Annotated in this window: 56 protein-coding genes, 4 tRNA genes and 1 pseudogene (1 of these 61 cut by a window edge); 17 read left to right on the forward strand and 44 right to left on the reverse strand. The window is 59.4% G+C overall.

The features are described 5' to 3' along the window. Positions 1–631, reverse strand: partial view of an ABC transporter substrate-binding protein gene (locus RAE07_RS02935; RefSeq protein WP_317001304.1) — the 5' portion only. It extends 317 nt beyond the left edge of the window; only the first 631 of its 948 coding nucleotides appear in the window; it begins with the start codon at positions 629–631; the stop codon falls past the left edge of the window. A gap of 100 nt (positions 632–731) precedes the next feature. Between RAE07_RS02935 and RAE07_RS02940 the strand changes: the two genes are divergently transcribed. Then, positions 732–1,553 carry a siderophore-interacting protein gene (locus RAE07_RS02940; RefSeq protein WP_317001305.1) on the forward strand — a complete coding sequence of 274 codons (822 nt, stop codon included), beginning with the start codon at positions 732–734 and terminating at the stop codon, positions 1,551–1,553. Between the two features lie 72 nt (positions 1,554–1,625). Here RAE07_RS02940 and rpsQ read toward each other — a convergent pair whose 3' ends face one another. The 11 genes from rpsQ to rpsJ are packed head-to-tail and all read right to left on the reverse strand — an operon-like array spanning position 1,626 to position 6,797. Next, positions 1,626–1,934 (reverse strand): 30S ribosomal protein S17, encoded by a 309-nt coding sequence (gene rpsQ, locus RAE07_RS02945; protein ID WP_023020554.1) that lies wholly within the window; start codon positions 1,932–1,934, stop codon positions 1,626–1,628. 2 nt (positions 1,935–1,936) lie between these two features. Then, positions 1,937–2,167: a 50S ribosomal protein L29 gene (gene rpmC, locus RAE07_RS02950; protein WP_317001306.1), complete on the reverse strand. Its 231-nt coding sequence runs from the start codon at positions 2,165–2,167 to the stop codon at positions 1,937–1,939. Continuing rightward, positions 2,167–2,583, reverse strand: a complete 417-nt coding sequence (rplP, locus tag RAE07_RS02955) for a 50S ribosomal protein L16 (RefSeq protein WP_023020553.1) — start codon at positions 2,581–2,583, stop codon at positions 2,167–2,169. Before rplP ends, rpmC begins: the two co-directional genes overlap by 1 nt. A gap of 3 nt (positions 2,584–2,586) precedes the next feature. After that, entirely contained in the window at positions 2,587–3,330 is a 744-nt protein-coding gene (gene rpsC, locus RAE07_RS02960) for a 30S ribosomal protein S3 (protein WP_317001307.1), read from the reverse strand. Beyond that, positions 3,330–3,692 carry a 50S ribosomal protein L22 gene (gene rplV / locus RAE07_RS02965; protein ID WP_005276938.1) on the reverse strand — a complete coding sequence of 121 codons (363 nt, stop codon included), beginning with the start codon at positions 3,690–3,692 and terminating at the stop codon, positions 3,330–3,332. The genes rpsC and rplV overlap by 1 nt, the downstream gene beginning before the upstream one ends. Positions 3,693–3,695: 3 nt before the next feature. After that, on the reverse strand, positions 3,696–3,974 hold the full coding sequence (rpsS, locus tag RAE07_RS02970; protein ID WP_005276936.1) for a 30S ribosomal protein S19: 279 nt from the start codon (positions 3,972–3,974) through the stop codon (positions 3,696–3,698). A gap of 13 nt (positions 3,975–3,987) precedes the next feature. Next, positions 3,988–4,824, reverse strand: a complete 837-nt coding sequence (rplB, locus tag RAE07_RS02975) for a 50S ribosomal protein L2 (protein WP_023020551.1) — start codon at positions 4,822–4,824, stop codon at positions 3,988–3,990. A gap of 35 nt (positions 4,825–4,859) precedes the next feature. After that, the gene (rplW, locus tag RAE07_RS02980) at positions 4,860–5,162 is read right to left on the reverse strand and encodes a 50S ribosomal protein L23 (protein ID WP_023020550.1); all 303 of its coding nucleotides are present in this window, start codon (positions 5,160–5,162) and stop codon (positions 4,860–4,862) included. Next, positions 5,162–5,815, reverse strand: a complete 654-nt coding sequence (rplD, locus tag RAE07_RS02985) for a 50S ribosomal protein L4 (protein WP_317001308.1) — start codon at positions 5,813–5,815, stop codon at positions 5,162–5,164. Before rplD ends, rplW begins: the two co-directional genes overlap by 1 nt. Then, positions 5,812–6,468, reverse strand: a complete 657-nt coding sequence (rplC, locus tag RAE07_RS02990) for a 50S ribosomal protein L3 (protein ID WP_023020549.1) — start codon at positions 6,466–6,468, stop codon at positions 5,812–5,814. The genes rplD and rplC overlap by 4 nt, the downstream gene beginning before the upstream one ends. 23 nt (positions 6,469–6,491) lie before the next feature. After that, positions 6,492–6,797, reverse strand: coding sequence for a 30S ribosomal protein S10 (gene rpsJ, locus RAE07_RS02995; RefSeq protein ID WP_003848085.1), 306 nt, complete (start codon positions 6,795–6,797; stop codon positions 6,492–6,494). 719 nt (positions 6,798–7,516) lie between these two features. Between rpsJ and RAE07_RS03000 the strand changes: the two genes are divergently transcribed. Genes RAE07_RS03000 through amaP form a run of 6 tightly spaced genes read left to right on the forward strand, consistent with a single transcriptional unit; the run spans position 7,517 to position 10,638 of the window. Next, positions 7,517–7,996: an Asp23/Gls24 family envelope stress response protein gene (locus RAE07_RS03000; RefSeq protein WP_023020548.1), complete on the forward strand. Its 480-nt coding sequence runs from the start codon at positions 7,517–7,519 to the stop codon at positions 7,994–7,996. Between the two features lie 5 nt (positions 7,997–8,001). Beyond that, a complete protein-coding gene (locus tag RAE07_RS03005) occupies positions 8,002–8,349 on the forward strand; it encodes a hypothetical protein (protein WP_317001309.1) in 348 nt (115 codons plus the stop codon). Positions 8,350–8,351: 2 nt separating this feature from the next. Next, complete coding sequence (locus tag RAE07_RS03010) at positions 8,352–8,546, forward strand: DUF2273 domain-containing protein (RefSeq protein ID WP_023020546.1); 195 nt, start codon at positions 8,352–8,354, stop codon at positions 8,544–8,546. Beyond that, entirely contained in the window at positions 8,546–9,511 is a 966-nt protein-coding gene (locus RAE07_RS03015; RefSeq protein WP_317001310.1) for an Asp23/Gls24 family envelope stress response protein, read from the forward strand. The genes RAE07_RS03010 and RAE07_RS03015 overlap by 1 nt, the downstream gene beginning before the upstream one ends. Further along, complete coding sequence (locus RAE07_RS03020) at positions 9,504–10,070, forward strand: DUF6286 domain-containing protein (RefSeq protein ID WP_023020544.1); 567 nt, start codon at positions 9,504–9,506, stop codon at positions 10,068–10,070. The genes RAE07_RS03015 and RAE07_RS03020 overlap by 8 nt, the downstream gene beginning before the upstream one ends. Continuing rightward, positions 10,063–10,638 (forward strand): alkaline shock response membrane anchor protein AmaP, encoded by a 576-nt coding sequence (gene amaP / locus RAE07_RS03025; RefSeq protein WP_023020543.1) that lies wholly within the window; start codon positions 10,063–10,065, stop codon positions 10,636–10,638. The genes RAE07_RS03020 and amaP overlap by 8 nt, the downstream gene beginning before the upstream one ends. Here the strand turns inward: amaP and RAE07_RS03030 are convergent. The 16 genes from RAE07_RS03030 to rplJ all read right to left on the reverse strand — a co-directional run bounded on the left by RAE07_RS03030 (position 10,627) and on the right by rplJ (position 31,200). Then, positions 10,627–11,325, reverse strand: a complete 699-nt coding sequence (locus RAE07_RS03030; RefSeq protein WP_023020542.1) for a hypothetical protein — start codon at positions 11,323–11,325, stop codon at positions 10,627–10,629. The genes amaP and RAE07_RS03030 overlap by 12 nt on opposite strands. Before the next feature lie 272 nt (positions 11,326–11,597). Next, complete coding sequence (gene tuf, locus RAE07_RS03035; protein WP_284835573.1) at positions 11,598–12,788, reverse strand: elongation factor Tu; 1,191 nt, start codon at positions 12,786–12,788, stop codon at positions 11,598–11,600. Between the two features lie 392 nt (positions 12,789–13,180). Continuing rightward, a complete protein-coding gene (gene fusA / locus RAE07_RS03040) occupies positions 13,181–15,310 on the reverse strand; it encodes an elongation factor G (RefSeq protein ID WP_317001311.1) in 2,130 nt (709 codons plus the stop codon). A gap of 323 nt (positions 15,311–15,633) precedes the next feature. Next, positions 15,634–16,101 (reverse strand): 30S ribosomal protein S7, encoded by a 468-nt coding sequence (gene rpsG / locus RAE07_RS03045; RefSeq protein ID WP_005322865.1) that lies wholly within the window; start codon positions 16,099–16,101, stop codon positions 15,634–15,636. 6 nt (positions 16,102–16,107) lie between these two features. After that, positions 16,108–16,479 carry a 30S ribosomal protein S12 gene (gene rpsL / locus RAE07_RS03050; protein ID WP_005322866.1) on the reverse strand — a complete coding sequence of 124 codons (372 nt, stop codon included), beginning with the start codon at positions 16,477–16,479 and terminating at the stop codon, positions 16,108–16,110. Positions 16,480–16,711: 232 nt separating this feature from the next. After that, the gene (locus RAE07_RS03055) at positions 16,712–17,263 is read right to left on the reverse strand and encodes a nucleoside/nucleotide kinase family protein (RefSeq protein ID WP_023027806.1); all 552 of its coding nucleotides are present in this window, start codon (positions 17,261–17,263) and stop codon (positions 16,712–16,714) included. A 26-nt stretch (positions 17,264–17,289) separates the two neighbouring features. Further along, a complete protein-coding gene (locus tag RAE07_RS03060) occupies positions 17,290–18,060 on the reverse strand; it encodes an energy-coupling factor transporter transmembrane component T family protein (RefSeq protein ID WP_284835643.1) in 771 nt (256 codons plus the stop codon). Next, a complete protein-coding gene (locus RAE07_RS03065; RefSeq protein ID WP_284835574.1) occupies positions 18,053–19,480 on the reverse strand; it encodes an ABC transporter ATP-binding protein in 1,428 nt (475 codons plus the stop codon). Before RAE07_RS03065 ends, RAE07_RS03060 begins: the two co-directional genes overlap by 8 nt. Positions 19,481–19,494: 14 nt before the next feature. Next, positions 19,495–20,106 (reverse strand): ECF transporter S component, encoded by a 612-nt coding sequence (locus tag RAE07_RS03070; RefSeq protein WP_200288279.1) that lies wholly within the window; start codon positions 20,104–20,106, stop codon positions 19,495–19,497. 291 nt (positions 20,107–20,397) lie between these two features. After that, positions 20,398–24,393, reverse strand: coding sequence for a DNA-directed RNA polymerase subunit beta' (locus tag RAE07_RS03075; RefSeq protein ID WP_317001314.1), 3,996 nt, complete (start codon positions 24,391–24,393; stop codon positions 20,398–20,400). A gap of 107 nt (positions 24,394–24,500) precedes the next feature. Beyond that, the gene (rpoB, locus tag RAE07_RS03080; protein ID WP_317001316.1) at positions 24,501–27,995 is read right to left on the reverse strand and encodes a DNA-directed RNA polymerase subunit beta; all 3,495 of its coding nucleotides are present in this window, start codon (positions 27,993–27,995) and stop codon (positions 24,501–24,503) included. A 384-nt stretch (positions 27,996–28,379) separates the two neighbouring features. Next, positions 28,380–29,396: a cell envelope lipid trafficking protein PgfA gene (pgfA, locus tag RAE07_RS03085; protein ID WP_239204677.1), complete on the reverse strand. Its 1,017-nt coding sequence runs from the start codon at positions 29,394–29,396 to the stop codon at positions 28,380–28,382. Between the two features lie 72 nt (positions 29,397–29,468). Then, positions 29,469–29,801 carry a HigA family addiction module antitoxin gene (locus RAE07_RS03090; RefSeq protein WP_023020529.1) on the reverse strand — a complete coding sequence of 111 codons (333 nt, stop codon included), beginning with the start codon at positions 29,799–29,801 and terminating at the stop codon, positions 29,469–29,471. Then, a complete protein-coding gene (locus tag RAE07_RS03095) occupies positions 29,776–30,057 on the reverse strand; it encodes a type II toxin-antitoxin system RelE/ParE family toxin (protein WP_200288284.1) in 282 nt (93 codons plus the stop codon). The genes RAE07_RS03090 and RAE07_RS03095 overlap by 26 nt, the downstream gene beginning before the upstream one ends. Positions 30,058–30,200: 143 nt before the next feature. Further along, positions 30,201–30,590 (reverse strand): 50S ribosomal protein L7/L12, encoded by a 390-nt coding sequence (rplL, locus tag RAE07_RS03100; RefSeq protein ID WP_005322882.1) that lies wholly within the window; start codon positions 30,588–30,590, stop codon positions 30,201–30,203. 88 nt (positions 30,591–30,678) lie between these two features. Next, the gene (rplJ, locus tag RAE07_RS03105; RefSeq protein ID WP_317001319.1) at positions 30,679–31,200 is read right to left on the reverse strand and encodes a 50S ribosomal protein L10; all 522 of its coding nucleotides are present in this window, start codon (positions 31,198–31,200) and stop codon (positions 30,679–30,681) included. A 313-nt stretch (positions 31,201–31,513) separates the two neighbouring features. Between rplJ and RAE07_RS11970 the strand changes: the two are divergent. The 4 genes and pseudogenes from RAE07_RS11970 (at position 31,514) to RAE07_RS03130 (ending at position 36,550) form a co-directional block, all read left to right on the forward strand. Continuing rightward, positions 31,514–32,818, forward strand: a pseudogene (locus tag RAE07_RS11970) (cryptochrome/photolyase family protein). Positions 32,819–32,850: 32 nt separating this feature from the next. Next, on the forward strand, positions 32,851–33,867 hold the full coding sequence (locus RAE07_RS03120) for a pyridoxal-phosphate dependent enzyme (protein WP_317001323.1): 1,017 nt from the start codon (positions 32,851–32,853) through the stop codon (positions 33,865–33,867). Then, complete coding sequence (locus RAE07_RS03125; protein ID WP_317001324.1) at positions 33,864–35,165, forward strand: FAD/NAD(P)-binding protein; 1,302 nt, start codon at positions 33,864–33,866, stop codon at positions 35,163–35,165. Before RAE07_RS03120 ends, RAE07_RS03125 begins: the two co-directional genes overlap by 4 nt. After that, entirely contained in the window at positions 35,162–36,550 is a 1,389-nt protein-coding gene (locus tag RAE07_RS03130; protein WP_317001325.1) for a type III PLP-dependent enzyme domain-containing protein, read from the forward strand. The genes RAE07_RS03125 and RAE07_RS03130 overlap by 4 nt, the downstream gene beginning before the upstream one ends. Before the next feature lie 85 nt (positions 36,551–36,635). Here RAE07_RS03130 and rplA read toward each other — a convergent pair whose 3' ends face one another. The 7 genes from rplA to RAE07_RS03165 form a co-directional block, all read right to left on the reverse strand. Further along, on the reverse strand, positions 36,636–37,340 hold the full coding sequence (rplA, locus tag RAE07_RS03135) for a 50S ribosomal protein L1 (RefSeq protein WP_005322897.1): 705 nt from the start codon (positions 37,338–37,340) through the stop codon (positions 36,636–36,638). Between the two features lie 68 nt (positions 37,341–37,408). Beyond that, positions 37,409–37,852, reverse strand: coding sequence for a 50S ribosomal protein L11 (rplK, locus tag RAE07_RS03140; protein WP_005327961.1), 444 nt, complete (start codon positions 37,850–37,852; stop codon positions 37,409–37,411). Positions 37,853–38,024: 172 nt separating this feature from the next. Continuing rightward, complete coding sequence (gene nusG, locus RAE07_RS03145) at positions 38,025–38,957, reverse strand: transcription termination/antitermination protein NusG (protein ID WP_317001326.1); 933 nt, start codon at positions 38,955–38,957, stop codon at positions 38,025–38,027. A gap of 126 nt (positions 38,958–39,083) precedes the next feature. Next, positions 39,084–39,416, reverse strand: a complete 333-nt coding sequence (gene secE / locus RAE07_RS03150; RefSeq protein ID WP_023020522.1) for a preprotein translocase subunit SecE — start codon at positions 39,414–39,416, stop codon at positions 39,084–39,086. A gap of 223 nt (positions 39,417–39,639) precedes the next feature. Continuing rightward, positions 39,640–39,712: transfer RNA gene (locus RAE07_RS03155), tRNA-Trp, on the reverse strand. 139 nt (positions 39,713–39,851) lie between these two features. After that, positions 39,852–39,923, reverse strand: a tRNA-Met gene (locus RAE07_RS03160). A 37-nt stretch (positions 39,924–39,960) separates the two neighbouring features. Next, positions 39,961–40,036: transfer RNA gene (locus RAE07_RS03165), tRNA-Thr, on the reverse strand. Positions 40,037–40,200: 164 nt separating this feature from the next. On the opposite strand from RAE07_RS03165, the gene RAE07_RS03170 reads away from it, so the two are divergent. From RAE07_RS03170 to RAE07_RS03190, 5 genes are all read left to right on the forward strand, one after another. Beyond that, on the forward strand, positions 40,201–41,157 hold the full coding sequence (locus RAE07_RS03170; RefSeq protein ID WP_317001327.1) for a sugar-binding transcriptional regulator: 957 nt from the start codon (positions 40,201–40,203) through the stop codon (positions 41,155–41,157). A gap of 84 nt (positions 41,158–41,241) precedes the next feature. Then, positions 41,242–41,967, forward strand: a complete 726-nt coding sequence (gene deoD / locus RAE07_RS03175; protein ID WP_301732264.1) for a purine-nucleoside phosphorylase — start codon at positions 41,242–41,244, stop codon at positions 41,965–41,967. A gap of 93 nt (positions 41,968–42,060) precedes the next feature. Beyond that, a complete protein-coding gene (locus tag RAE07_RS03180) occupies positions 42,061–43,350 on the forward strand; it encodes an MFS transporter (protein WP_524535616.1) in 1,290 nt (429 codons plus the stop codon). A 10-nt stretch (positions 43,351–43,360) separates the two neighbouring features. Further along, a complete protein-coding gene (gene deoC, locus RAE07_RS03185) occupies positions 43,361–44,008 on the forward strand; it encodes a deoxyribose-phosphate aldolase (RefSeq protein WP_317001330.1) in 648 nt (215 codons plus the stop codon). A gap of 3 nt (positions 44,009–44,011) precedes the next feature. Next, the gene (locus tag RAE07_RS03190) at positions 44,012–45,592 is read left to right on the forward strand and encodes a phospho-sugar mutase (protein WP_317001331.1); all 1,581 of its coding nucleotides are present in this window, start codon (positions 44,012–44,014) and stop codon (positions 45,590–45,592) included. Here the strand turns inward: RAE07_RS03190 and RAE07_RS03195 are convergent. From RAE07_RS03195 to RAE07_RS03205, 3 genes are all read right to left on the reverse strand, one after another. Beyond that, positions 45,589–46,173, reverse strand: a complete 585-nt coding sequence (locus RAE07_RS03195; protein ID WP_200288293.1) for a DUF2335 domain-containing protein — start codon at positions 46,171–46,173, stop codon at positions 45,589–45,591. The genes RAE07_RS03190 and RAE07_RS03195 overlap by 4 nt on opposite strands. 493 nt (positions 46,174–46,666) lie before the next feature. After that, positions 46,667–46,748: transfer RNA gene (locus RAE07_RS03200), tRNA-Tyr, on the reverse strand. Positions 46,749–46,854: 106 nt separating this feature from the next. After that, positions 46,855–47,859: a polyprenyl synthetase family protein gene (locus RAE07_RS03205; RefSeq protein ID WP_317001332.1), complete on the reverse strand. Its 1,005-nt coding sequence runs from the start codon at positions 47,857–47,859 to the stop codon at positions 46,855–46,857. A gap of 98 nt (positions 47,860–47,957) precedes the next feature. Between RAE07_RS03205 and RAE07_RS03210 the strand changes: the two genes are divergently transcribed. Beyond that, the gene (locus tag RAE07_RS03210) at positions 47,958–49,223 is read left to right on the forward strand and encodes a geranylgeranyl reductase family protein (RefSeq protein ID WP_284835581.1); all 1,266 of its coding nucleotides are present in this window, start codon (positions 47,958–47,960) and stop codon (positions 49,221–49,223) included. 44 nt (positions 49,224–49,267) lie between these two features. On the opposite strand, the gene RAE07_RS03215 is transcribed toward RAE07_RS03210, so the two are convergent. The 6 genes from RAE07_RS03215 to RAE07_RS03240 form a co-directional block, all read right to left on the reverse strand. Continuing rightward, the gene (locus tag RAE07_RS03215) at positions 49,268–49,957 is read right to left on the reverse strand and encodes a demethylmenaquinone methyltransferase (protein WP_284835582.1); all 690 of its coding nucleotides are present in this window, start codon (positions 49,955–49,957) and stop codon (positions 49,268–49,270) included. 11 nt (positions 49,958–49,968) lie between these two features. Further along, entirely contained in the window at positions 49,969–51,168 is a 1,200-nt protein-coding gene (locus tag RAE07_RS03220) for a glycosyltransferase family 4 protein (protein ID WP_317001333.1), read from the reverse strand. Positions 51,169–51,228: 60 nt separating this feature from the next. After that, positions 51,229–51,699, reverse strand: a complete 471-nt coding sequence (locus RAE07_RS03225) for a DUF3592 domain-containing protein (protein WP_086588900.1) — start codon at positions 51,697–51,699, stop codon at positions 51,229–51,231. Beyond that, entirely contained in the window at positions 51,700–53,322 is a 1,623-nt protein-coding gene (gene menD / locus RAE07_RS03230) for a 2-succinyl-5-enolpyruvyl-6-hydroxy-3-cyclohexene-1-carboxylic-acid synthase (protein ID WP_317001334.1), read from the reverse strand. It lies immediately after the preceding gene. Positions 53,323–53,379: 57 nt separating this feature from the next. After that, positions 53,380–54,126 carry a hypothetical protein gene (locus RAE07_RS03235; RefSeq protein ID WP_239208770.1) on the reverse strand — a complete coding sequence of 249 codons (747 nt, stop codon included), beginning with the start codon at positions 54,124–54,126 and terminating at the stop codon, positions 53,380–53,382. Positions 54,127–54,204: 78 nt separating this feature from the next. Then, positions 54,205–56,607: an ATP-binding cassette domain-containing protein gene (locus tag RAE07_RS03240; RefSeq protein ID WP_317001335.1), complete on the reverse strand. Its 2,403-nt coding sequence runs from the start codon at positions 56,605–56,607 to the stop codon at positions 54,205–54,207. Positions 56,608–56,746: the final 139 nt, after the last annotated feature.

Raw genomic sequence — 56,746 nt, forward strand, 5'->3', positions numbered from 1 at the left:
TGTAGAGGCCGATTTTGCCGTCATAAGGCATGACGATGGCCGCAGATTTATCCTGCAATTCCGTGTGCTCGCGGCGGAATTCCTCGAAGGCCTTTTCGGTGTCATCGATAAGCTTATCGCCTTCGTCTTCCTTACCCACCGCGTCTGCAATGGTTTCTACCTGCTTTTCCCAGGGCACCTGCCAGTCTTCATAGCCATCTGGCTTGATGGTGGTAGGCGCGATGTCTTCCAGGGATTCCTTCGTATGCGCATCGACGGCTTGGTTCACCGCAATGATCTGGGTGGGGTCTGCCGCAGTGATCTGCTCAAAGGTATCCGCGGTGAATCCGGTTGCGGTGTTATAAATCACCTCAGGTTTTGCTTCGCCTAAAAGCTCCTCTGCCCAGGGGCCGACGCCGGAGGGGTCGCCATCGCCCTCAGCACCCCACGGTGCCACCGTCACGGGAGTAATCCCCAGGGCAAGCAGCGTGTCGGCGTCACCCAGGCCCAGGCTAGCCACGCGCTGCTCGCTGGAAGCGTCAGTAGCCTTAGCCGTTTCATCGCCTTCACCGCGGGAGCAGCCTCCTAAGGCTACGGCTCCGGCAGAAAGCACTGCTACTGCACCCAAACTACGACGGCCGAAAATCTTCACCAGACTAACCCTTTCAAGAAAGAGGAAAATAACTTTGCTTACCCTATACCGCAAAGAGTTATTTAGGCAAGCCTTAGCTTATTATGAGTATATTAGACGCATGAACTCTTCCCCACAATCGGCCACGATGCGTCAGCACGAACTCATCCCCGTTATTCTGGCCGCTAATATACGGATCCGGCCGCGCCTGCACCGCCTGACGTTTTATGCCGAGGCATTCCGGACATACACCCTCTCCGGACCCGATGAATTCTTTGGACTCGTCATGCCACAAGCCGGACAGGAATTTAGGCCCTTCCCCGTCGACGGCATAAACCTCCGCTCGGCGGTAAGCGCGATTTGCGAGGAGAGGCGGCCGGACCTGCGCTGGTATACCATCCGCGCGCTCCATTCAGAGGAGGCCACAGTCGATGTCGACGTGGTCACCCACGGCGATTCCGGACCTGGTTCGCGGTGGATTCGCCGCGCACGAGCCGGCGATACGGCGGGATTCTTTACGTGCAACGACTTGTGGCGACCAACCGAGGCAGCACAACTTCTAGTCGCCGACGCATCCGCCCTGCCCGCCCTGCGGCACATCTTGGCCTACCAAGAAACCCATAACCCGGCGATGCTTCGAGCCACCGATGTTATGGCCGTGGTAACCAGCGAGGACGAGGTAGAGCCGGGCCTTGCAACTCGGTGGGAGACGAGCGTCCGCAGCCTGCGCATCATTCATACCCAACCGCGTCAGGAGGCGGATGCTGTCGTAGCCGCTCTAAGAGCGGACTATGCCCGTGCGCCGGGGCCAGGGTACGTGTGGGCTTCCGGCGAGGGGGAGCTAGCAAAGAGCGTACGAGGCCTCGCGGTGAATGAGTGGGGCCTGGATACCACCGACGTCACGTGGGTTCCCTACTGGTTTTATGGACGGGCCCGACCGTAGCGAAGCCTTAAAACGGCGAAGGCCCCTACCCCGAACCATAAGATTCGGAGCAGGGGCTGCGCTGGCTAGTTTTTACTTAGCCTTCTCGATGATCTCAACGAGACGGAAGTGCTTGTCCTTGGACAGCGGGCGGGTCTCAGCGATGCGTACGAGATCGCCGATGCCTGCGGTTTCTTCCTCGTCGTGCGCCTTAACCTTCTTGTTAGAACGCATGATCTTGCCGTACAGGGCGTGCTGCTTGCGGTCTTCCAGCTCGACAACGATGGTCTTGTTCATCTTGTCGGATACTACATAGCCGGTGCGAACCTTAGGAGCGCCCTTGACCTTCTCCTTCTTCGGAGTAGGTGCTTTCTTGGAATCAGTCACGTTAGCCTCACTCATGATTAAGCCTCAGCTCCCGGAGCAACGGACAGGCCCAGCTCGCGCTCGCGCAGAACGGTGTAGATGCGGGCAATGTCGCGCTTAACCGTGCCGATGCGGCGGTTGTTGGTCAGCTGGCCGGTGGCCTTCTGGAAGCGAAGGTTGAACAGTTCTTCCTTCGAATCCTTCAGGCGGGACTGCAGCTCAGCATTGTCGAGCTCACGGAACTCGTGGGCGGGGGTACCGGTTGCCATTAGAACTGGTCCTCCTTCTTGATGATACGGACCTTGCAAGGAAGCTTCTGGCCAGCGCGGCGCAGAGCCTCAATTGCAACGGCATCGTTCGGATAGCTCATCTCGAAAAGTACGCGGCCCGGCTTAACGTTAGCCACCCACTTCTCAACCGGGCCCTTACCGGAACCCATACGAACGCCGAGCGGCTTCTGGGTCAGCGGACGGTCCGGGAAGATGTTGATCCACACCTTGCCACCACGCTTGACGTGGCGGTTGATGGCAATACGTGCGGCCTCAATCTGACGGTTGGTGATGTACGCCGGCTCGAGAGCCTGGATAGCGTAATCGCCGAAGTTGATGCGGTTACCGCCCTTGGACACGCCGCGACGGTTCGGGCGGTGCTGACGGCGGTACTTAACACGCTTAGGAATCAGCATGGATTAGCCCTCCTGCTTCTGCTGTGCACGCTGGCGGCGCTGGCCACCGCGGCGGGAGCGACCATTGCGGTCACGGCCACGGCCCTGTGCCGGAGCGTTCAGTTCGGACTCGCGTACGCCACCGACGACGTCACCCTTGTAGATCCACACCTTGATGCCAATGCGGCCGAAGGTAGTGTGGGCCTCTGCGGTGCCGTAATCGATTTCGGCGCGAAGAGTGTGCAGCGGAACGCGACCCTCGTGGTAGCGCTCAACGCGGGACATTTCAGCACCACCCAGGCGGCCGGACAGCAGAATCTTGATGCCCTTAGCCTGTGGCTGGCGCATAGCGGACTGGATAGCCTTGCGCATTGCACGACGGAATGCGACGCGGTTAACCAGCTGCTCCGCGATGGAGTGAGCAACCAGGGTTGCGTTTGCGTCTACCTGCTTGACCTCGAGGATGTTGAGGGCAACCATCTTGCCGGTGAGCTTTTCCAGCTCGCGGCGGATACGGTCAGCCTCAGCACCGCGGCGGCCAATCACGATGCCCGGGCGGGCAGTGTGAATGTCGACGCGGACGCGGTCGCGGGTGCGCTCGATAACGACGTCGGCAATGCCGGCGCGCTCGAGGCCCTTGTTGAGGTAGTTACGAATCTTGATGTCTTCGGCTACGTAGTTCGCGTAGTCCTTATCGGCGAACCAGTGGGTCTTCCAGTCGGAAGTGATGCCCAAACGTAGGCCGTGAGGATGGATCTTCTGGCCCATTACTTGGCCCCTTCCTGCTGGCTTTCGACCACCACGGTGATGTGGCTGGTGCGCTTACGAATCATGAATGCACGACCCTGTGCACGCGGCTGGAAACGACGCATGGTCGGACCCTCGTTGGCATAAGCCTCGGAGATGACCAGGGTGCGTGGGTCGAGGCCGAAGTTGTTCTCAGCGTTAGCGGCTGCAGAAGCAACGACCTTAGCAACTGGCTTGGAAGCACCCTGCGGTGCGTACTTCAGGATAGCCAGGGCTTCGCTTACGGACTTGCCGCGGACCAGATCGAGCACGCGACGTGCCTTCATCGGGGTGACGCGGACGTAGCGGGCCGTGGCGGATGCGGAGGTGATGGTCTCACTCATCGCTTATCGACGTCCCTTCTTGTCATCCTTGACGTGACCCTTAAAGGTCTTGGTTGGTGCAAACTCGCCCAGCTTGTGGCCGACCATGGAGTCCTCGATGAAAACCGGCACGTGCTTGCGGCCGTCGTGGACGGCGAAGGTGTGGCCGATGAAATCGGGGAGAATGGTCGAGCGGCGAGACCAGGTCTTGATGACCTGCTTGGTGCCTGCATCGTTCTGAGCATCCACCTTGTTGAGGAGGTGCTCATCGACGAACGGGCCCTTCTTAAGGCTGCGTGGCATTGTTTACCTCCTCTTAGCGCTTCTTGTTCGGGCGACGACGGCGCACGATCATGTTGTTGGAGTAACGGTTCGGGTTGCGGGTGCGACCCTCCTTGTGGCCCCATGGGGACACAGGGTGGCGACCACCCGAGGTCTTACCCTCACCACCACCGTGTGGGTGGTCAACCGGGTTCATTACGACACCGCGGACGGTCGGGCGAACGCCCTTCCAACGCATACGGCCGGCCTTGCCCCAGCGGATGTTCATCTGCTCGGCATTGCCAACCTCACCAACGGTGGCGCGGCAGCGGATATCCACACGGCGGATTTCGGAAGACGGCATACGCAGAACTGCGTACTTGCCTTCCTTACCCAGCAGTTGAATGGAAGCACCAGCGGAGCGAGCCAGCTTAGCGCCAGCACCCGGCTTGAGCTCAACAGCGTGGATGGTAGAACCGGTCGGGATATTACGCAGAGGCAGGTTGTTGCCAACCTTGATATCTGCATTCGGGCCGGACTCTACGATGGTGCCCTGCTTCAGACCCTTAGGGGCGATGATGTAGCGCTTTTCGCCATCAACGTAGTGAAGCAGTGCAATGTTTGCGGTGCGGTTCGGGTCGTACTCGATGTGAGCGACCTTTGCCGGGATGCCGTCCTTGTCGTTACGACGGAAGTCGATCAGACGGTAACGGCGCTTGTGGCCACCGCCGATATGGCGGGTGGTGATGCGGCCGTAGTTGTTACGGCCACCAGTCTTGCTCAGCGGGCGCAGCAGGGACTTCTCCGGAGTAGAACGAGTGATCTCGTCAAACTCAGAAACGGAGGATGCGCGGCGACCCGGAGTTGTCGGCTTGTACTTACGAATAGCCATAATTCTTCCTTTTCCTTTCGGCTCTCCGGTGACGCTTAAGCGCCGCCGCCGAAGACGTCGATGGAGTCGCTGCCTTCACGGAGCGTCACATATGCACGCTTGGTGGACTTACGCTGGCCGTAACCGGTGCGGGTGCGCTTACGCTTGCCTGCACGGTTCACGGTGTTCACGGAGTCGACCTTGACGTCAAAGATCTGCTCTACGGCATCTTTAATCTGGGACTTATTGGAGTCCGTGGAGACGTAGAACGTGTACACGTTCTGCTCCATCAGACCGTAGGACTTCTCGGATACAACCGGGGCGATGATGATATCGCGTGGGTTAGAAATCTTAGCCATTAGTTCTCCTCCTTATCCGCGCCGGTTGCGCGGTTGATGAAGGTGTGTAGCGCCTCAACGGAGAACACAACGTCATCGGAGTAGAGAACGTCGTAGGTGTTGAGCTGGCCAGCGTCCAGGATCTGAACGTTAGGCAGGTTATTAGCGCTACGACGAGCATTGATGTCCTCGCGGCCGATGACCAGGAGCACGTTCTTGCGCTCGGTCAGGGACTCGAGGAAGGCCTTAGCCGACTTGGTGGACGGCTTCTGGCCTGGCACGAGCTCTTCGATGACGTGGATGCGCTCGTTGCGAGCACGGTCAGACAGTGCACCGAAGAGAGCAGCCTTGATCATCTTCTTAGGGGTGCGCTGTGCGTAGTCGCGCGGCTGTGGGCCATGGACGGTGCCGCCACCGGTGTAATGCGGTGCGCGGATGGAGCCCTGGCGTGCACGGCCGGTGCCCTTCTGACGGAAAGGCTTGCGACCACCACCGCGGACAGCGCCGCGGGTCTTGGTTGCGTGGGTGCCCTGGCGTGCAGCAGCAAGCTGAGCGTTAACAACCTGGTGCATCAGAGCAATGGATGCCTCGGTGTCAAAGATTTCAGCAGGCAAGTCTACAGAGCCGTTGGTCTTACCCTCGGAAGTGTGGACGTCTAGCTTGAGGTTGCTCATGCGTGTGCACCGCCCTTCACTGCGGTCTTAACGGTGACGAGGCCGCCGCGCGCACCAGGGATAGCACCCTTGATGAGCAGCAGGTTGGACTCGGCATCGATTTTCTGAATCTTCAGGTTCTGGGTGGTCACGCGGTCCTGGCCCATACGGCCAGCCATGCGCTTGCCCTTGAAGACGCGGCCCGGGGTAGCAGCGCCGCCGATGCCACCAACGCGGCGGTGAGCGGCCTGGTTACCGTGAGCTGCGCCCTGGCCTGCGAAGCCGTGGCGCTTCATGGCACCAGCGTAGCCGTGGCCCTTGGTCTTGCCGGTGACGTCAACGAAGGTGATGCCCTCGAAGATGTCAACCTTGACCTCTTGGCCAACCTCATAAGCAGAGGTGTCGTCCATGCGGATTTCCGCAACGTGACGGCGCGGGGTAACGCCAGCCTTCTTGAAGTGACCACCAACCGGCTTATTTGCCTTGCGTGGGTCGATTTCGCCAAAGGCGATCTGGATGGCGCTGTAGCCATCGGTTTCGGGGGTGCGAATCTGGGTGACAACGCATGGCCCTGCCTCGACGACGGTAACCGGTACAACGCGGTTGTCCTCGTCGAAGACCTGGGTCATGCCGAGCTTCTTGCCCAGAATGCCCTTGATCTCGTTTTCACTCATTATTTGTTCTCCACCAAAGTCGCTTACTGGATGTTCACGTCGACGCTTGCCGGAAGATCGATGCGCATAAGAGCATCAACGGTCTTCGGGGTTGGGTCGAGAATGTCGATCAGGCGCTTGTGAGTGCGCATCTCGAAGTGCTCGCGAGAGTCCTTGTACTTGTGCGGAGAACGAATAACTGCGTATACGTTCTTCTCGGTTGGGAGCGGCACTGGGCCGACTACACGAGCACCGGTACGGGTAACGGTCTCGACGATCTTCTTTGCAGAAGCGTCGATAGCCTCGTGGTCATAGGCCTTCAGCCGAATGCGGATTTTTTGTCCCGCCACGCTTATCCTCTTCCTCGCTTCCCCACTTTCACATTCCCGGCGTTTCCGGGGCGTGAAGCGGTGGGAAATTGCTTCTCGATTTCTCTATAACGTTGTCCGGGCTTGGGGGCCTGACACAACGCCAGTGGTCTGACTGTCATGACGACCAAGAGTTGCGGTACATGGCAAGCGCCAGAACGCAGTGCTCTCGACGGGGTACAAGACCCGTGGTCAAAGTATTGTGAAGAGGACGGTTTTCACGCATTACACGTGGAGAGTGTCCAATTCGTCTACTGCCGCTGTTTATTTGCCATGCCCCTTCTCCGGTCCATCTTCTCGGGGTGTCACTGCTCTAACGCGGACCTAGCCCGATCGGATGACCTTCCAGTCAATGTTTCAAGTTCCCCTGAAACATGGCGACAACGAAGGTGTCATGTTCGCTTTACCAGCTCAGCGTCTCCCCGAGACTGCGCTTGACGACGTCCGTCGCTCGCACCACATCTCGGTTCTCGCTGCCCTGTTAAAGCAACCTTTGTATTTAAGCATGTTGGGCTGCGGTTTTTCAAGCCGCGTATTAAACCGTGCCAAAAATCACGTTTTGGAAAATTTTGTTGCCTCGCACCCCACACTCGGCTGAGAAGTATCTAAACTCGGAGGCAATGGCTGTGGACTCTTTGTCCTGCCTAGATAGTTGAATATCGCGTTCATGCATTACCCAATAAAGAAAGGCTCAATCGCCCATGTCTGAAAACAAGACCCCTGCACAAAACTCTGACAACCAGGTTCCCGCTTCCGAGGAGCGCGAGGTCAATAACAACCTGGAAACCCAGTACGGCACCACCACCATCGATGATGTCGTGGTCTCCAAGATTGCCGGCATCGCAGCCCGCGAGGTTTCCGGCGTGGATTCCCTGGGTGGCGGCGGCGCCCGCATGATCGGCAATATTCGCGAGTCCTTCGGTGCTTCCGAGGACGTCCGCCAGGGCGTAGACGTAGAGGTAGCAGAAGGCTCCGCCCGCATCGAGATTGCAATCACGGCTGAGTACGGCGTGGCCATCCACGAGCTCGCTGAGGCTATCCGCCGCAACATCATGAATGCTGTAGAGCGCATGACTGGCCTGAGTGTCGAGCGCGTCAACGTTGTTGTTCACGATGTCAAGCTGCCGAAGGATGAGTCCGAGTCTGAAGACCAGGCTGCTTTGAACCAGGGTCAGGCCTAAGCCCAATGCCTGAGACCCGAGCACATTTCGAGCTCGAGGTAAGCCACGCCCGCGCTATTGCAGAGGCCGTCACGAAGATCCGCGGCGTCGCTGCACTCGACGGCGGTTCGTTCGGTTCGGTGAGTTTGTACCTCCCAGGCGAGCGCATCGTCGGTATGCGGCGACCCAATCCGCGCGATGATCGCCACCTGCAGATCAACATCCGCGTCGATATCAGCGCGGCGCCGGACCTTTATGCCTTGGCAGAAGATATCCGGTCCGCCGCACGTGGGGCATGTCCCGAACTGCAGCGCATTGACGTTGAGTTTTCTGACGCCGTGGATGGCTTATCCGCTGCTCCATCGAAGGAATAGATATGAAAAATTACACCACTTTGGGCATCATTTCCGGCCTTATTCTTGCCTTCTTTTTGCACCTAGGTTGGGGTCCGACCCTGCTCGCCGTACTCCTTGCTGCCATTGGCGGAATCGTGGGAGCACACTTTGATGGCCGTATCGATCTCACCTCTGTGTGGAATGGCCTCATCGGTAAGGAGAAAGGCCAAGGTTAATGACAGATAGTTCCACTCAGGGCCACACGCGTATCTCGCTGCGGACCATGGAACACATCGTTACCGCCGCGATCGCTAGCGTGCCCGGCACCAAGGCCATAGAGGCCAAGCTAGCGGGCATCGGCGGCCGCGGTTTTCCACGGGTCTCGGTCCAGATGGACTCGGAGCGCGAGGTAGCGGCCGTCAACGCCACTATCGGCGTGGTGTGGCCCTCGCCGGTTACTACGGTGGCGGAGCATACCCGCACCGCCATTTCAGAAGCCATCGCGGCACATACCGGTTATTCCACTACACGCGTTAATGTCACCGTTGGCGGTTCCGTTCCGGGCAATCGGGTAACAGCGGCAGAAGTGGAGCAGCGCCAGGTTGCTGCTGCCGTCGCGCCGCACATCATGCCCTCGCCAGTCTGGCAGCCGGTCACTGCCGAGTCAGTCAACGTACGCAGCATAGCCACACCGCAGAAAACACCGGTGCGCAGCGTCACTGCCCCGGACTCCGACATCGCGGTGCGGTCCGTAAACACTCCGCGCGAGGCTGAGGTACGCAGTGTCTCTGCTGATCTCCCTGACCACCACCTGCGCGAAATCTCTTCCCCAGGTGAACATGCGCTGCGGCCTCTCAAAGAGCCTAAGCCGGTACACGTTCACAGCGTGGCGGCACCGCGCCCAGCCAAGCTGGTCCCCAGCGGACAGGTTCGCCCGCTGTCGCGAAAAGTAAAGGTATCAGCTCCTCGGCCGCAGCCGCTGCGTGATATCGAGATCCGCCACGAGTGGACACCGCGCCGCGTGCAGACCCCTAAGTCCGTTCCTGCGCGAAAGGTACAAGCCCCTCGACCACAAGCACTCAAACGTATTGAGGTCACCCCGGCCAACCCTCGCCCACTGCACGTGGATGTGCCACGACCGGAGCCGTTGCGCGCCATTTCCATAAACCCCTACCGCCCACAAGGAGGCAACCATGGCTGAACAGCACATGCCTGAACACTTTGGGCAGCAGCCGAAGGCGTCTCCAGCGGCGCGATCGTGGGCTGTGATTCTAGGGCTGCTTCTGATCGCCGCGGGCATCGTCGGCGTGCGCGAGACGTGGCTTGTAGGTTCTGGCTCCGATGCCCAATCGTGGGTACAGCCAGTACTTAACCTCATCGCCACTGAACAGCTGCAGACCTGGATGATTTGGGCCGGTGTCGCATCCATCATCGTCGGCCTTATCTTCCTATTTGCAACGCTAAAGACGCGCCGCACAACGCACCTGCAGCTGGCTTCCGATACCGCGTCCATGTGGATGCGGCCGGTAGATATCGCTCGCCTATCTTCGGCGACTGCTCGCCGCGTGCCGGGCGTTGCCTCCGCACAGACCTCAGCGGATAAAAAGACCGCTAAGGTCACCGTCAATGGTGATACCGACGATGCCGAGCTGCAGGGCCGAGTAGAGACCGCGGTTACGCAGTGCCTGGCGCACTTAAAGAATCCGCCACAGGTCACCGTAGCTGTAGAAAAGATTCCGGAGTTGGATAACAATGTCTAGAAAACTTGCTACTTTTGACCGTATCCTGCTCGGCCTGCTGGGAATAATCCTCATCGCTTTGGGCGTGTGGCCCATCCTTATCCACTTCAATGTGGAGTTTGCCAAGTACTTAGCCCTGTGGGTGGACCACGATGCGTGGAAGACGTTGGCGGACAATGACTGGTGGGTCTGGGCGCTGGCCGGTGGTTCCGCACTACTGCTTATCGTAGGCCTGTGGCTCGTGGTAGCTAACCTGCGCCACCGTCGCTTTAATAACGTGGAGTCTGCATCGTCTAATGACAAGGGATCTATCACGACGTCGATGAACGCTATTGCCGGTGCTGTGGCCCAGGATCTGGATGGAATTAAGGGCGTCGAGCACGTGGAGCGGCTCGTGGCTTATGACCGTGCCCGCCCTACCCTGCAGTACACGGTCACGGCCAATCCGGATACCCCGGTGGAGCGCCTTACTGGCGCCGTGGAGACCAATGAACGCGATTTCCGCGCGGCTTTCCCGGACGCGGATTTGGACACCATTTATAAACTGCAATTCAGCAAGGTTGGACCTCTGAAGGACCTATCCGAATAGCGGGTTCGGGGTCTCTGCCACTAGGACCTCTTCAATGGCCCCCAAACGGGCCGATTCGCCGCCCCCGAGGATCACTTCCAGTTCCTCTCCGGGGCGGCATTTTTCTATTCGCTGCCAAGAATAATCCTGGCGAGTAACGCGGCGATTTTCCTTGGCAAATAGGTGTAACCCATGGTCAAGAACGCCAATGGCCCCGGAGAAGCGAAGAACAAAGACGAAATCGCCTAACTCCTGCCGCTTCAGGCCCTTGAGGTCTGGGCACGTAGTGCTCAACCGCATGAGGCTGGTAACCACGCCAAAGCGGTGCTCGAAGCCTTCTGTATCACGAATGGTAAAAGGCCGGCCGGGCCCGGTTGGGCGAATGGAATCATATGCCCATACCACGGGTTGAGCTTGTGGACGGCGCACGATGACGTGGGTGGGGGTGGCGGTAATGCGGTTAGTGGGGGCGTCGGCAAGCACCAGCCACTCCCCTTCCGCAATGCGTCCGTTATCCAAGGGCAGAAGCGGTGGATGCACGGCCGCTTGTCGCTGCAACTCCGCTACCAGCTCCGCATCGCTCGCACCCCAACCGATGCCCCGATTAGCCAGCATGGCAAAGAAGGTGGCGAGACTGAGGTCGGGTTGGCCTTCCCAGGCGCGACGGAGGGACTCAAGAGTGGGATCGATGCGGGTGGGGTCATCCATATCCGCCAAGATTACCCAGCGACGGCGACAGGCAAGAGGTCGGGGTGCGGGCGAAGATATTCACCCCCAAGTTAATTTCATTCAATTAAATAAGTACTATAAGTGTTCAACAATCGTGAACGCCATATCCCCTGTTCATCGGCACTTTAGTGCCCTATTTTCCCGCTTCGCCACCCCCGCCAATGAGAAAGTGGGTTAAGGATCAAAAAATCCGCCCCACCAAAGGTGAAGCGGATTCTTTTTAGCTCTACTGAGCGGTTACGAGGTATCGATTACTCGATAACCTTGGTAACGCGGCCAGCGCCGACAGTGCGGGAGCCCTCGCGGATAGCGAAGCGCAGGCCCTCGTCCATAGCGACCGGCTGGATGAGCTCAACGGACATCTCAACATTGTCGCCAGGCATAACCATCTCGGTACCCTCTGGCAGGTGAACAACACCGGTAACGTCCGTGGTACGGAAGTAGAACTGCGGACGGTAGTTGTTCATGAACGGGGTGTGGCGGCCGCCCTCTTCCTTCTTCAGGACGTAGACGGAGCCCTCGAACTTGGTGTGCGGGGTGTAAGCGCCCGGCTTGATAACAACCTGGCCACGCTCAACGTCCTCACGCTTGGTACCACGCAGAAGCAGACCACAGTTGTCGCCAGCCTCGGTGTAGTCCATCATCTTGCGGAACATCTCGATACCGGTAACGGTGGTGGTCTGGGACTTCTCCTGGATACCGATGATCTCAACGTCCTCGTTGACGTTCAGACGGCCACGCTCAACACGGCCGGTAACAACGGTACCGCGGCCGGTAATGGTGAAGATGTCCTCGATAGGCATCAGGAACGGCTGGTCGGTAGCGCGCTCCGGATCCGGGATGGAGTTGTCGCAGGCTTCCATCAGATCAACGACGGACTGTACCCACTTGTCATCGCCCTCGAGGGCCTTCAGAGCGGAGATGTGAACGATAGGAGCTTCCTCATCGTAATCCTGCTCTGCGAGCAGCTCACGGATCTCCATCTCAACGAGCTCGATGATTTCCTCATCATCAACCATGTCGCACTTGTTCAGCGCAACGAGGATGTAAGGAACGCCAACCTGGCGAGCAAGCAGAACGTGCTCGCGGGTCTGCGGCATCGGGCCATCGGTTGCAGCAACAACCAGGATAGCGCCGTCCATCTGAGCAGCGCCGGTAATCATGTTCTTGATGTAGTCGGCGTGGCCCGGAGCGTCAACGTGTGCGTAGTGGCGCTTCGGGGTGGAGTACTCAACGTGGGAGATGTTGATGGTAATACCGCGCTCCTTCTCCTCAGGAGCCTTGTCGATCATATCGAACGCGAATGCCTGGTTCTCCTCAGGGTACTGGTCAGCCAGAACCTTGGTGATCGCTGCGGTGGTGGTGGTCTTGCCGTGGTCGACGTGTCCGATGGTGCCGATGTTCACATGCGGCTTCGTACGCTCGAACTTCTCCTTTGCCACTGTATGTCCTCCTGGACTATATGGTGGCTACGACCTTCGCAGCCACGTGGTTGACAGTTGTCATTGGCACCCGACCCACAGTATGTGGGGCAAAGCGCTAATGACGCTTTCTTTACGTGCCAGTTACACGATCCTAGATTTATGCCACGGTTTTTTCAAACCGCCGTTATAGGAGGTAACCCCGCGAAATATCGCGGCCATTTCCCTCGACAAGAATCTTCTAAAAAGGATCCTGGGAGGGTAACGGCCGGCTCAATTCACAACCTAGATGGTTAAGCTGCAAACTCAGCCCGCCGCTACCCTGGCCCAGTTGTCCCGCTCCGCGGCGGGTCTGGCATCTACTGGCGAAGATTACCAGCCCGGACAAACCGCGGGTGGAACGGGGCTACTGCTTAGTTAGCGCTGCCGGTGCGCTCCTCGATGATCTCCTGTGCAACGGAAGTTGGAACCTCTGCGTAGGAATCGAAGACCATGGTGAAGTTTGCGCGGCCAGCGGTGGAAGAACGCAGGTCACCGATGTAACCGAACATCTCGGACAGCGGCACCTTAGCCTTAACGACCTTCGCGCCGGAACGGTCCTCCATAGCGAAGACCTGGCCACGACGGGAGGAGATGTCACCGTTAACGGTGCCCATGTACTCCTCAGGGGTGACAACCTCAACGGCCATCATCGGCTCCAGCAGAACTGGCTTTGCCTTGGCCATTGCTTCCTTGAAGACCTGGGAGCCGGCCAGCTTGAAGGCCATCTCGGAGGAGTCGACGTCGTGGTAAGCGCCGTCTTCCAGGGTGGCCTTGATGTTAACCATCGGGAAGCCTGCCAGGTAGCCGTACTGCATTGCGTCCTGGATACCAGCGTCAACGGAAGGAATGTATTCCTTCGGAACGCGGCCACCGGTGACGGCATTCTCGAATGCGTAAGTTGCGGACTCGCCCTCTTCCAAGGTCTCTGGGTCCGGGTTGTACGGCTCGATGGTGCAGATAACCTTTGCGAACTGACCGGAACCACCGGTCTGCTTCTTGTGGGTATACTCCATGGACTCAACCTTCTTACGGATGGTCTCACGGTAAGCAACCTGCGGGTTACCGATGTTCGCCTCAACCTTGAACTCGCGCTTCATGCGGTCAACAAGAACGTCGAGGTGGAGCTCGCCCATGCCGCCGATAACGGTCTGGCCGGTCTCCTCATCCAGCTCGACGGTGAAGGTTGGGTCCTCAGCTGCGAGCTTCTGGATAGCGGTACCCAGCTTCTCCTGGTCAGCCTTGGTCTTCGGCTCGATGGAAACTTTGATAACCGGATCCGGGAAGTCCATGGACTCGAGGATGATCTGGTTATCCTTGTCACACAGGGTGTCACCGGTGGTGGTCTCTTTCAGACCGATAACAGCATAAATGTTACCGGCGTCTGCCTGCTCAACAGGGTTTTCCTTGTTGGCGTGCATCTGGAAGAGCTTACCGATGCGCTCCTTCTTGCCCTTGGTGGAGTTCATAACCTCGGTACCCGGGGTGACCTGGCCGGAGTAGACGCGGGTGAAGGTGAGCTGGCCAAAGAATGGGTGAGCAGCAATCTTGAATGCCAGTGCGGAGAACGGGGACTCAACGGAAGGCTTACGGGTAAGCTCCTTGTCCTCGTTTCCTACCTCGTGGCCGATAACCTCGCCGACGTCCAGCGGGCTTGGCAGGAAGTCAACCACAGCGTCGAGCAGTGGCTGCACGCCCTTGTTGCGGTAGGCGGTACCGCAATAAACCGGGTAGACCTCGGAGTTGATGGTGAGCTTACGGATGCCGGCCTTGAGCTCGTCAATGGTCAGCTCCTCGCCGCCGAAGTACTTCTCCATGAGCTCTTCGTCGGACTCAGCAACGGTCTCAACCAGCTTCTCGCGGTATTCTTCCGCCTTGTCCTTGAGGTCCTCTGGGATTTCCTCGTAGGTAGGCTCAGCGCCGGTCTCGACCTTGCCACGCCAGGTGATTGCCTGCATATTCAGCAGGTCGACAACGCCGTCGAAGTCATCCTCAGCGCCGATAGGCAGCTGCATAACCAGCGGCTTAGCGCCCAAGCGGTCAATGATGGTCTGAACGGTGAAGTAGAAGTCAGCGCCCAGCTTGTCCATCTTGTTAACGAAGCAGATACGCGGAACATCGTACTTAGCAGCCTGACGCCACACCTGCTCGGACTGCGGCTCAACGCCTTCCTTACCGTCGAAGACTGCGACGGCGCCGTCAAGAACACGCAGGGAACGCTCAACCTCAACGGTGAAGTCAACGTGACCCGGGGTGTCGATGATGTTGATCTGGTTGTTATTCCAGAAGCAGGTCACGGCAGCGGAGGTAATGGTGATGCCGCGTTCCTTCTCCTGCTCCATCCAGTCAGTAGTGGACGCACCGTCGTGGGTCTCGCCCACCTTACGGTTGATACCGGTGTAGAAGAGAATACGCTCGGTGGTGGTCGTCTTACCAGCATCGATGTGGGCCATGATGCCGATGTTGCGGACCTTGTTCAGATCCTTAAGCACTTCTTGTGCCACGTTTATACCCCAACTTAATAGTCGTCGACGCCGTGACCAGGTTTCTGGCTATGACGCCTGCATGGATAAGGTCATGTATATTTTTGCCACTATTTGGCCGTCCTCGGGGCATCCTGCCCCTAGACTTCCATCGCTTCAGTGTACTGGACACTCCACGATGCCGCTGGACCGGGCGGGCATACCGCCCAGAAATCACACCCATTAGGGCAAAAAATGACCCAAGCAAGAGATATGTAGTTTTGTGTCGCCGCCGGAGAAAACCTGCCGGCAGCCAGCGCGAAACTTTCTTCTCGTTGCTTGGGCCATTGAAATGAGTGCTGAAATTACCAGCGGTAGTGAGCGAAGGCTCGGTTAGCCTCAGCCATCTTGTGAGTATCCTCACGACGCTTAACGGAAGCGCCGAGGCCGTTGGAGGCATCCAGAATCTCGTTTGCGAGACGCTCAATCATGGAGTTCTCGCGACGCTGGCGGGTGAAGGTCACCATCCAGCGCAGTGCCAGGGTGTTTGCACGGTCAGGGCGAACCTCAACCGGCACCTGGTAAGTAGCGCCACCGACACGGCGGGAGCGAACCTCAAGGTCTGGGCGGATATTGCCCAATGCCTTCTCCAGGGTGCCAACCGGATCGGTGCCGGTCTTCTCGCGGCAAGCCTCGAGAGCGCCGTAGACGATACGCTCTGCGGTGGACTTCTTGCCGTCCTGGAGGATCTTGTTGACGAGCATGGTTACCTGCTCGGAGTTGTATACCGGGTCCTTGACTACAGGACGCTTCGGAGCAGCATTCTTACGCATTGTTTATTACTGTCCCTTCTTTGCGCCGTAACGGGAACGTGCCTGCTTACGGTCCTTGACACCCTGGGTATCCAGAGCGCCGCGGATAATCTTGTAACGAACACCAGGAAGGTCCTTCACACGGCCGCCGCGAACGAGGACCATGGAGTGCTCCTGCAGGTTGTGGCCCTCGCCCGGAATGTAGGCGGAAACCTCAATACCGGTGGTCAGGCGAACACGAGCAACCTTACGCAGTGCGGAGTTCGGCTTCTTAGGAGTGGTGGTGTACACGCGGGTGCATACACCGCGACGCTGCGGGGAACCCTTCAGCGCAGCGGTGGAAACCTCTTTACGCTTATCGTGGCGGCCCTTGCGGACCAGCTGCTGAATAGTTGGCATTTAACAGTCTTTCTGTCGAATTGCACCAATACCGAAGGAAAAGAACCAAACATGCAAAAATGGGCGCTCTTTCCCGGGGCGCTGCCGCATGTCCAGAACTCTTCCCAAGGTCGGTGCCTTGTTAAGGATCAGACTCTTCACCGCGCGCCAGCAAGGCACGCATAGTGAACTGCCGTTTAGACTAGCAAACCGATCACGCTTTATACAAAACGCGATCGGCACCTTCTTCCTGCTAGGACCATTCCCAAACTAAATCAGCCTCAGCAGCCTTGGTGGCAAAGTAGTCCTTTTCCTGTGCTTCCCAGGTTTCAAACCACTGCTCGTAGTCGGGCTCGCGGGCGATGGCGCGTTCGCGGCGTTGGTCCCGGGGGCCGTCGATAAGCACGCTAACTACCGTTCCCCTCTCCTTTGCGGCTGCGATATTGGCCGGGGTTACGGAGCCCACCCCTTCCACGATGAGATCATCGCGCACGTCGAGGCTAGCCCAGTCTCCAGGGCTGTCCGCCTCCCAATCCCAGCGCCAATAGCCGGGATTCATGGTGCGCAATACCTGTTCTGCCACCATGTCAGAGCCCTTGTCCAGGCCGTGCCAGCCGGGGTAGAACTCATCGAGGTGTACCACGCGCCAGTTGGTGCGCTCGGCCAGCGCGGCGGAAGTCCAGGTTTTTCCGGCACCCGAAGGGCCGTCGATAAGCACGGTCACTGGCTTGAAGGCACGCTTTCTGGCTGCCGCCAGCTTGACGACGTCCTCTAAAAGGCGCTCTTGTTGGCTATCAAAGTCCATGGTCGCTCAATCACTGCTTTCGCGGTTTATAGGCCGAAGAATCTCCAGGCCCCAGTGAGTACCGAAACTACCACCGGTACAAAAGCGAGGACAGTACCTAGGGCCATAATCCACCCATCACGGGCATGCAACCGGGAGGGACGCGCCCATGTACGTGCCCCTCCTCCCGGTGGTGTTCGGCCGAATCCGCGCGCTTCCATAGCCGTGGCCAATTTGCCACCGCGGCGCAGCGCGATGACCAATAGCCCGAAGGACATAGTAAGCAGATGCTTCAGCTTGCCGACGTCCGTCAGCCCCCTCGCCCTGCGCGCCATCCCCAGCGACTGCCAATCAGATTGAAAAAGCGTCATCATGCGCACACCGGCCACTGCACCAATGACAAAACGCGACGGCAGCTTCAAGATCTGCGAGAGAGCATCACCCAGCTCCGTAGGGTCGATATCACGGGCGAGCACCACCATGGGCAAAGCTACGGCAAAGACGCGCAACGTAATAGCGATGGCCAGGCTAAGGGAATTTTCGGTGACATGAATAAGCCCCCAGTGGAAGTATTCGGTGCCGCTGGGTTCACCATAAAGCAGCATTGAAATGCCGGAAATCGGGGCGACCAAGAAGAGGAACCATCCGGCCTTAAAGACTCGCGCCCACGATACCCCGCATAACGGGGCGAAAATCAGAGTAAGCACTAACGATACCGCTGCCGAAACCCAGTCAATGGACGCTAAAATGGGAGTGACCCAGATAAACATCATAAACACTCGGGTGAGCGGATTGGCTCCGCGCAAAAGGTTAGGCACCATCCACCTCCACATGATGATCCCCTAAAGCCTGGATAAACAAAGGATCGTGGGTGATGGAGGCAACGGTGGTGCCACCATCGGCTAGCTCGCGTAGCAAGCGCACCAGCTCCACAAAGGTCTGCGGGTCCTGTCCAAAAGTAGGCTCGTCAAGGAGTACCACCTCAGGTGACGTTACCAACGCAGTAGCTACTGAAAGGCGGCGCTTCTCGCCTCCAGAAAGCGTGAAGGGATTAGCCTCCAAAAGGTGCTCTAGGCGCAGGGAATCCACCAATTGGGCTATGCGCTCTTCTGGCGGTTTTACTCGCATGACCTTTGGCGCGACGCGCAGCTCTTCCGCTACGGTGCGCGAAACGAACTGGTGCTCCGGGTTTTGGAATACGAATCCAATGCGGTCTGCCAACTCACGAGACTTCCACCGAATCGGTGGCCCCTTGACCCCGCGGCGCACAAAGTCTGCCACTCCGATCTCGCCGGATATGGCCGGCAGCAAGCCCGCCATGGTCATTAACCATGTTGATTTTCCTGCACCATTGGGACCTGTAATCACAGTCGAAGCGCCCGCCGGCAGAGAAATCGTGCGCGGTGGGCCGAAGCGAGTAACCAAATCCTTACTCCAGAGTGCAGCGTCGCCTTCCCCAGCTGCACCATCGCCCAACTCGCGCGCCTGGGGGAGCCCTTCGACACGGCGGCGCCGTGCTACCTGCTCAAAGGGACCATCGGCCACGATGCGCCCATGCGCAATTTCCACGGCACGGTCAAGCAATCCTTCCCATGCCGTATGCTGGTGTTCTACCACCACAAGGGTAGCCCCAGTCTCTTCTACCAGTGCAGAAACGGCGCGAACCACATCGCGTGCGCCGGCAGGGTCAAGATTGGCAGTGGGCTCATCTAGCAGCACCACACCGGCGCCCATAGCGATTACACCCGCTAAAGCAAGGCGTTGCTTTTGCCCACCAGACAGGCGCTCGGTGGGAAAATCCATATCCACGAACGGGCCGACCAGATCCTTGGCCGCGGCTACGCGGCGCCAAATCTCTTCCCTCGGATACGCTAGGTTCTCGCAGCCGAAGGCAATATCGTCTCCCACCCGAGCTGAGATAACCTGCGAATCCGGGTCTTGTAATACCAGCCCTACGGGAATGGAATGTCCCGGTTCTTCCACTGCGCCAGTGGAATCTTCCAAGAGGATCTCTCCGGTGCGGGTTCCCTCTTCATCGGAACCCAGTACCCCGGCTATAGCAGCTAGGAAGGTGGATTTTCCGGATCCAGAGTCGCCGCAAAGCAATACCCGCTCGCCCGGTTCAATAACCAGGTCAATATCAGCTAACGCTGGCTGGGTGCGCCCGGCATGCGTCCAGCCAAAACCGCGGGCGGTAATTTTTGTGGGCCTTCCCGCCAGAGTGGAAAAGTCAGTCACAGTGCCAATACGCCCTAAGCGCGCTGTTCGCGGCCTGCGGCGAAACGATCCAAAGCGCCTGTCTTCGCTAGCGCCTTCACCACGAAAAAGCCCAAAGCACCGGCGAGGATCGCACCGGAGATAGTCAGCGTAACCAAATAAATCATTTGGAACTCGAAGGAGCGAGCCAAGTTACCGGAAAGGAATAGCTCGAGAATAAAAGCACCCCAGCCAGCCGCCATGCCGGCTAATACCGAAACTCCAAAGCCAAACCTGCGGTACAGGAAGATAGCCAAGATGATTTCCACGCCTAGCCCTTGTGCCAAGCCGGAATACAGGGTTTCAATGCCCCACTGGGAACCCAGCACTGCGGACACAGTGGCCGCTAGGACCTCAACGTATACAGCTGCACCTGGCTTGCGGATGATAAGGCCACCCAGCACGCCACCAATGAGCCAAATGCCGGTGGCTATACCGCCCAAGCCCGGGGTAATAGCATCCATAGCTTGGAACCAGGCATAGCCCACTGCGTTCCAACCCAAGAATACGAAGCCGCAAGCTACACCCAGAACAGATGCAACCACGATATCGACCACGCGCCAATTCAAACTGCGCTTCGGGGCAGCGGACGCACGTGTAGTAGACATAATTTTCCTCCCTCTCGCCGGCATTATCCGGATCAGGTTCTACGGTTCACCGCGCATGTGGCGGCATCTCAGCCAGTCTCGGCTACACAATGGCAGCTGACAAGCACCCGTGATGTGTGCATTTTTCAACTACTTAGGCAGCGCTCCCCTAAAGGCGCCTTGCCAAAAGCTGCATTCATACTAGCAGAGCAGTTTAGCGGTACACCCTAAACATGGAAACAGCCCCGCCTTCCTGTCATTCAGAAAGGCGGGGCCATCAATATCCCGCGTTAACGCAGATTCAGCTGCACCCTAGAAAGTGAAGTCCTCATCCAGCGGCACGGAGGCACCGGTGAACTCACCGAAGCCGTCATCGCCATAGATGGAATCGCCGTAAGTCGGAATCGAGTATGCAGCGTTGCGCGCAGCCTCGGTCGGCTTGACGGAAATATTGCGGTAGCGGGAAATACCCGTACCGGCCGGGATGAGCTTACCGATAATCACGTTCTCCTTGAGACCGATGAGCTTATCGGAGCGCTTATTAATAGCGGCGTCGGTAAGCACACGCGTGGTCTCCTGGAACGATGCAGCAGACAACCAGGACTCGGTAGCCAAGGAAGCCTTGGTAATACCCATGATCTCCGAGCGCAGCTGAGCCGGCTCGCCACCTTCTGCAACCTGAGCAGCATTGAGCTGCTTAGCCTCAGAAAGGTCGATGAGGTTACCCGGCAACAAGTCCGTAGTACCCGCATCAATGACGGTACCGCGGCGCAGCATCTGGCGGATGATGATCTCGATGTGCTTATCGTGGATAGCCACACCCTGGGTACGGTACACAGCCTGCACCTCGTTGATGAGGTGCTGCTCCACGCCACGGCGGCCGAGGACCTCGAGCACGTCGTGCGGGTCAGCCGCACCGCGCATCAGGCGGTCTCCGGTCTCGACGTGGTCGCCGTCCTTGAGGGAACGCTCGATCATCGCATCCGGGTTGGACTCCATCGGGCGACGGACCTGAGCCAGGCCCTGACGCTTGGAGAGCTTCTCATAGACCACATCATCAGAACCGTCATCCGGGGTGATGGTCAGGGTCCAGAAGTTGCCCTCATCGGACAGGGATACGGTGCCGTCAACGGAAGCGATAGGAGCGCGGTTCTTCGGGTTACGGGCCTCGAAAAGCTCCTGAACACGCGGGAGACCGCCGGTAATATCGCCACCGACACCACCCTGGTGGAACGTACGCATGGTCAGCTGGGTGCCCGGCTCACCAATGGACTGTGCCGCCACGATGCCGACGGCCTCGCCGATATCGACCAGCTGGCCGGAAGCCATGGACTTGCCGTAGCACTTGGCACACACGCCAGCCGGGGTCTGGCAGGTCAGCACGGAGCGAACCTTGACCTCAGTAACCTTGGCGTCCAACAGCTTCTGGGTGAGTGCCTCGGTGAGGTCGGAGCCGGCCTCAGCCACGACCTCGCCATTGTCGTCCTTGACATCGGTCGCGAGAACGCGGCCGGATGCGGAGGTCTCCCACAGCTCGGAGAGAACCACCTTGTCGCCGGAAACCTCGCCGATGGGGACGCGAACGCCCTGGCGGGTGCCACAGTCCTCTTCGCGGACGATGACGTCCTGGGCCACGTCCACCAGACGACGGGTGAGGTAGCCGGAGTCAGCGGTACGCAGCGCGGTATCGGCCAGACCCTTACGGGAACCGTGGGAGTTGTTGAAGTACTCCAGCACGGACAGGCCTTCACGGAAGGAGGTCTTAATCGGACGGGTGATGTAATCACCGTGCGAGTTCACAACCATGCCCTTCATACCGGCCAGCGTCCAGATCTGACGCATGTTACCGGCCGCACCAGACTTCACAATCATCGGAATCGGGTTGTGGTCAGGGTACATGTTCTCGACGGCCTCACCGACGGTATCGGTAGCGTCCTTCCACAGCTCAACCAGGCGATCGTAGCGCTCGCGCTCGGTCAGAGCACCCTGCTCCCAGTACTTACGCTCGATGCGCTCTGCTTCCTTCTCATAAGACTCGAGGATCTCGGTCTTATTCGGCAGAACCAGAACGTCAGACATAGTGATGGTCACGCCAGAACGGGTTGCCCAGTAGAAGCCGGCATCCTTCATGTTGTCCAGCACCTGAGCCACGGTGATCATCGGGTACTTATTGGCCAAGTCATTGACCACGTCACCGATGAGGACCTTGTTGCCAGAGCCGCCGCCCTTACGGACCATGATGCCCTCGAGGTACGGGTAGTTCCATGGCAACAACTCGTTGAACATGACGCGGCCAATGGTGGTGTAGCCCATCCATGCCTGGCCCTTGGTCCAGCCATCCGGGAACTGCTCCTCCTCGATCTCCTTCGGCGGACGAAGGTGATCGATGCGGACCTTGATCGGGGCCTGCAGGCCAACGGCGCCGCGGTCATAGGCCATGAGGGCCTCGGCGTAGGAGGAGTAAACGCCGGTTGCTGGCTTGTCCTCTTCTGCCTCGCGGAAGCGGCCGTTGCCACCGATCTCGTCCTCGGACTTGTCCATCGTCAGGTAGTACAGACCGGTAACCATATCCAGACGCGGCATAGCCAGTGGCTTACCGGATGCCGGGGACAGAATGTTATTGGACGCCAGCATCAAGACGCGGGCCTCAGCCTGTGCCTCAGCGGACAGCGGCAGGTGGACTGCCATCTGGTCACCGTCGAAGTCGGCGTTGAACGCCTCACAAGCCAGCGGGTGCAGCTGAATAGCCTTACCCTCAACCAGCTTCGGCTCGAAGGCCTGAATGCCCAGGCGGTGCAGCGTAGGTGCACGGTTGAGCATCACAGGGTGCTCAGAAATGGCCTGCTCCAGAACGTCCCACACCTCTGGGCGCTGGCGCTCAACCATGCGCTTGGCGGACTTGATGTTCTGGGCATAGTCGTTTTCTACCAAGCGCTTCATGACGAACGGCTTGAATAGCTCGAGCGCCATGAGCTTCGGCAGACCACACTCGTGCAACTTCAGCTGCGGTCCAACGATAATAACGGAACGGCCGGAGTAGTCCACGCGCTTACCCAGCAGGTTCTGGCGGAAGCGGCCCTGCTTGCCCTTGAGCAAGTCAGACAGAGACTTCAGCGGACGGTTGCCCGGGCCGGTAACCGGACGGCCGCGGCGGCCGTTATCGAAGAGTGCGTCCACAGACTCCTGCAGCATGCGCTTCTCGTTGTTCACGATGATCTCTGGAGCGCCCAGGTCGATCATGCGCTTCAAACGGTTATTGCGGTTGATCACGCGGCGGTAGAGGTCATTCAGGTCGGAGGTAGCAAAGCGGCCACCGTCCAGCTGCACCATTGGGCGCAGCTCTGGCGGGATAACCGGGATGGCATCCAACACCATGCCGGCCGGATCGTTGCCGGAGCGCAGGAAGGCAGCAACGACCTTCAGGCGCTTGAGGGCACGCATCTTCTTCTGGCCCTTGCCATTGTTGATGATCTCGCGCAGCTCCTCGGCCTCAGCCTCGAGGTCGAAGTTGCGGACCAGGGTCTGGATGGCTTCTGCGCCCATGCCGCCGGTGAAGTAATCCTCGTAGCGGTCAACCAGCTCTTCGTAGATGGTCTCATCGATGATCATCTGCTTTGGAGCCAGCTTGATGAAGGTATTCCAGATTTCATCCAGGCGGGCGATTTCGCGCTCGCCACGCTCGCGGATGTGCTGCATTTCCTTATCGGCAGCGTTCTTTACCTTCTTACGGGCATCGGCCTTGGCACCGGCTGCTTCCAGCTCAGCCAGGTCAGACTCCAGCTTGGAGGCGCGCTCTGCGATCTCGGACTCGGTATCGTCCTCAACGTCCTTCTTCTCCAGGAGCATTTCTGCTTCCAGGGTGGACTGATCGTTGTGGCGAGCCTCTTCATCCACGGAGGTGATGATATTGGCGGCGAAGTAAATGATGCGCTCGAGATCCTTCGGAGCCAGGTCCAGCAGGTAGCCCAAGCGGGACGGAACGCCCTTGAAGTACCAGATGTGGGTTACCGGAGCGGCCAGCTCAATGTGGCCCATGCGCTCACGGCGAACCTTGGACTTGGTGACCTCAACGCCACAGCGCTCACAGATGATGCCCTTGTAGCGGACGCGCTTGTACTTACCACAAGCGCACTCCCAGTCACGGGTGGGGCCGAAGATGCGCTCACAGAAGAGGCCGTCCTTCTCCGGCTTCAGAGTGCGGTAGTTAATGGTCTCAGGCTTTTTGACCTCGCCCTTGGACCAGCGACGAATATCGTCTGCGGTAGCCAGACCGATGCGGAGCTCGTCGAAGAGATTTACGTCAAACACGTAATGTCTCCCTTTCATCCTCGTTGTCGAGGAATTGATGGCTTTGTATGAATGGAACGTTTACGCCCTACCACGGGGACTTACCCCGCGGTGGACCAAGAAACTAATTAGGCGATGTCAGCGGAAGAGCCCTCATCGCGGGACAGGTTAATGCCAAGCGATGGGCTATCCATGTCATCGTCATCAGAGCCAGACAGCTCCATCGGCGTGCCGTCGGTGGAAAGAACTTCCACGTTCAAGCACAGGGACTGCAGCTCCTTGAGCAACACCTTGAAGGACTCAGGGATGCCCGGATCTGGAATATTGTCGCCCTTAACAATGGCTTCGTAGACCTTCACGCGGCCGACGACGTCATCGGACTTGATGGTCAGCAGCTCCTGCAGGGTGTAGGCAGCGCCGTATGCCTGCATTGCCCACACCTCCATCTCGCCGAAGCGCTGGCCACCGAACTGGGCCTTACCACCCAGCGGCTGCTGGGTAATCATGGAGTAAGGACCGGTGGAACGGGCGTGAATCTTCTCATCGACCAAGTGGTGCAGCTTGAGCATGTACATGTAGCCAACCGAAATTGGGTACTTGTACGGTTCGCCCGAGCGGCCGTCGAAAAGCGTGGCCTTGCCGTGCTCATCCACCAGCACATCGCCGTCGCGGTTAGGACGGGAGGAAGCCAGCAGGCGCTCGATCTCGTGATTGGTAGCACCGTCGAAGACCGGGGTCGCGGTCAAGGAATCCGCAGGAACGTCATAGAGCTCCTCCGGCAGGGTCTTGAGCAGCTCGGCGTTCTTCGGATCCTCGGTGTCAACCTTCCAGCCGGCGTGTGCCAACCAGCCCAGGTGAACCTCGAGGACCTGGCCGATGTTCATACGACGTGGCACACCGTGGGTGTTCAGCAGGATGTCTACCGGGGTGCCGTCTTCCATGAACGGCATATCCTCTGGCGGCAGAATCTTGCCCACAACACCCTTGTTGCCGTGGCGGCCGGCCATCTTATCGCCGTCCTGGATCTTGCGCTTCTGGGCCACGTAGACGCGAGTCATCTCGTTGACGCCAGGGGCCAGATCGTCATCATCATCGCGGGAGAAGCGGGCAACGCCAATGACCTTGCCTACCTCACCGTGCGGCACCTTCATGGAGGTATCGCGAACCTCGCGGGCCTTTTCACCGAAGATGGCGCGCAGCAGGCGCTCCTCCGGGGTCAGCTCGGTCTCGCCCTTCGGGGTGACCTTACCCACCAGGATGTCGCCGGCGCGGACGTCGGCACCGATGCGGATGATGCCGCGCTCGTCCAGATCGCTCAAGACGTCTTCAGAGACGTTCGGAATCTCGCGGGTGATTTCCTCCGCGCCCAGCTTGGTATCGCGAGCATCGATCTCGTGCTCTTCGATGTGGACGGAGGTCAAGATATCCTCTTCCACGATGCGCTGGTTGAGGATGATGGCGTCCTCGTAGTTGTGGCCTTCCCACGGCATGAAGGCAACCAGCAGGTTGCGGCCGAGGGACATCTCACCATTGTGGGTACCAGGACCATCGGCCAGAACCTGGCCGGCCTCTACGCGCTCGCCCATAGAAACCAGCGGGGTCTGGTTGTAGTTGGTGCCCTGGTTGGTGCGCTCGAACTTACGCAGGATGTAGGTGTCGCGCTGGCCCTCATCATCCATGATGGTGATGACATCAGCGGTGACGTTTTCTACCACACCGGCCTTCGGGGTGATAACAACGTCGCCAGCGTCATAAGCAGCGCGCTGCTCCATGCCGGTACCTACCAGCGGAGCCTCGGAGCGAACCAGCGGCACGGCCTGCTTCTGCATGTTCGCACCCATCAGGGCACGGTTAGCATCGTCGTGCTCCAAGAACGGAATCATGGCGGTACCCACGGACACCATCTGGCGCGGGGACACGTCAACGTAGTCCACACCAGAGGCATCAGTAAGTCCGATATCGCCGTCCTTCAGGCGGACCTCAATGCGCTCGCTAGTGAGGTTGCCCTCTGCGTCTTGCTCGACCTCGGCCTGAGCAATAGCGAAGCGATCCTCTTCATCGGCGGTGAGGTACTCCACCTGGTCGGTAATCTTGCCGTCCACAACCTTGCGGTACGGGGTCTCGATGAAGCCAAAGGCATTCACGCGGGCATAGGAAGCCAGCGCGCCAATCAGGCCAATGTTCGGACCCTCAGGAGTCTCAATCGGGCACATGCGGCCGTAGTGAGAAGCGTGAACGTCTCGCACCTCAATGCCGGCGCGCTCACGGGACAGACCGCCCGGGCCCAGCGCGGACAGGCGGCGCTTGTGGGTCAGGCCGGACAGCGAGTTGTTGTGGTCCATGAACTGGGACAGCTGCGAGGTGCCGAAGAACTCGCGGATAGCAGCAGAGACCGGGCGCACGTTAATCAGGGAGGTCGGAGTGATGGACTCCGCATCCTGGGTGGTCATGCGCTCGCGCACAACGCGCTCCATGCGGGACAGACCCACACGGACCTGATTCTGGATGAGCTCGCCTACGGTGCGCAGGCGGCGGTTACCAAAGTGGTCGATGTCATCCGTGTGCAAGGAGATCATCTCGCCGTTTGGCGCCTTCATCTCGCGCTCGCCTACGTGCAGGCGGACCAGGTACTCGAGGGTGACGGCAATGTCTTCCTCGGTCAGGGTCATCAGACCATCGTGGTCGCCGCCCAGACCCAGCTTGCGGTTGACCTTGTAGCGGCCGACCTTTGCCAGGTCGTAGCGCTTCGCACGGAAGAAGGAGTTATCCAACAAGGACTGTGCCAATTCACGGGTTGGCTGCTCGCCTGGGCGCTGCTTGCGGTAAATCTCCAGCAATGCCTCGTCGGTATTTGCCACACCATCAGATTCCAGGGTGGACATCATAAGCTCGGAGAAGCCGAAGCGATCCTTGATCTGCTCCTCGCTCCAGCCCAGTGCCTTAAGCAGCACGGTAACCGGCTGGCGGCGCTTGCGGTCAATGCGCACGCCGACGGTATCGCGCTTGTCGACGTCGAACTCCAACCATGCACCGCGGGAAGGAATAACCTTCACGGAGTGCAGCGGACGCTCGGTGGACTTATCGATCGAGCGATCGAAGTACACGCCCGGGGAGCGCACCAGCTGAGAGACGACGACGCGCTCGGTACCGTTCACGATGAACGTGCCCATATCCGTCATCATCGGGAAATCGCCGATGAAAACGGTCTGCGACTTAATCTCTTGGGTGTCGTTATTGATAAACTCTGCGGTCACGTACAGCGGCGCGGAGTAGTTGATGTCCTTTTCCTTGCACTCATCCACAGTGTTTTTCACCGGTTCAAAGCGCGGCTCCGACAAGGACAGGGACATATTGCCCGAGTAGTCCTCAATCGGCGAGAGCTCTTCGAGGATGTCCTCGAGGCCGCTCGTTACGCGGGCATCATCGCCACGCGCAGCCTGCTCGCGCTCGCGCCATTCCGGCGAGCCGACGAGCCAAGCAAAAGAATCAAGTTGTACGTCAAGGAGACCCGGCAGGGCGATGGGCTCGCTAATTTTTGCAAACGAGTATCGCTTCGGGGCTCCGGGGATATTGGCCACTGACTTGGTCTGGCGGGAGACTGCCAAGATGGGTCCTTCCAGCACCTCACGCGGATTGCCTGCTCGCCCTGGCCGACGAGCCGCAAAACCGCTGGTAATTCTAGCATTCGGTCTGCTGTGGAGTGTCTGGGTTCAGAATGCACAAAATCACCTTGTCAAGTCGGTTTTGCCATCACCGGCCTGAAAGGCTAAATGTGCACCGAAGATCCAGATTCCAGCGCAACGAAATAGCTTATAGGAAAAGACCTGTCATGTAAAGACACACCACAATTGGGGCGTGTCGCTACCACGCTAGGGGGCAAGCTCGTGCTCGCCGCGGCGCTAACGCGTCCATGCCACGACTATGTGCGCGACAACCAGTGAGCACCCTACCACTAAAATCTCTCTATACCGCAACCCTGCCGGCGATTGAGGCTCCTAGCTGCTCTTTTAGCGGCTCACCGGCACCGCGCTTCCACCGTTGTGCGCGTGGTGGCCACGCCGGCGGGCATGCTTATTCTTTCCGCCAAATAATCCCAGCGCACCGATGATTCCTAGTAATGCAAGCAGCGCGCCTACTCCAATGACTATCCAGCGGACAATCTCCGCCACGCGATCGCGCGGGAATTCTGCGGCTTCCTTCAGCAGCTCTTTTTGGTCCTCTTCGGAGGTAGAACCATCAAAGACGAAGGCACGCACGCGGCCCACACCTTCGCGGTCTGCGTAGTAGTCATCGATGTCTACATCCATACCCACCACGAGTCCGGTTTGTTGGTCTACATAGAAGTCACGGTTCCCGGAGTGGGTCAAATACCCCTGTTCCTCGCCGCCGCCCTCCTTGGGCAGGCTGGTGGTATTCCCATCGGCTGCATAAAGCTGCGCTACGTTCGTCGGCTCAATTTCTTGGTGATAACGGTAGACCGTACGGCCATCCATCGTGGTTTCTTCTTCAAAGACTGCATCGACGGCCTTGCGCAGCGTCGGGTCAAAGACTGGATAATTGGTCTTTTCGGCATCCGCGGGGAACTTGAGCCAGTAGCCGTCTATGGTCACCGTGTCTGATGGAGTCGCGAGCGTATGGCTCAACGAGGCCTCCCCCATAGCTTCACCACTCAGGCGGTCCACCGGGTAGGTCCACACCTGGGCCTGGCTCAAGTCGTTTAAGCCTTCGCCCTCGCCGCGCATACGCGTCTCACCGATGCGCACGGTAGCCTTCTCTTCGTCCGAGGGCTCTTGGATATCCATGTTGATCTGGTAAGTCATGGGGCCTGAATACGGCGTGGAACCATCCTTGGACAATTGCTGGGAATCCGCGGAATCATCGTGCAATGTCCAGGTGCTGTTTTTCAGGTTCAGCGGCAGCCGCGGGGAAAAATCCAAAAATGCCGGCGCCACAACACCAGCGGCGATCAACGCGACACCGAAGCCTAGGAGCAGGACGGAAAAAATGCGGGACTTGGGCAGCATGGGGGCTAATTCTACAGCCCTTGGCGGAAATTCCTGGTTTCTACAGGCCACCCCGCCGTGCCGGATTGATTTCTAAGCAGTGTGCTTATTCCAAGCAACGATACTGCTAGTATCCGTGGTTTGGCGCGCGCACCAAAGATCAAACTCTTCCTGCAGTCCCAGCCAAAACTCCGCCGAATTGCCAAAATAGGCAGAGAGACGAAGCGCCATTTCCGCACTAATCCCAATGCGTCCACGGACCAGCTTTGAAATTTGGGATTTGGAGCTAAAAATATCCCTGGCTAAGCGGTATTGAGTAAGTCCGAGCGGCTCCAGAAACTCCTCGCGCAGAACCTCCCCAGGGTGTGGAACGGATATGATATCCGAAGCTTCCTCTCCCTCATTTGTGATAATCGATGAAGTCAACGTCCACAGCTCCTTTCCCTGTCCATCGAAAGACTACTCTCCACTGCGCGTTAACGCGGATGGAATAAAATCCGTCCCACTGCCCTTTCAGCCTCTCCAAACGATTTGCTGGTGGAATCCTTAAATCAGCTAGGGAAACGGACCGGTCAATCATGATGAGTTTGCGGCGCAGGATCTTCCGCAGTTCAGGAGGTACATACTTTGGCGCCTTACCATCTGTGTGAAAGCGCTCTAAGCTATCCCTCCTAAACTCCACAACGCCATGGTGTCATACTTTGACACTATTGGCCATTGCTGCACTCCACGCACTACGCTCGCAAACACAAAACGAGGAAATCCCCAGCTCCCACCGCGTGCAGCGGTAGAAGTGGGGATTTAAAAGCGGAAAGCTCAGTGAAATTACTTGAGCTCGACGGAAGCGCCAGCCTCTTCCAGCTTGGTCTTAGCAGCCTCAGCGTCGTCCTTGGAAGCGCCCTCGAGGATAGCCTTAGGAGCACCCTCGACCATTTCCTTAGCTTCCTTCAGGCCCAGGCCGGAGACGATCTCGCGGACAGCCTTAATAACGCCAATCTTCTTAGCGCCAGCGTCGGTCAGAACGACGTCGAACTCGGTCTTCTCCTCAGCGGCACCAGCGCCGCCCTCAGCCGGAGCGCCAGCTGCAACAGCAGCAACCGGAGCAGCAGCCTCAACGTCGAATACCTCTTCAAATTCCTTAACGAACTCGGACAGTTCGATGAGGGTCATTTCCTTGAAAGCTTCAATGAGCTCGTCCTTGGTGAGCTTAGCCATGATGGCAAGTCCTTTCTGTGTTGTGTGAGCGCTGCACCTACATTAGGCAACGCGCACGGTGTTGTAATTGTGCGTCTTTTGTGACGACTTAAGCTTCTGCTTCCTTCTTGTCCTGCAGGGCTGCGACGGTACGTACAGCCTTGGTTGCAGGAGCGTTGAAGAGAGCGGCTGCCTTCGCCATAGAACCCTTCATAGCGCCAGCCAGCTTTGCGAGGGTGGTCTCGCGGTTGTCCAGCTTGGCGATGGCCTCAACCTGGTCGGCAGACAGTGCGTTGCCGTCCATGTAGCCACCCTTGATGATGAGTGCATTGTTGTCATCAGCGAACTTGGTGATGACCTTCGCAGCATCCACTGCCTCACCCTTGATGAACGCAATTGCGGTCGGGCCAGTCAGCAAATCATCAAGACCTTCGATGCCAGCTTCCTTGGCAGCGATCTTGAAAAGGGTGTTCTTGGCGACGGAGTATTCAACGTCAAATCCCAGATCGTTACGCAGCTCCTGCAGCTGGGATACGGTCAGGCCGCGGTACTCGGTCAATACAACAGAGTTAGCGCCAGCCAGCTTCTCCTTCAGCTCTGCCAGGTCTGCAGTGTTCTTTGGGTTTGCCATTGTCTCTCGCCTCCTTCCAAAACATCTCTTTTATTATTCCGCCGGGACCTTCCTTATTTCGGTTACCCGAAATAACAAAAGCCCCGTGCAAGAGCACAGGGCGCGCGACATAAGAGAATGCCGCGAATAATCGCAAAGTGTCTCCTGCGTGGGCCGCCTCCTAGGATGGAGAACCTTCGATCCAAATGGATGACCAACGGTCTTCGGTGAACTTTGACTCGGCCTGAAGCGGCCGTTCAAACTTCGTGGAAAACACTACCTTCCCACCCACGGTTTCTCCAAATCCCCGTTTTCGCCGCGTAGGATAGCCGACATGACCTGCCTGATGTGGTTTCGCGATGACCTGCGCCTACACGATAACCAGGCCCTTCGCCGCGCGGCCGAAGCCGCCTCGCTTGCAGGCGTTCCCTTGGTCGCCGTCGTGCTCGACGAGCCGGCCTATCCGGGCACCCGCCCACTGGGCGGCGCCACCACGTGGTGGCGCGAGCGCTCCCTTTATGCCCTTGCACACGACCTCGCCGAGCACGGCGTGGAGCTCATTCGCGTCGCCGGTGATGCCCGCGTGGAAATCCCCCGCCTAGCCGCCGAACTCGGCGCCACCACAGTCACGTGGACGCGCCGCTACCACGGCCCGCTGCGCGAGGTTGATGCCGCGGTCAAGGAAAACTTGACTGCTCGTGGCATTACCGCCACTTCTTCACCCGGCTTCACCCTGGTCGAACCCTGGGAGGTTACCAATGGCCAGGGCCAGCCCTATAAGGTCTTTACTCCCTTCTCCAAGACCGCGTCCTCCCAAGTAGCAGGCGATGGGCCGGAGGGGGTGCCGGAGATGGAGGCGTCGGCAAGCATTGCCTGCTCCTGGCCCAAGCCCACCGAGCCAGCGTGGGCCGCATCCCTAGCCGAGCACTGGACGCCCGGAGAGGCCGGAGCGCGGGAGCGCCTAGCCCAGCTGGATCTGGCCAACTACGCCAAGGAACGCGATATTCCCGCGCTCAATGCCACCTCCCTCCTCTCGCCGCACCTGCGCTTTGGCGAGGTCTCCCCGCGCGAGGTGTGGTTCGCCGCAGCCGAAGAGCCGGAGTGCGCCAAATTCCACTCCGAGCTACTGTGGCGTGACTTTGCCTGACATCGCCTCTACCACCTGCCCAACCTTGCTACCGAAAACGTACGGGAAAAATTCGACCGCTTCGATTGGTCCTGGGATGACCCGCGGCTCAAGGATTGGCAGGCCAGCACTACGGGCATTCCGCTTATCGACGCCGGAATGCGCGAGCTATGGGCCACCAGGTATATGCACAACCGCGTACGGATGGTGGTGGGATCCTTCCTCACCAAGAACCTCGGTATCCACTGGCGCCTGGGCGAGGAATGGTTCTGGGACACCTTGGTGGACGCCGATGCCGCCTCCAACCCCTTCAATTGGCAGTGGGTGGCTGGCTGCGGCGATGACGCCGCACCATTTTTCCGCATCTTCAACCCCGAAACCCAGGCCAGGCGCTTCGACCCCGACGGCGAATATGTGCGCCGCTGGGCACCCGCGCTGTTTGGCCCACCCATAGTGGACCTAAAGGAATCGCGCCAAGCCGCCCTCGACGCCTATGCGGAGATCAAGGACTAGGTCGGCGGAAAAGGTGGACGTAAAGGTCTACCATGGGGCCAATGATGAGCCCCAGGATTCATTCTCAAGCGCACCCGCCCATTGGCAACACCCCACTCATGCGAGTGGAGGCGATCAATCCTCGGCCGGATGTCCACCTCTATCTCAAACTCGAACAGTTCAACCTCGGTGGTTCTGCCAAAGACCGTACCGCCCGAGCACTAATCCAGGCGGCCCTTGCCGCCGGTGATATCCGCCCAGGGTCGACGTTGGTGGAATCTTCCTCCGGCAACCTGGGCATGGCTCTAGCTCGTCAGGCCCCACTGCTGGGGATGAAGTTCCACTGCGTGGTGGATCCGCGCGTCAACGCCTCCACGGTGGCCACCATGCGCGCCTATGGCGCACACGTGGAATTGCTCGACCACCCAGATCCCGAAACCGGCGATTGGCTCACCGCCCGCCGCACCCGCGTGGCCGAGCTATTGGAAGAGATCCCTGATTCTTTCAACCTCAACCAGTATTCCAATGAAGCCGCCTTCCACGCCCACGCGGAGGGCACAATGACTGAGATCCTGGATCAACTCGGGCAGGCACCCAGCCATGTGCTCGTAGCAATGAGTACCACCGGAACCCTTGGCGGCTGTGTCCGCAAACTTTCCGAGGTGGGAGCCAGTACCCAAACAATCGGCGTTGATGCAGAAGGCTCCGTACTTTTCGGCGGTGAGCGTGGCACCCGCATGCTGCCCGGCTATGGCGCAGGTATCGTGACCGACCTATCCACCAAATTTTCGCCCTCCTCCGTCGAGCGGGTCCCCGATCTCGAGGCCATCGTGGCCGCCCGCAGGCTCGCCCGGGCCGAGGGTTTGCTGCCGGGTGCTTCCGGCGGTGCTGTTATCGCAGCCTTCCAGCGCCTCGCCCCCTCCCTGCCGGCGGGGGCGGAGGTGGTTGCCGTGCTACACGACGCCGGCCAGCCTTACTTAGACACTATCTATAACGATTCCTGGGTATGCGAAAACTTCGGCATTTCACCTGCCGAACTTGCCGCGCGCAGCGAAGGGACGGCGCAGTGACTTCCGCTAAGCCTGCCCGACGCATTGCCATCATCGGAGGCGGTCCGCGCGGTCTCTGGGCCGTAGAGGAACTCATCGAGCGCGCCCGCATCCCCATCGATGTCACGGTCTTCGACCCGTATCCGGCCGGTTCAGGCGCTGTCTACCGCCCGCAGCAGCCACCGCACTGGCGCCTCAACGTCAACTGCGCCATCGTCACCACCGCCCACGATAATTTCAACGATTGGCGGGCCCGCCGCGGTGGGGACACCACCGATGCCTTCCCACCGCGCGCCGAAGTGGGCCAATTCCTCGCCGATACCTGGTCCGCCGCGTTGCAGCGCGCGCCGGCGCACGTTGGCATCCGCCACTTGCCGCACCGCGTGAGCGAAGTGCGTAATGACGGAGAAGGCTTCGTGGTCGACGGCACCCCCTTCGACGACGTCCTAGTCTGCACCGGCCACGACCATTTGCATGCTGGTTCCTTGGTCCACGAAACTTCGCGTGTGCCCGTCACCGGTCTCTATTTCGGAGCCGACCTCCCTAGCGCTCCACGGCGAATCGGCGTGCGCGGTGCCGCCTTAAGCTTTATCGATGTATGCCTGCTTTATGGCGATACCGCCGACGTCATTTATCCGGTGAGCCGCAGCGGGCGATTCATGGAGGTAAAGCCCTCTCCGGAGGCACCGCTGCCGGAGGTTTCGACGCGGTGGCGGCAGGCCTGTGCGCACATCACTAACGCCGCAGACTTGCGCGAGATCCTCATCGGGGCCGCAGCCGAGTTCGGTGACTTCTCTAGTGCGGAACTAACAGCCATTATTGATGGTCAGGATTTCACCGGCGATGCGCTCGCTGAGCTCGAGGCTTCCCTACGTGCGGCCGAGGGCACTGGTCCCCTGACCCCGGCCGCGGCGGTGGGCGCGGCTTTTCGTGGGGTCTTCCAAGACTGCGTCGATTGGCACCAGGCGCACGGCCGAATGCCAGGGTTCCGCGAGCTCTCACGCACCCTCGAGCGGGTGGCCTTTGGCCCGCCACCAGTCACAGCCAGGCGTCTGCTCGAGCTCATCCACTCCGGGGTGGTGGATACCCAGTATCTAGGCACTCCTGAGCAGATAGATTCCTGGCGGGAGAAGGGCGGCGTGGACCTGCTTATCGACGCCACTGTGGCTCCCCAAGCCACCCCCTCCCCCTTCCATAACGTTCCTGGTGTGGTGGAAATTGGCCGCATGAATGAGCTCTCTCTGCCTGGGCATGACTCTCTTAACCGTTTAGTACACGATGACATCCCCCGCTGGGCGGAGAAAGTAGGAAACCCATGACCACCCCTCCCGTTGCCCCACTGCCGGTCCATGGCACCGTCCCGCTGCGTGCCCGATGGGAGCAGTGGATGCAAGAGCTCGTGGAGAACCCGCAAGACGTTAGCGCACTCACCTCGCGCTATGGTTCTCCGGTAAACGTGCTTAATCCCGCGCCACTGCGCCACAATGCCCAAGAGCTACTAGACGCCGGTGCTTCGCACGACGTGAAAACTCGGGTATTTTTCGCCCGCAAAGCCAATAAGGCGCTGTGCTTTGTTGATGCCGCTCGCGAGAGCGGACTCGGCGTGGATGTAGCCAGTGAGAACGAGCTACGCCAAGTGCTCGAGCGCGATGTAGCCCCAGAGCGCATCATCCTCAGCGCTGCTATCAAAAGCGATGGTTTGCTCCGCCTCGCGATTTCACGTGGCGTTACTATATCGTGCGATTCTCGCGCAGAATGCGGCCGCATCGCCGCAATCGCGCGAGCTTTAGAAACCACCGCCCGCGTGGCGCCGCGCCTTGCTCCAGATCCAGACGCCTTACCACCGACCCGCTTCGGGGAAAGGCTACCTGCATGGCAGAAAGCGGAGTGGCCCGCGGAGCTTCGTGCCGTGGGCGTCCACGTCCATCTGCATGGCTATAGCGAGGCCGACCGCCGCACCGCCCTTGCAGAGGCCATTGCTCTAGCCGAGCACCTACGCGCAAAGAACCAACCCGCTAATTTCATCGATATCGGCGGCGGCGTGCCCATGAGCTATTTAGAATCCCGCGAGCAGTGGGAAAACTACACAGCGCGTATCTCCACGCAACGCGCTGGTACCGGTGACCCCTTTACCTGGAAATCGGATCCGCTCTCCAATACTTACCCATTCTGGCAGGAACCGACGCGCGGTCAGTGGCTGAACCAACTTCTCTCCGGTGAGGTCCCCGGCTACGGCAACGCCGGTGGTGCCCTGCGCGAGCGGGACATCGCCCTCCATCTAGAACCGGGCCGCAGCCTCCTCGACGGCTGTGGTGTCATCCTCGCCGATGTGAGCTTTCTCAAAGAACGTTCTGATGGCCTGCCCCTTATCGGTGTGGCGATGAATCGCACGCAGTGCCGGACCGCCGCGGATGACATCCTGCTAGACCCCCTCCTCGTGCCTACAGCCGGTTCAGCAAAGGAGGTCTCCCGCGAGCGACGTACCGGCTTTGTAGTCGGTGCCTACTGCATTGAAGACGAGGTGATTCTGCGCCGCGAACTGGACTTTCCAGCGGGCATTGCCGTAGGAGATACCCTCGCCATTCCCAACACGGCCGGATATTTTATGCACATCCTCGAGTCTGCTTCGCACCAGATCCCCTTGGCTCGAAACGTCTACTACGACGGCGGCGAATGGGTGCCAGACGATATTGACGCCACATAACTACTAGTGGCTCGAGATATAGAAAAAGGGCTTCGAGGAATTGCCTCGAAGCCCTTTAGCCTTAAACGCAGTGCGTCAGAACTGCTTAAGCGGTGTAATCCTTGACCACGGAACCGTCAACCGGGATGCCCGGGCCGGAGGTGGTGGAGATGGTAGCGCGCTTGATGTAGATGCCCTTAGCGGAAGAAGGCTTCAGGCGCTGGATCTCATCCATGAGTGCGCCGTAGTTCTCAGCCAGCTTCTCTGCATCGAAGGAAGCCTTGCCGATGATGGCGTGCAGGTTAGCAGCCTTATCAACGCGGAAGGAGATCTTGCCGCCCTTAACCTCAGAGATTGCCTTAGCAACGTCTGCGGTAACGGTGCCGGTCTTCGGGTTCGGCATCAGACCACGTGGGCCCAAGACGCGGGCAACGCGGCCAACCTTGGCCATCTGATCCGGGGTAGCGATAGCAACGTCGAAGTCGATGTTGCCCTCGTTGATCTGCTCGATCAATTCAGCGGTGCCGACGATGTCAGCGCCAGCTTCCTGAGCGGCGGTAGCCTTCTCGCCCTCAGCGAAGACAGCAACGCGAACGTCCTTACCGGTGCCATTAGGCAGGGAAACGGTGCCGCGAACCAGCTGGTCAGCCTTGCGCGGGTCAACGCCCAAACGGAAGACAACATCAACGGTGGCGTCGAAGTTCTTGGAGGAGGTCTCCTTAGCCAGCTTGGTGGCCTCGATCGGACGGTACAGGCGGGACTTATCTACCAGTTCCGCAGCGGCCTTATAAGCCTTAGACTTGGTGCTCATTTAACAATTCCTTTTCTGGATTGGTGTGGTGTTCGGCGGGCCGTAGCTGGCCCTACCACATAAAGTTTTTACTTCTCCGGTGCGCCATCAACGGTGATGCCCATGGAGCGGGCGGTACCGGCGATGATGCGAGCGCCGTTCTCGATGTCACGTGCGTTCAGGTCCGCAAACTTGGTCTCTGCGATTTCCTTGCACTGGTCCCAAGACACAGAGCCGACCTTGTCGGTGTGTGGAACGCCGGAGCCCTTCTTGATGCCAGCGGCCTTCAGCAGCAGCTTAGCTGCCGGCGGGGTCTTCAGCTTGAAGTCGAAGGAACGGTCCTCGTAGACGGTGATCTCAACCGGAACCACGTTGCCACGCTGGTTCTCGGTAGCGGCGTTATAAGCCTTGCAGAATTCCATGATGTTGACGCCGTGGGCACCGAGTGCTGGGCCAACTGGCGGTGCCGGGTTAGCGGCGCCTGCCTCGATCTGCAGCTTGATGAAGCCAGATACCTTCTTCTTAGGAGCCATCGAATTACCTCTTTCCTGTGTTACCGGGATAGCCGCCACGATGAATAACGGGATCCCGTCCGGATGCTCACCTTCAGTGGGCCACCGGAGGATGAAACGTTTTTCTTATACGCACGCCAAAGGCGCACGGCGTTCCAGTTTAGACCACCGTGCGCCCTGCACAAAATCACTTTTAGGAGATGCGCTCGATCTCGGTCGGCGACAACTCCACTGGGGTCTCGCGGCCAAAGATGGATACCAAGCCCTGCATCTTGCCGGTCTCTGGGTCGATCTCGGAAATGGTGGCGGAGACTGCGGCCAGCGGGCCGGACAGGATGGTCACTGCCTCGCCTACCTCGAAGTCGTGGGCGTACTTCTTTGCCACTTCCTTTTCTGGCATGGCCACGACCTGCTCGCCCTCAGCCTCATTCGGGGCGGCATCGCCCTTGGTGGACGGTGCTTCGTTCGGCATCAGGAATTTAGCCACATCGCGGGTCTTCACTGGGGTGGCGTTGCCCTCGTTACCCACGAAGGAGGTTACACCAGGGGTTTCGCGGATGACGGACCAAGCGGCGTCATTGAGTTCGGCGCGGACGAGGACGTAGCCCGGCAGCAGCTTGCGCTTCACAATCTTCTTCTTGCCGTCCTTGTTCTCGAGCACCTGCTCAATAGGAACGACAACCTCAAAGATAGAGTCCTCCACCTCAAGGGTCTGGGCACGCATGTCCAGATTGGTCTTTACCTTGTTTTCGTAGCCGGAGTAGCACTGAATGATGTACCACTGGCCCGGCTGCTTCTTCAGCTCGCGGGTAAACGCACGCAGGCGCTTGCGGTAGGCGGCGTCTTCGGACTCATCCTCGCCAGCCTCTGGAGCTGCGGCCTCTGCCGCGCCCTCGGCGTCGGCCGCTGCCGATTCCGCTCCCGGTGCCTCGGCTGCCTCCGCAGACTCACCTGCAGCGTCGGTGGACTCTGCTGCTTCTTCTACTGCGGCCGCGCTTGGGGTAGCGTCCTCCTGCTGTGCTTCTTCAACGGAGCTAGCGTGCTCTGCCGCCTGCTCCTGCACGTTGGCCTGCATAGCCTCCTCTAGGGAGGTGCCTACGGTTTCGACGTTATTCTCGTCGCTCATGATTCTTACTCCAAAAATTCCTCGGCGCGTTGCGTAGGACTAGCCTACCCGCCCGCGTATGGGCAAAAAGTATCCCGCCGTTCCTTCAGTGGAAACAGCGGGATAAAAGATTATGCGGCTATCTTACTAATCAGAGAGAACCTGCTCAACTCCGAGACCGGCCAGAGCGTCCACACCCCACACCAAAACGGTCATGACGATGAGGAAGGCAAAGGTAATGAGGGTGTACTGCAGCATCTCCTTAGCGGTCGGCCACACCACTTTCTTCATCTCAGTTGCCACCTCGCCAGGGAAAGCGGCTACGCCACCACCTGGGGTGTCATCGTGATTCTTATCCTCTACGCGGACGACGTGCTTATCGGCGTAGTCCGCGGAGGACGTGGTAGCCGCACCAGAGAGCTGACGCTTACCGGTCGGGCGCGGTGCACCCGAATTCTTCGGCTGCTGCTCATCGCTCACAGCTAACCCTCCTTGGGAACTAAATCTAATAGGGCGCTTAACGCGCACCTCCATAACTTTGTCAACCCTAGCAAAGCTTGCACTGCATGAAAAGCTGACCACCGCATTTATAAGACGTGGCCTTGGATACATTGGGCGAGCACACCGGCGAGCAAGGCTCGACCGGGAAAATATGGCATGAACAAACCCCGCCACCTGAAATCAAGTGACGGGGTTTACTGTGCAGGGGCGACAGGACTCGAACCTGCAACCTACGGTTTTGGAGACCGTTGCGCTACCAATTGCGCCACGCCCCTATTCTTTTATCTCTTAATGCCTCAGCATCAAGCGTTGAAGACCTTACCAGAGCCATAGTTCCAATCTGAAACCAGGCGGGTCTGCAAAGCCTTCAGCGCGGTAATAAAAAAGCGCCCTGCGGGCGCCTTTCTTTCCCGGTAGCGATGGCGAGAATTGAACTCGCGACACAGCGATTATGAGTCGCTTGCTCTACCACTGAGCTACACCGCCATATTCACCTTGGAGAATTTCTTCCTCCGAACATGAATGGAGCCCCCTGACAGAATCGAACTGTCGACCTTTTCCTTACCATGGAAACGCTCTGCCGACTGAGCTAAGGGGGCACATCCTAGCGTTGAACACATCGCTATTTCGTTGTGCTCTCCGTTGCGGACTCCAATAATCTAACCCGCTTGCAACGTTTTACACAAATCGCCACGTCAGAGCACAAAAATGGGAAGCTTTTATGACACCTTATTGCGCATGTGAATGTGCTTGAATGAAAGGCATGTTGGATCAGAAGGATGCCCAATCCATTGACGCCGCAAAGTTGTACTACAACTCCGGCTTCTCTCAGGCCGAGGTTGCCCATCATCTTGGGGTTTCCCGGCCCACGGTGTCCAAGTTGCTCAGCCACGCCTCCACGCGCGGCTTTGTCACCATCAGCATTGCCGATCCACGCGAGCAATCCGATGAACTAGTGGGCCAACTGCGCCAGCGCTTTGCGCTTGCCGACGTCCGCGTAACCACCACCCCACCCGGCGGTTCTCTCCTAGCAGACCTGGGCAGCGCCGGCGCCGCCCTCCTGGAAGAACTCATTAAGGATGGCACCAGCGTCGGCCTCTCGTGGGGCGAGACGATATCCTCCGTCGCTTCTCACCTGCGGCGACAGCCACGGGAAGGCGTAGAGATTGTGCAACTAAAAGGTGGCCACTCACACACGGAGCGATCCACTAAAGATTTCTACACCCTGCAGGCCTTTGCCCATGCCTTCAATGCCGAGGCTCACCTCCTACCGCTGCCGGGCATCTTCGATTCCGCGGAGGCCAAGCAGTGGGTGGAGCGAGATAGGCATATTGGGCAGATTTTGCATAAGGGGGCGTCGGTAAGCGTGGCAGTGTTCACGGTGGGCTCGGCCGAGCAGGAATCCTTAGCATTCAACCTGGGATATCTGACCGCGGCCGAGAAACAGCAGATTGCAGACAATGCTGTGGGTGATGTGTGCTCGCGCTTCTTCGACGCCTGCGGGGAAGTAGCCTGCCCGGCCGTAGACGCCCGCACCGTGGGCATCAGCCTCGCAGACTTGGCCACGCGCCCCACCCGGGTGCTGGTAGCTGGCGGCGCATCTAAGGCGCGGGCCATATGGGTGGCGCTGCGCAAGGGATTGGCTACCCATCTGGTCACAGATCAGGCCACCGCGCGCAAGATCGTGGACTGGGCTAGTGAGGCCTCCCACAAATGTTGAACAATTGTAAATTGCGTCATTGACATGGGTTCCTGCGGGGTTAAGCTAAGTGTGTAAAATCCCCCCACACCGAGGAGCGAAGCTATGTCCGCTACCGATATTGCCACCCCACACATCAACCCGCAGGGCGCGCCCATTGCAGAAACCATCTTGCTGCCCGGCGACCCACTGCGCGCAAAGTTCATCGCCGAAAACTTCCTGGAAGACACCGTCCAGTTCAACGGCGTGCGCAATATGCTGGGGTTTACCGGCACCTATAAAGGCAACCCCGTTTCGGTCATGGGCACCGGCATGGGTATTCCCTCCATCGGCATCTACTCCTGGGAGCTCATCCACAACTACGGCGTAAAGAAGCTCATCCGCGTCGGTTCCATCGGCGCTATGCAGGAAGACATCGAGCTACACGATGTCATCGTCGCCTCCTCCGCCTCCACCGATTCCAATTTCTTGAGCCAGTACAACCTGCCGGGCAGCTACGCTCCCACCGCCTCGTGGAAGCTCCTCAAGGCTTTGGTGGATGAAGCCGAGAAGCAGCAGGCACACATTCACGTGGGCAATATCTTGAGCTCGGACATCTTTTATAACTTTGACCAGTCCGTCAACGAACGCTGGGCGCACATGGGCGTGCTCGGCGTAGAGATGGAATCCGCAGCGCTTTATGCCACCGCGGCCGAAGCCGGCGTCGACGCACTGGGGCTTTTCACCGTATCCGACAACCTCGTGCACGGTACCAAGCTTTCTGCCGAAGAACGCCAAACCGCCTTCCACACCATGATTGAACTCGCGCTGCCGCTTAACGCGCTCGACTAAAAGGACGCCTTCCCCGTGACTTCTTCTACTACCTCTGCTTCCCCGCAGGACAAGCGGCCAGGTCCCGCGCTAAACCCCAAAGTTGCCGTCCCCATCCTGCTCTTCGTCTTTGTCTTTTCTCTGGTTATTGATAACGGCTTTAAGACGATGACCATGCCGATTGCTCAGGCGCTCGACCTTTCCGTTAAGACCGCCTCCCTCCAGGCTTCCCTCGCCGGCGTCATCATCGGCATCGGTGCTGTGGTCTATGCCGCGCTGGCGGATTCCATTTCCATCCGCAAGCTCATGCTCACCGGCGTTGTCCTCATTGCCGTGGGATCGATTTTAGCCTTCGCCTTTTCTAGCTTCTGGCCCATGGTGCTGGCCGGTCGTCTCATTCAAACCGCCGGCCTCGCCGCCGCGGAGACGCTTTATGTCATTTACGTGACCAAGCACTTGAGCGAGGCCGATCAAAAGACCTACCTGGGCTTTTCCACCGCCGCTTTCCAAGCCGGCCTGCTCATCGGCGCGTTGACCTCTGGCTTTATTTCCACCTATGTCTCGTGGACGGCGATGTTCCTAATCCCGCTCATCCTCATTCTGACCATCCCACCAATCATCAAGCTGGTGCCAGAAGATGAGACCGTGGAGGGACACCTCGATGTGCTCGGCCTATTTTTCATCGCCGTCTTTGCCACTGGCCTGACCTTATTCATGCAGGAGTTCGACTGGGTATATCTCATCGTGGCTGTCCTCGGCGTGGTGGGCTTTGTTTACCACATCGGCCACGCCAAGTATCCCGTGGTCACCCCGGAGTTTTTCACCAACGGCCGCTACGTGTGGACCATCCTCATGGTCTTCTTCGTCTATTCCACCCAGATGGGCTTCATCTTCTTGCTGCCTTTTGCGGCGCATGACCTGCACGGCATGAATATCGATAAAGCCTCCCTGTTGATGATCCCGGGCTATATCTGCGCCATCCTCATCGGCATCTTCTCCGGAAAGATCGGCACCGTTTTATCCTCCCGCGCCACCATCTACACCGCCTTCGCCTTAGTTGCCGGCGCACTGGTGATGGCCGCGCTTTTTGTGCAACTCCACGTCGCTATTCTCATCGCAGCCATCGTGGCCTTCGCCTCCGGCTTTTCACTGATGTACGCGCCGCTGGTTAATACCGCGCTGCGCAATATCAGCGCCGTCAAGTCCGGCATCGCCATTGGTTTTTATAACCTGACCATCAATATCGCCATCCCGCTGGGCATTGCCTATACCGCCAAGCTGCAGGACCTCGCCAGCTATAACACCGTGCTGTGGATCCTGGCCGCCGTGGCTGCTATTGGCATTGCCCTATACGTAGTTTCTGACCTCAAGATGGCCCGTTCCGAATCCCGCCCAGCCCGTTAAGGAGAAAATTATGACTTCCCGCACCGACGTTGCATCCATCATCGATCACACCCTGCTCAAGCCGGAGGCCACCCCGGAACAATTCCGCGCCCTGGTAAATGAGGCAGCCGAGCTGGGCACCTACTCCGTATGCGTTTCCCCCTCCGCCTTGCCCATCGAGGTTCCTGACTCCCTGCACATTGCCACCGTCGTCGGCTTTCCCTCCGGTGCCGTAAAGCCGGAGATCAAGGCCGCTGAGGCAGCCCGCGCGGTTGCTGATGGCGCCGAAGAAGTGGACATGGTCATCAATATCCCGCTAGCCATCGAGGGCCGCGCCGAGGATCTGCAGGCCGAAATCCAGGCCGTGCGCGATGCCATCCCGGGCAAGGTTCTCAAGGTCATCATTGAATCCGCCGCGCTTTCCGACGACGCCATTGTCCTCGCCTGCAAGGCCGCCGCATCCGCCCAGGCGGACTTTGTCAAGACCTCCACTGGCTTCCACCCGGCCGGCGGTGCCTCTGTACATGCCGTAAAGCTCATGCGCGAGACCGTAGGCGATAAGTTAGGCGTGAAAGCCTCTGGCGGCATCCGTACCGCACAGGACGCCCTAGCCATGATTGAGGCTGGCGCGACCCGCTTGGGCCTGTCCTCCTCCGCCAAGATCCTCGAGGAGCTCTAAGCCATGTCGAAAGCCGCCGCCGTAGATTATGACTACGCCCGTACGTGGGCCGAGCACGACCCTGATCCGGATACAGCCCGCCAGGTAAAGGCCTGGATTGAAGAGGGCAACACCGCCGAGCTCGCCTCCGCCTTCGCCGGCCCCCTGGCCTTTGGCACCGCGGGCCTGCGCGCCGCCGTGGGCCCGGGTGAGTCCCGCATGAACCGCGCCGTGGTCATCCGCACCACCTACGGGCTCATCACATGGCTCAAGCAGCAGGTCGATACCCCAGTTGTGGCCATTGGGTGCGATGCCCGCCACGGCTCCGCGCAATTCCAGCGCGATGCGGCTCAGGTCATCTCCGCGGCCGGCGGCCGGGCCCTGGTTCTGCCCGCACAAAACCCCACCCCGCTGACCGCTTTCACGGTACGCAAGCTCAAGGCGGATGCTGGCATCATGGTTACCGCCTCACATAATCCGCCGGCCGATAATGGCTACAAGGTGTACTTGGGCGGCCGCATCGCCACCGGCCCTGCGGAAGGCGTGCAGCTTATCTCACCCGCCGATGCCGAAATCGCGGAAGCCATCGCCGCGGCACCTCATGCCGATGAAATCCCGCTTTCTGCGGCGAATGTCGAGAACGTCGATACCCGCGCCGACTACCTCGACCGCGCGGCACAACTCGTAGGCGAAAGCTCCGATGTCACCATCGCGCTCACGGCCATGCACGGCGTTGGTGCTGCCTTGGGCAAAGAACTTCTCACCCGCTGTGGCTTCCGCGTCTCGCTAGTTCCTGAGCAGGCCCAACCGGATCCGGATTTCCCCACCGTCTCCTTCCCCAACCCGGAAGAGCCCGGCGCCCTTGATCTGGGTATCCGCCACGCTGAGGAGATCGGCGCCGATATCCTTATCGCTTACGACCCCGACGCCGACCGCTGCGCCGCCGCCGTACCTACTGCTTCTGGCTCCTGGCGCCAGCTCACCGGCGATGAAACCGGTGCCCTTTTGGGCGACTATCTGGCCCGCCGCGGGGCGACCGGCAATTTTGCCAATTCCCTCGTCTCCTCCCGCCTGCTCGGGCGCATCGCCGCGCACTACGGCCTCGGCCACGAGGAGACGCTGACCGGCTTCAAGTGGATCGCACGAACCCCGGATCTCGCCTTTGGCTATGAGGAGGCCATTGGATTCTGCCCCGATCCCACCGCTGTCCGTGACAAGGATGGCATCGCAACCTCCGTAGTGCTCGCCAGCCTCGCAGCCGAGTGCAAGTCCGCAGGAACCACCCTGCTGGAGCGATTGGAGGGCATCTATGCCGCCGTTGGGGCCCTGTATACCCAACCGCTGACCTTCCGCGTAGATGACCTCAGCATCATCGCCCAAGCGATGGACAAGGTCGCCTCTACCCCGCCCACCGAACTGGCTGGCTCGCCCGTGGCGAAGGTAGAGAAATTCGCCCAAGGATCCAAGTTCTTCACCAACAACGATGACCGCGTCATCGTGCGCCCCTCTGGTACCGAGCCGAAGCTGAAGTGCTACATCGAATCCCCCGACGCCGACCGCCTCGATGCTATTGCGGCCGACCTGCGCGCCTACTTCGAGATTTAAACCCCTCCCCGCTCCACGCTCTCTAACTGGTCCTTCTGAGATTGCTTAGGGCCAATCAGGGTGCGGACTAGTGGGCTTGCTGCCGCCAGGCCCACCGCCGCAGTACCAACTATCGATTCCGGTGGGTCAAAAAGAACGAGTATCGCCGGTATAAGGATGAGCGCGCCGAAAATGACACCTACGGCCGTAAAGAGCCGTACTTTTGATTCAAATATCGCGTACTCGAAAGATTCTGCTGTAACTTTCCTATCGAGGACAATATCTGCATGAGCGTCCTCCATAATCCGATCGCCTGCGCCCGGCTGAATGTCATTGTGCTGTTTGATTATCTGTGGATGCGGAGTTGGCCCCTGATGCGCCCACACAGCAATTTGGTCGTCAAGGTTAGAAAGTCTATTTACGCCAGGGAGCGCTCCTCCAACTGGTGGGAAATCGCTGCGTTTATTTTCCGGTGCGCCCGATAACTGCGAGTCCGATTGCGCAGATGCGCTTGCTGCGCTGCCTGCGCTACTCGCTGGCTTTGAAATAGGTGAATCTCGTTTACCCCGTCCAGCATCGTTCGGATCTTCTTCATATCCCATATCCTATCGCTAAACCTCATACTTTCATCTCTACAGTGACTTTCTGTGACTGATGGTGTGGCTACCGAGCGCGCCTGTTTGTACACAGCACCTTAGGAAGGTGTAGTTTGCTGGTCCTGAAGGCCAAAATGAGAGGAGTTAAAGATTACAGAACCCCGCCATTCATCCTTAACAGTTCTGCTAAAGATTGCAGTTGGTATTTCATCATTGCTCTGCCTCGGCTATTTCATTGGCGGTTTGAATGCGGTATACGTTGCCAAGGCCCTGGCGGGATCGGATTCCACCTCATTGCCGGATATTTCTCGTAGGTTAGGAAATGGATTTTTCTACTTCACGGCCGCTGGGATATTCCTAGCTGTATCCCTCATCGGTGCCTATGCGGTGTTCCACAGGGCTCAAAGCTCCCGCAGACAGGAGCCCTGCCGGTAGCACCCGTCTCACGACTGCAGGTACGACGAAACCCCGCAAGCATCTGCTTGCGGGGTTCATTCTGTGCCAGGTAGAAGATTCGAACTTCTGAAGGCAATGCCGGCGGATTTACAGTCCGCTCCCTTTGGCCGCTCGGGCAACCTGGCATGCACTGTGTGGTGCGAGTAAGTACTTTACTACGAACCACCCACCTACCTACAAATCGCCAGCACATAAGGGGAAAAGACGATAGAGGAGGGCGTCGCCAAGCAGCTAACCCACGCGGCGCACAGTGTAATCCGCCAATTGGCGCAGGGCCTGGCTGGCCGAATTCTCCGGCAGCACGGCGAGCTGCTCCTCTACCACGCGCAAGTAGGCAGTGATGTCCTCCAGCGCCTTCTGTCGGCCGCCAGATTGGTGCAGGAGCTCAATGGCACGCTCCACCTCGGCGTCGGAATGCAGCGGCCCAGTGAGCAGCTCACGCAGCTTATCGCCCACCTCACCCTCTTCTTCCAAGGCATAGAGAACCGGCAAGGTAAATACGCCCTCACGCAGGTCCGTGCCCGGGGTCTTGCCGGATTCCTTAGGGTCGGAGAAGATGTCGATGACATCGTCCACAATCTGGAAGATCATGCCGATGGCACCACCAATGCGGTGCAGGGCTGCGGCATGCTCGGCCGAGGCACCGGAGTGATAGGCGCCCAAGTAGCCCGCAGAGGCAATGAGCACGGCGGTCTTTTCGCGGATAACCGCCGTATAGTGCTCCACGGCATTAGCCTCGCCCGCGCCGATGGTCTCGCGCATCTGGCCGATAACCAGCTCTTCAAAGGTATCGGCAAAGTGGCCTACGGTGTGGGTATCCAGCTCGCTCATCAGGCGGGAGGCATGCGCCAAGAGCGCATCGCCGGCGAGGATGGCCACGGAATTATTCCACCGCGAATTCGCGGATTCCACGCCCCTACGGCGGTCTGCCTCATCCATGACATCGTCATGATAAAGAGTGGCCACGTGCACCATCTCCACGACGGTGGCGGCCTTAACAACCTCTTCGCAGCCCGGACGCGAACCATACTCGGAGGCCAATAGCGCCATCATAGGGCGAAAGCGCTTGCCACCGGCCTTGGACAGGTGGCTGACCTTATCCTTTAAGAAGTCCTGGCCGCGGTCGATTTCACTGCGCAGCTTGTCTTCTACTGCTTCCATGCCCGCACCAATGCGCTCGTTGAGCTGCGGATCACCAAGATCCACGTGCGTGGCATGCGATTGACCGTGAGTCATTAAATAGTGTTCCTTGCAACTAAAAGCCAGAGATAATCGATTACCTACCGTAGTCCAATCCGCGCCCCTAAACACACTCGAGGGGGCGAACTCATGCAATGATAGTCCTCATGTCGGAGCAGATCGATTCCCAAACCTATGTCGAGGTCGCCATCATTGGCGCTGGACCTGCCGGAGCCGCCGCCGCGATTCACGCCGCACGCGCGGGCTTTGACACTCTCCTTATTGATTCCGCGACGTTTCCCCGCGATAAAACCTGCGGTGACGGTCTCACACCGCGCGCGATGCATCAGCTCGACGAGCTGGGCCTTAAGGTCAACGCCTCCTACCGCAATCGCGGCCTGAAGCTGCACGGATACGGCGGCGATATTACCGCGCCGTGGCCGAAGACCTACCCTTCCCAGGTGGGTACGGCCCTGCCACGCTATCGCTTTGATGCCCTGCTTGTCGACGCCGCCGTAGACGCCGGCGCCACCCTTATCACCGGCACCCCCGCTACCGATCCCATGCTCGAAGGAAACCGCGTGACGTCTTTCCGCGTGGGCGAAGCCACCGTACACGCCACGTGGGTCATTGTGGCCGATGGCGTGCGCTCTACCTTTGGCAAGAAACTTGGCCGCACCTGGCACCGCGAGGAAGTCTATGGAATCGCCGCACGCTCCTATGCTTCTTCCACGCATGCCGATGAGCCCTGGATGCACTCCCACGTGGAGCTTAAAGACGAAGACGGCGAGGTGCAGCCGGGCTACGGGTGGATCTTCCCGCTCGGCCTTGAGCTCGGCCAGGTCAACATCGGCCTTGGCGCGCTCTCGACCGCGCAGCGCCCCGCCAAGATCAACACCAAGAAGCTGCTCGAGTTCTACGCCGCCCAGCAGCGCCCCGAGTGGGGACTAGGGGGGATTGAACACGTCACCTCTGCTCTACTGCCCATGGGCGGCGCTGTTTCCAACGTGGCCGGTGCCAATTGGATGCTCATCGGCGATGCCGCCGCCTGCATCAACCCCCTCAACGGCGAAGGTATCGATTATGGCTTGGAGACTGCCGCGCTTGCCGTGGATCTACTCGGCCCAAAGGATTTCACCCTCGCCTGGCCAGCCGTCCTGCGTGAACACTACGGCGAATCCTTCCTCCTCGCCCGCACGGCCGCGCGCCTTTTGACCTACCCGCAGTTCCTCCCGATTGCCGGTCCGCTGGCCCTGCGCGGGCCCATCGGCCGCATGCTCATGCCGGCCGCCGCACGCCTTATGGGCAATCTCATAACTGACGACGACCGCGACCTCATCGCGCGCACCTGGCGCGCTGCTGGCCGCACCGTATCGTCTCTCCGCCGCGATACTCCCCTGTGGGATTCCACCGCGGCATAGTCCCCGTCCCCCTCATGTCTCTAGGCGCGGGCCCAGGCCCGCACCTAGTCGGGCTTGACCGCCGAGTGCAGCGCCACGATGCCAAAGGTAAGGTTCTGCCAACCAGCCTCGGCCCAGCCATTGCGATTGATAGCCGCCGCGAGCTCCTCTTGCCCCGGCCATGCACGAATGGACTCCGCGAGGTAGATATAGGCATCCGGATTAGAAGAAACCACGCGCGCCACCGGCGGCAGCAGGCGCATTAAGTATTCCTTGTACACGGTGCCAAAAATTGGCACCACCGGGGTGGAAAATTCCGCCACCGCTAGACGCCCGCCCGGCTTGGTCACGCGCGCCATTTCACGCAGCCCGAGCTCAAAGTCGTGGATATTGCGCAGTCCATAAGAGATGGTCACCGCATCAAAAGTATTATCCGCAAACGGCAGCTTCATGCCATCGCCGGCCACCTTGGGTACGTCACGCTCACGGCCAGCGGCCAACATCCCGCGGGAGAAATCGCACGCCACGCACCACGCACCGGACTTGGACAATTCCACGGTGGATACGGCGGTGCCGGCCGCAAGATCGAGGACTTTCTCCCCCGGCTGTAGGTTTAGTCGCTCGCGGGTGCGCTTGCGCCAGTGCGCGTCCTGCCCGAAGGACAAGACGGTATTAGTGAGGTCGTACTTCTCGCCCACGGCGTCAAACATGCGCGCCACATCGAAGGGCTTTTTATCCAGATCTGCCTTAGACACAAATGATCAGTTTAGGCCACGCGGGCGCCGAGGGCACGAGCCGCCCACCGCGGCAGCTCCGGGCGCTGCCCCAGAATGGTCAGGGGCACCCGGCGGGTATCCTCCAGCACCTCTTCGTAATAGCCCACGAGCTGCTCGCACAGCGCCTTCCACGTCTTGGAAGAAATGGACTCGCGGGCATTATCGCGCATCTCCTGATGGATCTCTGGATTGAGCAGCGCATCCACCGCATTGGGGAGGTCTTCCACGAAGGTCTTCACGTCCAACAAAAGCCCGTTATAGCCCTCCTCAATGAGGTCTACCGGACCACCGGCACGCGGCCCAATGGTCGGCACACCGGAGGCCTGCGCCTCTTGGATGGACTGGCAGAAGGTCTCAAACTCACCGGCATGGACAAAAACATCCAAAGAAGCATAGGCCGCGGCAAGTTCTTCACCGGAAAGAGCACCCGTAAACACGGCCCCAGGAAGCTGGGCTTCCAATAATGGCCGCTCCGGCCCATCGCCCACGATGACCAGCTGGATATCTTCGCGTCCATTGAGCGCCGATAACCGGTGCACCCCCTTTTCCGCAGCCAAACGCCCAACGAAGCCGACGATATTCTTCGTGCCGCTCGGCTCCCAGCTGCGGCGCAGATCAGCAGAGCGCTTGGATGGGTGGAAAAGCTCCGCATTCACGCCGCGTCCCCAATGGCGCACGTTTTTGATGTGGTGCTTTTCCAGATCCCGGATGGTCAGAGAAGACGGTGCCAGGGTCATCTGGCAGGAGTTGTGGATGGTGCGCAGCCACTCCCAGACGCCATAGGCCAGCGCGGAAGCATGGTATTTGGTGGCGAATCCGGCGACGTCAGTCTGGTACAGCGCCACGGCCGGCACGCGTTGCTGACGGGCGGAGAAGGCACCTGCCGCGCCGAGTACGAAGGGGCTGGCTAGGTGGATGATATCCGGCTTGAAATCACGCAGCGCCTCATCCACCGCCGTGGTAGGAACTCCCACCGGAAGCGAATCCACCAGCGGCACGCGCACGGTGGGCACGCGGTAGATGGGGAATCCGAGGTAGTCCGGAATTTCCTCTTGGCCTTCGCGGGCGCCCGGCGCGATGACAATGGCCTCCTGCCCCGTCTCGTGCAGATGCTCCAAAACGCGCAGCACTGAGTTGGTCACACCATTGACATTGGGAAGGAAGGATTCAGCCACGATCGCAACACGCATGCCACCATAATGACCTATTTTCTTAAGTTAATGGTGAAGCTAGCGGAAAATCTTGGTTAATTATTTCTCCGCACGGCGGGTAAAGAAGCTAATCAGCTTCCACAAAGCGGCCGCAATAAGTGTAGCCACCACCCCTACCGAAGCCGCTGGGATGATAGCCAGCGTCCACTTACGGCCTTCGACCTTGACTAAATCAGGGTCATCGAGGGCGTATTGCACCCACACCTGCTGCCCCTCCCCCAGGCCGCTGGGATATAGCAGCCCGTGCTTCGGGATATGGTAAATCCCCTCACTGTCTTGGAAATCCACCGTGGTGCGCAGCATTCCCACGTCTTTGACTGTAGCCAGAGCACGCGCGGGATGGGCGGCGATGGCGTGATCATTAAGCGCCGGTCCGATGACCATGCCTACCACGCCCACAAGTGCGGCCAGATACAACGCCAGCGTCAGCTGGTGCAGGCGACGACGATAGACCGCAGCCGTATAGCGCGGCACCACGGCTGCGTGCGGTTTATGCTGCGGCGAAGCCACTTACTGGCCCACCTTTGCGGTCAGCTTCTCAGTGAGCGCCCGACGCGTGGCACGGGTGGTCTTTGCTTCCACGATGGTGATACCGGTGGAGTATTCCTTAAGTTCCGCCAGCGTATCCAGCAGCTCCTGCGGAGTAGTGACCTCGCGGTAGTCTGCCTCATAGGCTTCTGCCAGCTTGCCGACGTCCACCCCATGCGGCGTCCCAAACGCCGGCTCAAACGATGCGCGCAGCGCATCGGCCCCCTGCTCAAGGGTTTCGAAGATGCCGCCACCATTGTCATTGGCTACGACGATGGTGAGGTTTTCCGGACGCGGTTGGTCTTCTGGGATGAGCAGGCTATTCGCATCATGCAAGAAGGTGACATCGCCCATCAGCGCCATAACGCGTGGGGCACGCCAATTGGTGGGATCCAGCGATTGCGTGGCCAAGGAAATGCCGATGGCCTGGGCAATGGTTCCGTCAATACCGGCCGCCCCGCGCGGCGAGTACGTATCGACACCGTCGAAGGGCAGGCCCACTAATGCGGCATCGCGCACTGGGTTCGAGGCGCCAAGGACCAAGGTGTCGTTGACGGAGAGCGTATCGCCCACCGCGGCCGCCACGTGCAGCCCCGTAAATCCCAGTTCTTCGTCCTCAAGAGTCTCGCGCACGGCTTGTCCCGCCATGTCGGTAGCACCCTCGCAAATCTTCATCCACTCGCGGCTCGGTTCCCCGGTGACCTTGACGGTGGTGCCAAGGCGTGCGTCCTCACCGCGCTGATTGGTGAAGTCCTTGGTGCGCGAGAGCACCACCAGATCAATATCCGGATCATTCATCAGCGCCAAAACGCTGCGGTGCAGAGTCGGGTGCCCGACGACGATGACCTGTTCCACCTTGGTATTGACCACATAATCATTCGCAGAGACCTGCGCCTTGCGGAAGATATGCGCCGCCGCCGGATGTACCGGATGGTACGGGCCTGGCGCGCTTGGCTCTGCGATGGTTGGCACGTCTTGGAGGCCTTCTACCTCCCAGGCCTCGTCCCCCGCAATGACCAGTGTGTTCTTGCTCAAGTCCACGGCTACTTCGCCGTGATCCACAAAGGCCGGTGCTGGCTCGAGCACGCCATCGCCGGAGGTGCGGGCGGGCAAAGCGGCGTCGACAAGCGGGGCATCAAAAGCCACATTGATGTGTACTTGCAGGTCTGCGCGGAAGCGCTGGGACATCGCCTCCAGATCAGCTGCGCTGGGGACCTGGGTGGTCTCCGCATAGACGCCGAAGATGCCCTGTTGCTCGATGGTTTGGGAGGCACCCGTGCCTACCAGACGCTCTGGCCGATCGGCGCTAATGATGGCCAGCGGCGTATGGGAATAGTGTGCCTCCACCACGGCCGGCAGAGTATTAGCCACCGCAGTTCCCGAGGTCATCACCACGCCCACGTGGCGGCGCTGCACTCGCGCCATGCCTAGGGCGGTAAACGCTCCCCCGCGCTCATCGAGGCGGGTGTGAACGCGGATATCATCACGTGCTAAAAGCGCCAACGACAGCGGCGCGTTGCGCGAACCAGGGCACAAGACGACATCCGTGAGGTGGCGCGCCAGCTGGGCGGCTACCTTCTCAGCCAACTGCATCGATTCATTCATGCCGCCCGATTTTACCTGCCCGCGCGCCATTTCCCTTACCGGGCAGGTGCTTGGCACTTAGTTCTGAGTGCCTTGCTGGTCGGCCGGCTGCCCGCCGCCGCCCAAGAGATCATTGAGGAGGCCCTCGACGTCCACGTCGCCGCCCCTATCCAACTGGTCTTGCAGATCTGATGGCAGTTCGGTCGGAATATCGGAGGGCAGCTCGTTTTGGAAATCCGGCAGCTTCGGCAGCTTATTGGAATTTTCATCCTGCGTATCCGGCTCATTTGTCTGCGTCACGGTAGTGGGAACCTGCGTGGTCAGTGTCTCCGTCACCGGCTCTGGTTCCGGCTTATCTGCCTCGTCCGCGGCATTGCGCCACAGGAAAAACAGCACAGCCGCGGCAAGCACTGCCAGCACCGCAATAGCCGCAAAGACGCCGACCATAGCGCCGCCTCCGCCGCCCTTCTTCTTGCGCTTTTCCGGCTGGTCCGGATCATAGTTCGACGGCACCGGTTCGTACTCGGGCTGCTGCGCGTATTGCTGGCCATATGCCTGCCCGGCCGGCTGCTGATAGTTCTGGCCGTAGCTTTGCTGCTGACCGTAGCCCTGCTGATAGCCAGCGGCCGCATCAAATTGACGAGTCTCATTCTGCGTCTGCTGCTCGCCTGGGAAGTACTGCTTGGGGTGCTCGCGGCGCGCTTGGTCGCGGCTGGGGCCTGCGGCATTATCGGGCACGCGGCCAATCTGGCGCGTGGCATCATCCGCCGGGCTGGACCAGCTGCGGGTTTCATTATTATCGCCATGAGGGCCTTTAGTAGTCATACCCTCTACCTCTACCCCATTTTGCTGTGAGATCCCAGAGAGGTCTCCCACAGCTAACGGGTAGCTAAGGCTCGCCGCTTAATGCGCTCGGCGTGCACTCAAGGCGCGGCCCGTGGCGGTATCCTCTGCGGCAACCTGCGCCGGGGTGGCATCCGCGATGATGCGGCCGCCATCTTCGCCAGCGCCCGGGCCCATCTCAATGATGCGGTCCGCATTCGCCATGACCGAAAGATCATGCTCGACGACGATCACCGTATATCCAGCATCCGCCAGCTTATGCAGCTCGGTATTGAGCAGGTCGATATCGGCTGGGTGCAGGCCCGTGGTGGGCTCATCGAGCAGGTAGACCGTGTGGCCGCGGCGAGAATTGCGAGAGCGCTGCAGTTCCGTGGCGAGCTTGATGCGCTGGGCCTCTCCGCCGGACAGCTCCGGTGCACCTTGACCCAAGCGGAGATAACCCAGGCCGACGGCCTGCAGTGTGGCGATGGCGCGGTAAATCTTTTCCTCTTCGGCGAATACCTCTGCGGCTTCGTCGACGGTGAGCTCCAAGATATCCGCGATGGTGCGACCCTGCCAGGTTACTTCGAGGGTTTCCTCGTTGAAGCGGGCGCCGCCGCACTCTGGGCAGGTGGTATACGAGCCTGGCAAAAAGACCAGCTCCACTTCGATTTTGCCCGCGCCGCCACAGGTGGGGCACTGGCCTTGCTTCACGTTGTAGGAAAAGCGCGAGACCGTCCACTTGCGCTGCTTGGCCTCGTCGGTGGAGGCGAAGAGCTTGCGGACGTTATCGAAAAGACCGGTATAGGTTGCCAGCGTGGAGCGCGGGGTGCGGCCGATGGGTTTTTGAGTAATCTGCACGACGCGCTTGACTCGGTCAAAGCCTTCCGTGCTCTCTACCGACCAGCCCTTCTCCTCGGTCTCTTCTTCATCGGAGACGGCCGTAGCGGATTGGCGCAGCAGGCCGGCAAGTACCGTACTGACCAGAGTGGACTTACCGGAACCGGATACTCCAGCGACCGCCGTGAATTGGCCGAGACCAAAATCTACATCGAGGTTGTCGATGCTGCGGGCTTTGATGCCGCGAAGGGTGAGGTGGGAAGAGGGGGTACGGGGGTCGTCGGCAAGCGCGAGCGTGCGATTAGCCAAGGCACGGGCGGTGGGGGTGTCCGCGTCGTAGTCCGCGACTGGACCCGAATAAACGACGTTACCGCCGCGCTCGCCGGCCAGCGGGCCGACGTCAACGAGCCAGTCCGCCTGCGCGACCAAATCCATGTCATGCTCTACCAAGAGCACAGAATTGCCGGCCGCGATGAAGCGGCGGCACATGTCCATCACGGCATCGCGCTCATCTGGGTGCAGGCCGGCCGAGGGCTCATCGAGCACATAGGCCACGCCAAAGAGACCGGAGCGCAGCTGCGCCGCCAGTCGGATACGCTGCATCTCGCCGCCAGATAGGCTCTGCGTTGGCCGATCCAGGCTTAGATGCGCCAGGCCGAGCTCGAGCGCCGAGGTCAAGGCAGGAAGAATCTGTTTGAGCAATAAGTCCTCGGCCGAATTCTCCTCCGGATTCTGCTTGCTGAGCACCGCGTGGACCCTATCGAGCGGCAGCGCGCCCAGCTCATCAATGGGCATGCCCGCATAAGTCACCTTCAGCGCGGCTGGGTTGAGACGGCGGCCTCCGCAGGTTTCGCACTCGCGCGATTCCATATAGGACAGGGTGCGCTTGCGCAGGGTATCCGATTGGGTCTCTGCCAGCGTCTTCTTCAGGTAGCTGGCCACCGAACGCCACGTGCCCTCATAATTGCGCTGAATCTGGTCCTTGCCGCGCAGGGGCTTGACCGTGACTACTGGGCGCTCCTCGGTAAAGAGAATCCAGTCGCGGTCTTTCTGTGGCAGCTCTTGCCAGGGCGAATCCAGGTCATAGCCCAGGTTCATCAGGATGTCGTGGAAATTCTTGCCGGCCCAGGCGCCAGGCCACGCCTGGATAGCGCCTTCCTCGATGGAGAGGGTGGGATCCGGGACCATCGAGTCCTCGGTCGGCTCATGCACCACACCCGTGCCGTGGCACTGCGGGCACATTCCCTCAGGCGTATTGGGCGAGAAGGAATCCGAGTACAGGCCCTCCGGATTATCCCCGGCGCGCGAATAAAGCAGGCGCACGCTATTGGAAAGTGCGGAGACTGTGCCGACCGTGGAACGCGCACCGCCGCCGGAGGTTGATTGTTGCAGTGCGACCGTCGGCGGCAGGCCTTCTACCTGGCTGACCTGCGGATCGACGGCCGAGCTAATGAGGCGGCGGGCGAAGGGGGCTACCGATTCAAGGTAGCGACGCTGGCCTTCGCCGTGAATCGTGCCGAAGGCAAGCGAAGACTTGCCAGAGCCGGATACTCCAGTAACCGCGACGAGCTTGCCGCGGGGCATATCGACGTCGACATTGCGCAGATTGTGCAGGTGGGCATCGCGGACCTTGATAGTAGACATGTCCTCTAGCGTACGCACAGGTGGCGAGCTGGGCAGTCTTAATACTGACGGCAGTCTCCTATGGCGGTTCGCCGGTTATCTTCCTCCGGTTCACCGGTTTTCAACGATTTCGTCCATACATATGGCGAAAACCGTCGAC

Source organism: Corynebacterium nasorum (assembly GCF_032821635.1).
In the GTDB taxonomy this organism is placed as follows: domain Bacteria; phylum Actinomycetota; class Actinomycetes; order Mycobacteriales; family Mycobacteriaceae; genus Corynebacterium; species Corynebacterium kefirresidentii.

What these genes read in the sequence shown, in the direction of transcription:
- RAE07_RS02940 (WP_317001305.1), top strand. Translation starts at nt 732, where the DNA reads ATGAACTCTTCCCCACAATCGGCCACGATGCGTCAGCACGAACTCATC.
- rpsQ (WP_023020554.1), bottom strand. Translation starts at nt 1,934, where the DNA reads ATGAGTGAGGCTAACGTGACTGATTCCAAGAAAGCACCTACTCCGAAG.
- rpmC (WP_317001306.1), bottom strand. Translation starts at nt 2,167, where the DNA reads ATGGCAACCGGTACCCCCGCCCACGAGTTCCGTGAGCTCGACAATGCT.
- rplP (WP_023020553.1), bottom strand. Translation starts at nt 2,583, where the DNA reads ATGCTGATTCCTAAGCGTGTTAAGTACCGCCGTCAGCACCGCCCGAAC.
- rpsC (WP_317001307.1), bottom strand. Translation starts at nt 3,330, where the DNA reads ATGGGCCAGAAGATCCATCCTCACGGCCTACGTTTGGGCATCACTTCC.
- rplV (WP_005276938.1), bottom strand. Translation starts at nt 3,692, where the DNA reads ATGAGTGAGACCATCACCTCCGCATCCGCCACGGCCCGCTACGTCCGC.
- rpsS (WP_005276936.1), bottom strand. Translation starts at nt 3,974, where the DNA reads ATGCCACGCAGCCTTAAGAAGGGCCCGTTCGTCGATGAGCACCTCCTC.
- rplB (WP_023020551.1), bottom strand. Translation starts at nt 4,824, where the DNA reads ATGGCTATTCGTAAGTACAAGCCGACAACTCCGGGTCGCCGCGCATCC.
- rplW (WP_023020550.1), bottom strand. Translation starts at nt 5,162, where the DNA reads ATGGCTAAGATTTCTAACCCACGCGATATCATCATCGCCCCGGTTGTA.
- rplD (WP_317001308.1), bottom strand. Translation starts at nt 5,815, where the DNA reads ATGAGCAACCTCAAGCTAGACGTCCACACTTCCGAGGGTAAGACCAAC.
- rplC (WP_023020549.1), bottom strand. Translation starts at nt 6,468, where the DNA reads ATGAGTGAAAACGAGATCAAGGGCATTCTGGGCAAGAAGCTCGGCATG.
- RAE07_RS03000 (WP_023020548.1), top strand. Translation starts at nt 7,517, where the DNA reads ATGTCTGAAAACAAGACCCCTGCACAAAACTCTGACAACCAGGTTCCC.
- RAE07_RS03005 (WP_317001309.1), top strand. Translation starts at nt 8,002, where the DNA reads ATGCCTGAGACCCGAGCACATTTCGAGCTCGAGGTAAGCCACGCCCGC.
- RAE07_RS03010 (WP_023020546.1), top strand. Translation starts at nt 8,352, where the DNA reads ATGAAAAATTACACCACTTTGGGCATCATTTCCGGCCTTATTCTTGCC.
- RAE07_RS03015 (WP_317001310.1), top strand. Translation starts at nt 8,546, where the DNA reads ATGACAGATAGTTCCACTCAGGGCCACACGCGTATCTCGCTGCGGACC.
- RAE07_RS03020 (WP_023020544.1), top strand. Translation starts at nt 9,504, where the DNA reads ATGGCTGAACAGCACATGCCTGAACACTTTGGGCAGCAGCCGAAGGCG.
- amaP (WP_023020543.1), top strand. Translation starts at nt 10,063, where the DNA reads ATGTCTAGAAAACTTGCTACTTTTGACCGTATCCTGCTCGGCCTGCTG.
- RAE07_RS03030 (WP_023020542.1), bottom strand. Translation starts at nt 11,325, where the DNA reads ATGGATGACCCCACCCGCATCGATCCCACTCTTGAGTCCCTCCGTCGC.
- rpsG (WP_005322865.1), bottom strand. Translation starts at nt 16,101, where the DNA reads ATGCGTAAGAATGCTGCTCCGAAGCGTCCTGTAGTCAAGGACCCGGTA.
- rpsL (WP_005322866.1), bottom strand. Translation starts at nt 16,479, where the DNA reads ATGCCAACTATTCAGCAGCTGGTCCGCAAGGGCCGCCACGATAAGCGT.
- RAE07_RS03055 (WP_023027806.1), bottom strand. Translation starts at nt 17,263, where the DNA reads ATGGACTTTGATAGCCAACAAGAGCGCCTTTTAGAGGACGTCGTCAAG.
- RAE07_RS03070 (WP_200288279.1), bottom strand. Translation starts at nt 20,106, where the DNA reads ATGTCTACTACACGTGCGTCCGCTGCCCCGAAGCGCAGTTTGAATTGG.
- pgfA (WP_239204677.1), bottom strand. Translation starts at nt 29,396, where the DNA reads ATGCTGCCCAAGTCCCGCATTTTTTCCGTCCTGCTCCTAGGCTTCGGT.
- rplL (WP_005322882.1), bottom strand. Translation starts at nt 30,590, where the DNA reads ATGGCTAAGCTCACCAAGGACGAGCTCATTGAAGCTTTCAAGGAAATG.
- rplJ (WP_317001319.1), bottom strand. Translation starts at nt 31,200, where the DNA reads ATGGCAAACCCAAAGAACACTGCAGACCTGGCAGAGCTGAAGGAGAAG.
- RAE07_RS03120 (WP_317001323.1), top strand. Translation starts at nt 32,851, where the DNA reads ATGGGGCCAATGATGAGCCCCAGGATTCATTCTCAAGCGCACCCGCCC.
- RAE07_RS03130 (WP_317001325.1), top strand. Translation starts at nt 35,162, where the DNA reads ATGACCACCCCTCCCGTTGCCCCACTGCCGGTCCATGGCACCGTCCCG.
- rplA (WP_005322897.1), bottom strand. Translation starts at nt 37,340, where the DNA reads ATGAGCACCAAGTCTAAGGCTTATAAGGCCGCTGCGGAACTGGTAGAT.
- rplK (WP_005327961.1), bottom strand. Translation starts at nt 37,852, where the DNA reads ATGGCTCCTAAGAAGAAGGTATCTGGCTTCATCAAGCTGCAGATCGAG.
- nusG (WP_317001326.1), bottom strand. Translation starts at nt 38,957, where the DNA reads ATGAGCGACGAGAATAACGTCGAAACCGTAGGCACCTCCCTAGAGGAG.
- RAE07_RS03170 (WP_317001327.1), top strand. Translation starts at nt 40,201, where the DNA reads ATGTTGGATCAGAAGGATGCCCAATCCATTGACGCCGCAAAGTTGTAC.
- deoD (WP_301732264.1), top strand. Translation starts at nt 41,242, where the DNA reads ATGTCCGCTACCGATATTGCCACCCCACACATCAACCCGCAGGGCGCG.
- deoC (WP_317001330.1), top strand. Translation starts at nt 43,361, where the DNA reads ATGACTTCCCGCACCGACGTTGCATCCATCATCGATCACACCCTGCTC.
- RAE07_RS03190 (WP_317001331.1), top strand. Translation starts at nt 44,012, where the DNA reads ATGTCGAAAGCCGCCGCCGTAGATTATGACTACGCCCGTACGTGGGCC.
- RAE07_RS03195 (WP_200288293.1), bottom strand. Translation starts at nt 46,173, where the DNA reads ATGGGATATGAAGAAGATCCGAACGATGCTGGACGGGGTAAACGAGAT.
- RAE07_RS03205 (WP_317001332.1), bottom strand. Translation starts at nt 47,859, where the DNA reads ATGACTCACGGTCAATCGCATGCCACGCACGTGGATCTTGGTGATCCG.
- RAE07_RS03210 (WP_284835581.1), top strand. Translation starts at nt 47,958, where the DNA reads ATGATAGTCCTCATGTCGGAGCAGATCGATTCCCAAACCTATGTCGAG.
- RAE07_RS03220 (WP_317001333.1), bottom strand. Translation starts at nt 51,168, where the DNA reads ATGCGTGTTGCGATCGTGGCTGAATCCTTCCTTCCCAATGTCAATGGT.
- menD (WP_317001334.1), bottom strand. Translation starts at nt 53,322, where the DNA reads ATGAATGAATCGATGCAGTTGGCTGAGAAGGTAGCCGCCCAGCTGGCG.
- RAE07_RS03235 (WP_239208770.1), bottom strand. Translation starts at nt 54,126, where the DNA reads ATGACTACTAAAGGCCCTCATGGCGATAATAATGAAACCCGCAGCTGG.
- RAE07_RS03240 (WP_317001335.1), bottom strand. Translation starts at nt 56,607, where the DNA reads ATGTCTACTATCAAGGTCCGCGATGCCCACCTGCACAATCTGCGCAAT.